General features: G+C 57.4%; 50 protein-coding genes and 3 pseudogenes (1 of these 53 running past the window's edge). 32 read left to right on the top strand and 21 right to left on the bottom strand.

What is annotated here, in order from left to right; genetic code table 11:
• A protein-coding gene (locus ACL7TT_RS15015; protein WP_413396594.1) for a J domain-containing protein crosses the window boundary here: on the top strand, positions 1 to 345 show its 3' portion. Its footprint begins 162 nt before the window's first position; 345 of the gene's 507 nt are visible here — the last part of the coding sequence; the start codon falls outside the window, past its left edge; its stop codon occupies positions 343 to 345.
• A 169-nt stretch (positions 346 to 514) separates the two neighbouring features.
• Here the strand turns inward: ACL7TT_RS15015 and ACL7TT_RS15010 are convergent, their stop codons facing one another.
• Positions 515 to 1,216, bottom strand: a complete 702-nt coding sequence (locus ACL7TT_RS15010) for a DUF599 domain-containing protein (protein ID WP_413396592.1) — start codon at positions 1,214 to 1,216, stop codon at positions 515 to 517.
• A gap of 171 nt (positions 1,217 to 1,387) precedes the next feature.
• Here ACL7TT_RS15010 and ACL7TT_RS15005 point away from each other — a divergent pair, with 171 nt between their 5' ends.
• Complete coding sequence (locus ACL7TT_RS15005) at positions 1,388 to 4,297, top strand: insulinase family protein (RefSeq protein ID WP_413396590.1); 2,910 nt, start codon at positions 1,388 to 1,390, stop codon at positions 4,295 to 4,297.
• 313 nt (positions 4,298 to 4,610) lie between these two features.
• On the opposite strand, the gene ACL7TT_RS15000 is transcribed toward ACL7TT_RS15005, so the two are convergent.
• Positions 4,611 to 4,988, bottom strand: coding sequence for a DUF454 family protein (locus ACL7TT_RS15000; RefSeq protein WP_413396626.1), 378 nt, complete (start codon positions 4,986 to 4,988; stop codon positions 4,611 to 4,613).
• A 347-nt stretch (positions 4,989 to 5,335) separates the two neighbouring features.
• Positions 5,336 to 7,513 carry a TonB-dependent receptor gene (locus tag ACL7TT_RS14995; RefSeq protein WP_413396588.1) on the bottom strand — a complete coding sequence of 726 codons (2,178 nt, stop codon included), beginning with the start codon at positions 7,511 to 7,513 and terminating at the stop codon, positions 5,336 to 5,338.
• A 217-nt stretch (positions 7,514 to 7,730) separates the two neighbouring features.
• Between ACL7TT_RS14995 and ACL7TT_RS14990 the strand changes: the two genes are divergently transcribed.
• The 3 genes from ACL7TT_RS14990 to ACL7TT_RS14980 all read left to right on the top strand — a co-directional run bounded on the left by ACL7TT_RS14990 (position 7,731) and on the right by ACL7TT_RS14980 (position 13,279).
• Entirely contained in the window at positions 7,731 to 11,054 is a 3,324-nt protein-coding gene (locus ACL7TT_RS14990) for a PAS domain-containing hybrid sensor histidine kinase/response regulator (RefSeq protein WP_413396586.1), read from the top strand.
• 91 nt (positions 11,055 to 11,145) lie between these two features.
• Entirely contained in the window at positions 11,146 to 12,345 is a 1,200-nt protein-coding gene (locus ACL7TT_RS14985; protein WP_299943590.1) for an MFS transporter, read from the top strand.
• A complete protein-coding gene (locus tag ACL7TT_RS14980; protein WP_299943588.1) occupies positions 12,332 to 13,279 on the top strand; it encodes an alpha/beta hydrolase in 948 nt (315 codons plus the stop codon). Before ACL7TT_RS14985 ends, ACL7TT_RS14980 begins: the two co-directional genes overlap by 14 nt.
• 48 nt (positions 13,280 to 13,327) lie before the next feature.
• Here ACL7TT_RS14980 and ACL7TT_RS14975 read toward each other — a convergent pair whose 3' ends face one another.
• The 3 genes from ACL7TT_RS14975 to ACL7TT_RS14965 all read right to left on the bottom strand — a co-directional run bounded on the left by ACL7TT_RS14975 (position 13,328) and on the right by ACL7TT_RS14965 (position 16,197).
• Positions 13,328 to 13,942, bottom strand: a complete 615-nt coding sequence (locus ACL7TT_RS14975; protein WP_299943585.1) for a response regulator — start codon at positions 13,940 to 13,942, stop codon at positions 13,328 to 13,330.
• Positions 13,943 to 13,976: 34 nt separating this feature from the next.
• Positions 13,977 to 14,771 carry a 3-hydroxybutyrate dehydrogenase gene (locus ACL7TT_RS14970; protein ID WP_413396584.1) on the bottom strand — a complete coding sequence of 265 codons (795 nt, stop codon included), beginning with the start codon at positions 14,769 to 14,771 and terminating at the stop codon, positions 13,977 to 13,979.
• A gap of 328 nt (positions 14,772 to 15,099) precedes the next feature.
• Complete coding sequence (locus tag ACL7TT_RS14965; protein ID WP_413396582.1) at positions 15,100 to 16,197, bottom strand: extracellular catalytic domain type 1 short-chain-length polyhydroxyalkanoate depolymerase; 1,098 nt, start codon at positions 16,195 to 16,197, stop codon at positions 15,100 to 15,102.
• 668 nt (positions 16,198 to 16,865) lie between these two features.
• Between ACL7TT_RS14965 and cmoA the strand changes: the two genes are divergently transcribed.
• The 3 genes from cmoA to ACL7TT_RS14950 all read left to right on the top strand — a co-directional run bounded on the left by cmoA (position 16,866) and on the right by ACL7TT_RS14950 (position 20,166).
• Positions 16,866 to 17,609, top strand: a complete 744-nt coding sequence (gene cmoA, locus ACL7TT_RS14960; protein ID WP_413396580.1) for a carboxy-S-adenosyl-L-methionine synthase CmoA — start codon at positions 16,866 to 16,868, stop codon at positions 17,607 to 17,609.
• Between the two features lie 8 nt (positions 17,610 to 17,617).
• Complete coding sequence (cmoB, locus tag ACL7TT_RS14955; protein ID WP_413396578.1) at positions 17,618 to 18,595, top strand: tRNA 5-methoxyuridine(34)/uridine 5-oxyacetic acid(34) synthase CmoB; 978 nt, start codon at positions 17,618 to 17,620, stop codon at positions 18,593 to 18,595.
• A gap of 185 nt (positions 18,596 to 18,780) precedes the next feature.
• Positions 18,781 to 20,166 carry an L-serine ammonia-lyase gene (locus ACL7TT_RS14950; protein ID WP_413396576.1) on the top strand — a complete coding sequence of 462 codons (1,386 nt, stop codon included), beginning with the start codon at positions 18,781 to 18,783 and terminating at the stop codon, positions 20,164 to 20,166.
• Positions 20,167 to 20,336: 170 nt separating this feature from the next.
• Here ACL7TT_RS14950 and ACL7TT_RS14945 read toward each other — a convergent pair whose 3' ends face one another.
• The 7 genes from ACL7TT_RS14945 to ACL7TT_RS14915 all read right to left on the bottom strand — a co-directional run bounded on the left by ACL7TT_RS14945 (position 20,337) and on the right by ACL7TT_RS14915 (position 26,099).
• On the bottom strand, positions 20,337 to 21,140 hold the full coding sequence (locus ACL7TT_RS14945; protein ID WP_413396574.1) for a class I SAM-dependent methyltransferase: 804 nt from the start codon (positions 21,138 to 21,140) through the stop codon (positions 20,337 to 20,339).
• 35 nt (positions 21,141 to 21,175) lie between these two features.
• Positions 21,176 to 21,544 carry a SpoIIAA family protein gene (locus ACL7TT_RS14940; RefSeq protein ID WP_413396572.1) on the bottom strand — a complete coding sequence of 123 codons (369 nt, stop codon included), beginning with the start codon at positions 21,542 to 21,544 and terminating at the stop codon, positions 21,176 to 21,178.
• A gap of 166 nt (positions 21,545 to 21,710) precedes the next feature.
• Complete coding sequence (locus ACL7TT_RS14935; protein ID WP_413396570.1) at positions 21,711 to 22,175, bottom strand: RodZ family helix-turn-helix domain-containing protein; 465 nt, start codon at positions 22,173 to 22,175, stop codon at positions 21,711 to 21,713.
• Between the two features lie 315 nt (positions 22,176 to 22,490).
• Positions 22,491 to 23,105 (bottom strand): hypothetical protein, encoded by a 615-nt coding sequence (locus tag ACL7TT_RS14930; protein ID WP_413396569.1) that lies wholly within the window; start codon positions 23,103 to 23,105, stop codon positions 22,491 to 22,493.
• A 295-nt stretch (positions 23,106 to 23,400) separates the two neighbouring features.
• Positions 23,401 to 24,048 (bottom strand): OmpA family protein, encoded by a 648-nt coding sequence (locus ACL7TT_RS14925; RefSeq protein WP_413396567.1) that lies wholly within the window; start codon positions 24,046 to 24,048, stop codon positions 23,401 to 23,403.
• Between the two features lie 681 nt (positions 24,049 to 24,729).
• A complete protein-coding gene (locus ACL7TT_RS14920) occupies positions 24,730 to 24,957 on the bottom strand; it encodes a SlyX family protein (protein ID WP_413396565.1) in 228 nt (75 codons plus the stop codon).
• Entirely contained in the window at positions 24,954 to 26,099 is a 1,146-nt protein-coding gene (locus ACL7TT_RS14915; RefSeq protein ID WP_413396563.1) for a serine hydrolase domain-containing protein, read from the bottom strand. Before ACL7TT_RS14915 ends, ACL7TT_RS14920 begins: the two co-directional genes overlap by 4 nt.
• Before the next feature lie 100 nt (positions 26,100 to 26,199).
• On the opposite strand from ACL7TT_RS14915, the gene ACL7TT_RS14910 reads away from it, so the two are divergent.
• Positions 26,200 to 26,664, top strand: a complete 465-nt coding sequence (locus tag ACL7TT_RS14910) for a PaaI family thioesterase (RefSeq protein WP_413396561.1) — start codon at positions 26,200 to 26,202, stop codon at positions 26,662 to 26,664.
• Positions 26,665 to 26,689: 25 nt separating this feature from the next.
• Here ACL7TT_RS14910 and ACL7TT_RS14905 read toward each other — a convergent pair whose 3' ends face one another.
• On the bottom strand, positions 26,690 to 27,523 hold the full coding sequence (locus ACL7TT_RS14905; RefSeq protein ID WP_413396559.1) for an ion transporter: 834 nt from the start codon (positions 27,521 to 27,523) through the stop codon (positions 26,690 to 26,692).
• 189 nt (positions 27,524 to 27,712) lie between these two features.
• Here ACL7TT_RS14905 and ACL7TT_RS14900 point away from each other — a divergent pair, with 189 nt between their 5' ends.
• Positions 27,713 to 28,036 carry a translation initiation factor gene (locus ACL7TT_RS14900; protein WP_413396557.1) on the top strand — a complete coding sequence of 108 codons (324 nt, stop codon included), beginning with the start codon at positions 27,713 to 27,715 and terminating at the stop codon, positions 28,034 to 28,036.
• Here the strand turns inward: ACL7TT_RS14900 and ACL7TT_RS14895 are convergent.
• Positions 28,033 to 30,567 carry a hypothetical protein gene (locus ACL7TT_RS14895; protein WP_413396555.1) on the bottom strand — a complete coding sequence of 845 codons (2,535 nt, stop codon included), beginning with the start codon at positions 30,565 to 30,567 and terminating at the stop codon, positions 28,033 to 28,035. The genes ACL7TT_RS14900 and ACL7TT_RS14895 overlap by 4 nt on opposite strands.
• 265 nt (positions 30,568 to 30,832) lie before the next feature.
• Positions 30,833 to 31,477, bottom strand: coding sequence for a TetR/AcrR family transcriptional regulator (locus tag ACL7TT_RS14890; protein WP_413396554.1), 645 nt, complete (start codon positions 31,475 to 31,477; stop codon positions 30,833 to 30,835).
• A gap of 187 nt (positions 31,478 to 31,664) precedes the next feature.
• Between ACL7TT_RS14890 and ACL7TT_RS14885 the strand changes: the two genes are divergently transcribed.
• The 10 genes from ACL7TT_RS14885 to infA all read left to right on the top strand — a co-directional run bounded on the left by ACL7TT_RS14885 (position 31,665) and on the right by infA (position 42,553).
• A complete protein-coding gene (locus ACL7TT_RS14885; RefSeq protein ID WP_413396552.1) occupies positions 31,665 to 32,558 on the top strand; it encodes an SDR family oxidoreductase in 894 nt (297 codons plus the stop codon).
• Positions 32,558 to 34,165, top strand: a complete 1,608-nt coding sequence (locus ACL7TT_RS14880) for an acyl-CoA carboxylase subunit beta (RefSeq protein WP_413396550.1) — start codon at positions 32,558 to 32,560, stop codon at positions 34,163 to 34,165. The genes ACL7TT_RS14885 and ACL7TT_RS14880 overlap by 1 nt, the downstream gene beginning before the upstream one ends.
• A 101-nt stretch (positions 34,166 to 34,266) precedes the next feature.
• Positions 34,267 to 35,433, top strand: coding sequence for an acyl-CoA dehydrogenase family protein (locus ACL7TT_RS14875; protein ID WP_413396548.1), 1,167 nt, complete (start codon positions 34,267 to 34,269; stop codon positions 35,431 to 35,433).
• A 14-nt stretch (positions 35,434 to 35,447) separates the two neighbouring features.
• Positions 35,448 to 36,251: an enoyl-CoA hydratase/isomerase family protein gene (locus ACL7TT_RS14870; protein WP_413396546.1), complete on the top strand. Its 804-nt coding sequence runs from the start codon at positions 35,448 to 35,450 to the stop codon at positions 36,249 to 36,251.
• The gene (locus tag ACL7TT_RS14865; RefSeq protein ID WP_413396544.1) at positions 36,251 to 38,263 is read left to right on the top strand and encodes an ATP-binding protein; all 2,013 of its coding nucleotides are present in this window, start codon (positions 36,251 to 36,253) and stop codon (positions 38,261 to 38,263) included. Before ACL7TT_RS14870 ends, ACL7TT_RS14865 begins: the two co-directional genes overlap by 1 nt.
• Positions 38,264 to 38,274: 11 nt before the next feature.
• Positions 38,275 to 39,438, top strand: coding sequence for an acyl-CoA dehydrogenase family protein (locus tag ACL7TT_RS14860; protein WP_413396542.1), 1,164 nt, complete (start codon positions 38,275 to 38,277; stop codon positions 39,436 to 39,438).
• Positions 39,439 to 39,769: 331 nt separating this feature from the next.
• Positions 39,770 to 40,714 carry a thioredoxin-disulfide reductase gene (gene trxB / locus ACL7TT_RS14855; RefSeq protein WP_413396541.1) on the top strand — a complete coding sequence of 315 codons (945 nt, stop codon included), beginning with the start codon at positions 39,770 to 39,772 and terminating at the stop codon, positions 40,712 to 40,714.
• A 68-nt stretch (positions 40,715 to 40,782) separates the two neighbouring features.
• On the top strand, positions 40,783 to 41,496 hold the full coding sequence (gene aat, locus ACL7TT_RS14850; RefSeq protein ID WP_413396539.1) for a leucyl/phenylalanyl-tRNA--protein transferase: 714 nt from the start codon (positions 40,783 to 40,785) through the stop codon (positions 41,494 to 41,496).
• On the top strand, positions 41,489 to 42,208 hold the full coding sequence (locus tag ACL7TT_RS14845) for an arginyltransferase (RefSeq protein ID WP_413396537.1): 720 nt from the start codon (positions 41,489 to 41,491) through the stop codon (positions 42,206 to 42,208). The genes aat and ACL7TT_RS14845 overlap by 8 nt, the downstream gene beginning before the upstream one ends.
• Before the next feature lie 126 nt (positions 42,209 to 42,334).
• Complete coding sequence (gene infA / locus ACL7TT_RS14840) at positions 42,335 to 42,553, top strand: translation initiation factor IF-1 (protein WP_299943510.1); 219 nt, start codon at positions 42,335 to 42,337, stop codon at positions 42,551 to 42,553.
• Positions 42,554 to 42,646: 93 nt separating this feature from the next.
• Here infA and clpA read toward each other — a convergent pair whose 3' ends face one another.
• Both clpA and clpS read right to left on the bottom strand, forming a co-directional pair.
• Positions 42,647 to 44,926, bottom strand: coding sequence for an ATP-dependent Clp protease ATP-binding subunit ClpA (clpA, locus tag ACL7TT_RS14835; RefSeq protein ID WP_413396535.1), 2,280 nt, complete (start codon positions 44,924 to 44,926; stop codon positions 42,647 to 42,649).
• Positions 44,927 to 45,060: 134 nt separating this feature from the next.
• Positions 45,061 to 45,432, bottom strand: a complete 372-nt coding sequence (gene clpS, locus ACL7TT_RS14830) for an ATP-dependent Clp protease adapter ClpS (RefSeq protein WP_413396533.1) — start codon at positions 45,430 to 45,432, stop codon at positions 45,061 to 45,063.
• Between the two features lie 284 nt (positions 45,433 to 45,716).
• Between clpS and cspD the strand changes: the two genes are divergently transcribed.
• Positions 45,717 to 45,998, top strand: coding sequence for a cold shock domain-containing protein CspD (gene cspD, locus ACL7TT_RS14825; RefSeq protein ID WP_413396531.1), 282 nt, complete (start codon positions 45,717 to 45,719; stop codon positions 45,996 to 45,998).
• A gap of 99 nt (positions 45,999 to 46,097) precedes the next feature.
• Here the strand turns inward: cspD and icd are convergent, their stop codons facing one another.
• Positions 46,098 to 47,348 carry an NADP-dependent isocitrate dehydrogenase gene (gene icd / locus ACL7TT_RS14820; RefSeq protein WP_413396529.1) on the bottom strand — a complete coding sequence of 417 codons (1,251 nt, stop codon included), beginning with the start codon at positions 47,346 to 47,348 and terminating at the stop codon, positions 46,098 to 46,100.
• A 148-nt stretch (positions 47,349 to 47,496) separates the two neighbouring features.
• Between icd and ACL7TT_RS14815 the strand changes: the two genes are divergently transcribed.
• From ACL7TT_RS14815 to ACL7TT_RS14775, 9 genes are all read left to right on the top strand, one after another.
• On the top strand, positions 47,497 to 48,105 hold the full coding sequence (locus ACL7TT_RS14815) for a pseudouridine synthase (protein ID WP_413396527.1): 609 nt from the start codon (positions 47,497 to 47,499) through the stop codon (positions 48,103 to 48,105).
• An 89-nt stretch (positions 48,106 to 48,194) separates the two neighbouring features.
• Positions 48,195 to 49,352 carry a tRNA 2-thiouridine(34) synthase MnmA gene (mnmA, locus tag ACL7TT_RS14810; RefSeq protein ID WP_413396525.1) on the top strand — a complete coding sequence of 386 codons (1,158 nt, stop codon included), beginning with the start codon at positions 48,195 to 48,197 and terminating at the stop codon, positions 49,350 to 49,352.
• Positions 49,346 to 49,984 carry a high frequency lysogenization protein HflD gene (gene hflD / locus ACL7TT_RS14805; protein WP_413396624.1) on the top strand — a complete coding sequence of 213 codons (639 nt, stop codon included), beginning with the start codon at positions 49,346 to 49,348 and terminating at the stop codon, positions 49,982 to 49,984. Before mnmA ends, hflD begins: the two co-directional genes overlap by 7 nt.
• 15 nt (positions 49,985 to 49,999) lie before the next feature.
• On the top strand, positions 50,000 to 51,373 hold the full coding sequence (gene purB, locus ACL7TT_RS14800) for an adenylosuccinate lyase (RefSeq protein ID WP_413396523.1): 1,374 nt from the start codon (positions 50,000 to 50,002) through the stop codon (positions 51,371 to 51,373).
• A gap of 133 nt (positions 51,374 to 51,506) precedes the next feature.
• Positions 51,507 to 52,661, top strand: coding sequence for a cupin domain-containing protein (locus tag ACL7TT_RS14795; protein WP_413396521.1), 1,155 nt, complete (start codon positions 51,507 to 51,509; stop codon positions 52,659 to 52,661).
• Between the two features lies 1 nt (position 52,662).
• On the top strand, positions 52,663 to 53,097 hold the full coding sequence (locus ACL7TT_RS14790) for a GNAT family N-acetyltransferase (RefSeq protein WP_413396520.1): 435 nt from the start codon (positions 52,663 to 52,665) through the stop codon (positions 53,095 to 53,097).
• Positions 53,098 to 53,458: 361 nt separating this feature from the next.
• On the top strand, positions 53,459 to 55,558 hold the full coding sequence (locus tag ACL7TT_RS14785; protein ID WP_413396518.1) for a ribonucleoside triphosphate reductase: 2,100 nt from the start codon (positions 53,459 to 53,461) through the stop codon (positions 55,556 to 55,558).
• Entirely contained in the window at positions 55,551 to 55,718 is a 168-nt protein-coding gene (nrdD, locus tag ACL7TT_RS14780; protein WP_299943480.1) for an anaerobic ribonucleoside-triphosphate reductase, read from the top strand. Before ACL7TT_RS14785 ends, nrdD begins: the two co-directional genes overlap by 8 nt.
• A 4-nt stretch (positions 55,719 to 55,722) precedes the next feature.
• Complete coding sequence (locus ACL7TT_RS14775) at positions 55,723 to 56,349, top strand: anaerobic ribonucleoside-triphosphate reductase activating protein (protein WP_413396516.1); 627 nt, start codon at positions 55,723 to 55,725, stop codon at positions 56,347 to 56,349.
• A 14-nt stretch (positions 56,350 to 56,363) separates the two neighbouring features.
• On the opposite strand, the gene ACL7TT_RS14770 is transcribed toward ACL7TT_RS14775, so the two are convergent.
• Positions 56,364 to 56,684, bottom strand: coding sequence for a hypothetical protein (locus tag ACL7TT_RS14770; RefSeq protein WP_413396514.1), 321 nt, complete (start codon positions 56,682 to 56,684; stop codon positions 56,364 to 56,366).
• 161 nt (positions 56,685 to 56,845) lie between these two features.
• Between ACL7TT_RS14770 and ACL7TT_RS14765 the strand changes: the two are divergent.
• Positions 56,846 to 57,211, top strand: a pseudogene (locus ACL7TT_RS14765) (transposase); the annotation flags it as partial.
• Between the two features lie 91 nt (positions 57,212 to 57,302).
• Positions 57,303 to 57,527, top strand: a pseudogene (locus tag ACL7TT_RS14760) (transposase); the annotation flags it as partial.
• A gap of 6 nt (positions 57,528 to 57,533) precedes the next feature.
• On the opposite strand, the pseudogene ACL7TT_RS14755 reads toward ACL7TT_RS14760, so the two are convergent.
• Positions 57,534 to 57,671: pseudogene (locus tag ACL7TT_RS14755) on the bottom strand (IS3 family transposase); the annotation flags it as partial.

Here is a 57,671-nt window from a genome sequence, read left to right as displayed (position 1 = left end):
CACTGGGTTGGCGCAGCTGCCCTGCTGATACTGCCGGTGCTGGGACGCCTGCTCAACCAGCTCCCCCGCATACTGCCATGGTTATCACCCCTGCTGCAAAAATATACGCACAGCCGCCAATCCCCCGGGCAGCAGCACCAAAAAGCTGCACAGCAACCGGCGGGGCCCCCTCTCACCGAGTGCGAGGCCCGGCGCATCCTCGGCGTTGGCGCCAGTGCCGGGCGGGATGAGATTGTCGGTGCCCACCGCAGGCTGATGCAAAAGCTGCATCCGGATCGCGGTGGTAACGACTACCTGGCGTCGCGCGTCAACGCCGCCAAGGAGCTTCTGCTGCGTATACTTTAGGTTTCGCTGCCAGGCTTTGCGGAGAAAAAGATGACAGTAACCCAACGGCCAAACGGGCTCTGCCTGGGCAGAGCCCAGATTTTTCAGTGAGGGCAGGCGCCCGGCCATACACTTTGGCAATGACTTTAAGATCCCCCGGAAACTCACTGTTTTTATTGGGTTTTGGAATTCAATTACCCTTCAGGATGCCCTCCCTGGCCGCCAGGATTGACTGTAAGGAGCGGGACAGAAATTCGCGACGGTAAAGTATATAGATCACCAAAAGATAACCGGCGATAAACAGGACAGGGTGGATAAACCACCCCAGCACAGAGATGGAGAAATAATAGGACCGCAGTCCATAGTTGTAACTGTGGCCCGCGTGGTCGATCACTTTGGCCGCATTAATGGCAAAACACCGCCGCTCCTCTTCAGAAAGTGCGCTATTTTGCGCAGGCGTGGCGCCGATGAGCACATTTGCAAAAGAGTATTGACGCAGAGACCAGGTGAAATTGAAAAAGGCAAAGATGTAAATCAGGATTAGCAACATCACCTTGAGTTCAAACTGCTCAACCGTAGTGGGTTCAGCAAAAGGCAGGCTGGTCAACATTGCAATAGCTGCCTTGTTGGCCGTCAGCGCAGTGACCAGACCCGCCAGAATCAGGATGCTGGTAGAGGCGAAGAAGCCGATCACCCGCTCGAGGTTGCCCAGTATGGCCGTATCCGCCATGCGCAGTTCCCGGTCCAGCATACGCAGCATCCACTCCACCCGAAACCATCGCAGAGAGGAGGAGAGACACCAGGTTTCCCTGGCTTTTTTTCGCGCAAATAAGGTGTAGCCCACCCAGGTCATAAAAAAGCCTGAGACACTGGCAATATCCAACCAGGACAACCGCTATCTCCCTGTTCGTCTACATTTATGCCGGGGCCTTGGCCGGCCGAGTCTTTGCCATGCCGGCGCCCTTGTCAACACTGTCTTTCCGGTGTGTGCAAGCGGTAGAATAGCGCCCTTTCGGCGGCCAAGGCCGGCGGCAAGTTTCAGATAACTCCAGGAAGCTGTCCTTTGAGCAATTCACATCCCGCATTTGAACTGGTTACCAGCACAGAAATCGAATCTCTCGGCGTGTGCGTCGAGGAATACCGCCATGTCACCACCGGCGCCCAGCACCTGCATATTGCCGCCGACAACCCGGAGAATGTGTTTCTCGTGGCATTGCGCACGGTACCCGGGGACTCCACCGGTGTGGCGCATATCCTTGAACACACCGCATTGTGCGGCAGTGACAAATACCCGGTGCGGGACCCCTTCTTTATGATGATCCGCCGCTCTCTCAACACCTTTATGAACGCTTTCACCAGTTCCGACTGGACCGCTTACCCCTTCGCCAGCCAGAATCGCAAGGATTTCGACAATCTGCTCAGCGTGTATCTGGATGCGGTCTTCTTCGCGCGCCTGGACCCGCTGGATTTTGCCCAGGAGGGGCATCGACTGGAATTCACCGAAACCGGTAACCCCAACAGCGATCTAACGTATAAGGGAGTGGTGTTTAACGAGATGAAAGGCGCCATGAGTTCCGTCAGCGCCCAGCTTTGGCACACCCTGAGCAAGTATCTGTTCCCCACCACCACTTACCACTACAACTCCGGTGGTGAACCGGCCGATATCCCCAAACTCAGCTACGAACAGCTGGTGGCCTTTTACCGCAGCCACTATCACCCGAGCAACGCCATCTTTATGACCTTCGGCGATATTCCTGCCGCAGAGCACCAGGCGGCCTTCGAGGAAAGGGCCCTGCACAAGTTTGAGCAACTGGAAAAAACCATCGCTGTCGGTCGCGAAGATCGCTACCAGGCACCGCTCAAGATCGAGGAACACTATCCGTTGAGCGGCGAGGAACCCAGTGGTAAAACCCATATCGTCCTGAGCTGGCTGCTGGGCGATGTCACCGATCTGGAAGAGGCCCTAACGGCACACCTGCTTGCTGGTGTACTGCTGGACAATAGCGCCTCACCTCTGATGAAACTGCTTGAAACCAGCGACCTGGGCAGCGCCCCTTCCCCGCTTGTGGGGCTGGATGATTCCCAGCGGGAGCTGGTCTTTGTCTGCGGTATCGAGGGCAGTGAACGGGAGCACGCTGACGAGTTGGAGAAACAGGTACTCGCGGTACTGGCGGAGGTTGCACAAAACGGCCTCCCCTATGAACAAGTTGCCGCCAGCCTGCACCAGTTGGAATTGCAGCAGCGCGAGATCGGCGGCGACGGCTATCCCTATGGCCTGCAGCTGATCCTGACCGCCCTGACCGGCGCTACCCATCGCGGCGATGCCATCGGCCTGTTGAACATCGATACCACCCTGGAGAAGCTGCGCGAGCAGATCAAGGACCCGACATTTATTGCCGGCAAGGCCCGTGAACTGCTACTGGAAAATCAGCACCGCGTGCGCCTGGTACTGAGCCCCGATGACCAACTGGCGACACGCCGCGCACAGGCGGAGAAAGACCAGCTTGCGCAGGTCAAGTCGCGCCTCAGCGAAAAAGACAGAAATCAGATTATCGAGACCGCCAAAGCTCTGGTAGACCGGCAAAACCGCGAGGACGATGCCTCAATTCTGCCAAAAGTTGGCGTTGAGGATATTCCCGCGGAACTGCCGGACGTAGAAGGTGAAAAGACCTCCTTGGGCGCGCAGAAACTGTCCCGCTACAGCGCCGGCACCAACGGCCTTGTGTACCAGCAGATGGTGTGCGCCCTACCGGAACTCAGCGAGGAGGAACACCAGTTGCTCCCCTATTATTGTCAAATCCTGAGTGAAGTCGGCCTGGGAGACAAAGACTACCTGGCAGTCCAGCAGTGGCAGACCCGCGTGGCCGGTTCTCTACACGGTTTTACCAGCAGCCGCACCGCCATCGACAACCTCGATACTCTATCCGGTCACTTTATCCTGTCTGGCAAAGCGCTGGCACGCAACCAGGGTGAGCTGACCGACCTGATGCAGGCCACCATGGAACAGGTGCGTTTCGACGAGTCCACCCGTATGCGGGAATTACTTCAACAGACTTTGGCCCGCCGCGAACAGGGCGTTGTCGATAACGGCCACGCCCTCGCCATGGCCGCGGCCAGCGCAGGGACCAATCGCGCCGCTTTTGAGAACCACGCCAGTGGCGGCCTACTTGGTTTGCGCAACCTCAAGGGGCTGGTGCGCAATCTCGAGCAAAAAGAAGGGCTGCAGCAGCTCTCCACGCAATTCCAGACGATCCACCGGAAAATACTCGCCGCCCCGCGCCAGTTCCTGTTGATTGGCGAGGCGGAGAAGCTCGACGATTTTAGCCAGGCCCTGTCGGCACTCACTGCCATCCCCAGTGAAACGCCAGCCAACCCCGAAGCGCCCTTTGAACGCAAACGTATACAGGCGCTGTGGCTCGTCAACAGCCAGGTAAATTTCTGTGCCAAGGCGTATGCCACTGTCCCACTATCCCACCCGGATGCAGCGCCGCTTTCCGTATTGGGCGGCTTTTTGCGCAATGGTTTCCTGCACCGCGCTATCCGCGAACAGGGTGGCGCCTATGGTAGTGGTGCAGCCCAGGACAGCAATATTGGCGTATTTCGCTTCTTCTCTTATCGCGATCCGCGCCTGGGGGAAACCCTGGACGATTTTGATGCATCCCTGGCGTGGCTGGCAGAGGGGAGGCACAAAACCGAACAGGTGGAGGAAGCGATTCTCGGTGTCATCGGCGGTCTGGACAAGCCCGCCTCTCCCGCCGGCGAGGCCAAGAAGAATTTTCACTCTGCCCTGTACGGTCGCAGCCACGCGGTGCGCCAGGCGTTCCGCAAGCAGGTAACGGAGGTGACCCTGGCCGACCTGCAGCGGGTTGCCGCCTCTTATCTGGACCCGAACACGGCCAGTGTCGCCGTTGTTACCGGCCCTCAGGGCCGCAGCGACGGCGCACAGCGGAATCTGCGGGAAGAGGAACTCTAGCCAAACCCGACTTCACTGCCGGCATAGACATGCCTTGCCAGGGAGTTTCCACTGACTATTGGCCGGGAGCCAGCGCAATTTCGATAGATCTGATTTCAACCCGGAGAATTTCACTCCTGGCAGGGACCCTTGAGCTCGGGTTTCAAGCTGTACTGCCCGGTCCAGCTTGCCTCCCGGCAAGACCGATTATCTGTTCGCTACCCACCAATGTACGTCCCGCAGGTTGTTTGGCGCATGGCTTTGGTTTTACCAGGGCTCACCTCTGTCACCCGGCAGGGCATTGAGACGACCAACCACTCTGGCTATTGCCGGATTACCCATTCGACTCCGGCCGTGACCATATCCAAAAGGCGCCGCAGCCGAGGCCGAGGCCGAGGCCGAGGCCGCCGATGGTGAGTAAAAGAAGATACCCATTGTTGATATGGTGAATCGCAAAAGCGAGGGACACAGTCATTGTCAGACTTGCCACCAGTTTGGTGCGTCGACTCAGGTAACCGCTGCGGCAGGTTTTCAAGAGATTTCCAAACAGGTGGTGCTCTTCAATCCATCGGTGGAAGCGCTGAGAGCTTCGCGAAGCGGCCCTGGCGCCTGGCGCCTGGCGCCTGGCAGGATAAAAACGGCGGAGGGCAAGCCAGGTAGTATGGCCCCGATGACACCGAGAAAAATACAAAAACAGGCGAACCCTCCCCACAGCCACCACAGCCACCCTGGTCCCAGCTTGGGGGCAAGGCTCGAAAGAGGCTCTTCGGTGGGCACCTTCTAGGCGGATCTTTATAAGCTATTCACGGGATAACCCAGGTTACCTTAGCGCGGTGAGCGCGCGATGGATTTTGCGTGACTGCCCTCGCCGTTCGGCAATCCCCTCGTATTTGGATAGGCGCCAAAAAGACCCAGAAACGGCTGAAAACCGACTAACTGACAATGTACCCAAGCGGTTTCGAGGACACAAAAAAGCCGCTCACAGGGGAGCGGCAATAAACGCGCGGGTTTCTAACCGGGAATACCCTCAATCCAACTGGCCGTGTGCCGGATCAAGCGCTAGAAAGCGTAATTAAATGCCAATGCCAAGGTGCGCGGGGCGCCGTAGAAGCCTGTTTGGAAAGGCGCACCGAAATCGTAACCGGCAATGCGATATTCTTGATCGCCGAGGTTTTTACCGATCAGGCTCGCACTCCAGTTGCCTGACCCCGGATAGTAGGTCGCAGTAGCATCCACCAGGGTATAAGCCTTCTGGTCCAGAATGCCCGGCGTTTCAAAAATCTGCGTATCCGCGCGGTAGGACACCGATGGGTTCAGCACCAGCTCACCGTCGGCCACAGGAATAGACCAGTTCAACTGCACCATCGCTGTGGTATCCGGCGTATTCTGCATATCGAGCGTATCGGCGATATTTTCACCTCCGCTGAGAAACTCGATAAATTTCGCGTCGATAAGACCGAGGACCGCATTGGCTGTCAGGTTGTCCGTCACCGCCAAGGACGCTTCCAGTTCGAGCCCCTGGATACGGGCCTCGCCAGCGTTCAGCACCGCACTGGCAAAGCCGCCGTCGGGAACCAGAGTCTGCGTGGTAACCTGCATATCCGTATAATCGGCCCGGAACAGAGCGCCATTCAGGCGCAGACGGTTGCCCAGCAAATCCAGCTTCCAGCCCAATTCTGCACTGTCGACGGTTTCCGGGTCATAGCCGTCGACCGTTTCCGGATTCACGCTCGCATCACCGCGCATATCGAAACCACCGGATTTAAAGCCCGCACTGTAAGACAGATACACCATCGCATTGTCGTTGATCTGGTAGTCGATGCCCACGCGCGGGGAGAATTGGCCCCAGTCGTTCTCACCTGTGTAATCGGTCAAAGTCGCCAGAAAAACCGGTTCGGGGGTATCGGCATAGTAGAGGGCATGGGAAAAATCACTGCCGAGTCCCAGGTAGTTGCCCTTAAATACCGCTGCCTGTTTTTTGTCCCTGGTGTAGCGGCCACCCAGATTCAAGTTCCAATGATCGGCGAACTGCCAGTTGTAGTGCGCATAGGCGGAAATACTCTGGGTATCGACCTTGCCGGCCACTTTCTGGGTAAACCCGGCTGGCGCCGCAAGATAGCCCAGCACTGCATCGAAAGCACCGGATGCGGTACCGTCATAGTAGTAAATGCCGCTCACCAGATCAGCGCTATCCCCCTGCCACAAGAGCTGAAATTCCTGGGTAAACTGCTCGTCGTCGTAGATCGCAGGAACATCAAACCAGGCGCCCTGGGTACTATCAAAATCGATCACGGTATCGGTATTGCCTTCCCGCCTGGCGGTAATGGACTTCACGGTAATCGTGCCAGAAACCTCATATTCGACGGCCAGGGATACACCGGAGGTCTCGACCAGATTATCGCTGGGCAGATTGGTCTCGGTATCATACACACTGTCGAGGACCGGCTCACCGGCCAAGCCCGGACCGAAGCGGTGACCGTGCTTGGAGGCAGACTCATCCTTTGTCTGATCCGCAGCCAGGCGCAGCCACAGTTTCTCACTCGGATTGAATTCCACAGAGAAGCGACCGCTAACAATATCCTTGTTGTACTGGTCTTCCCCGGTAATCACATTTTCGCCAAAGCCATCGCGTTGAAATGTGGCAATAGCACCGCTGACATAAACAGTATCCGAGAGCGCGGTTTGACCGGACACTTTCAGGTCGCGCTGATTGTAATTGCCAAGGGCTGCGCTGAAGCTCAGTTCACTGTCACCGGTGAGACGCTTGGTAACATATTTCACCGCACCGCCGATGGTATTTTTGCCGTACAGGGTACCCTGGGGGCCACGCAGCACTTCGATAGAAGCCACATCGTACAAATCCAACACAGCGCCCTGGGGGCGGGCAATGTAGATATCGTCGACATAAATACCAACACCCGGCTCGAAGCCCCACAGAGGATCCTGCTGACCAATACCGCGCACAAATGCCGTCAGCGTGGAATTGGTGCCCCGGCTGGCCTGCAAAGTCGTGTTGGGTGCAAGTTTTTGCAGGTCGGTAACGTCGGTGACGCCATTTTGCTGCAGCGCATCCTCATCGAATGCACTCACCGCGACGGGCACTTCCTGCAGGGACTGTTGGCGCTTTTGAGCCGTTACGATAATTTCTTCCAGTACCGGTTCGGCTGAAACGAAGCTGACACCACTGGCCAGCAGGATGCCGGCAGCGAGCGGGTTAAATTTGCTGTTGGGGCCCATGATCCTCTCCCTCAAGATCAAAATGATTCTTATTTCGGTATTGCTGTGATCTGGAGAAAACACAACCGATGCTGGACTGCGACTCTACCGGCTTGTATCACCCTTGCCTGCTAGACCAAGGTATGAGTCCGAACCACTGTCAACGGGTGCCTTCAGGGGCGACAGATAGTATATTGGCTGCCAACGCGCTCAAATAATGACCAAAGCGGATGCCGTTGTGTTTAGCTTGATGACTCTGGCCTTCCTGGGCCTGGCCTACCTGCTGCTGCTTTTCGCGGTGGCCTTTTGGGGTGACCGGCTACCCGTCCGCCGTATTCGTTCCGTAAAACCCCTACTGCTCGCCCTGGCCGGCACCTATACCAGTGCCTGGATGTTTTTTGGCACCCCGGCGCAGGCCCTGGAGGAGGGCTGGTTACTGCCCCCTACATTCGTTGGCGCTACCCTAATGCTCGCTTTCGGCGCGCCCCTGCTGCAGCGCTTTGTCAAGCTCACCAAACAGCAGGGCTGCACCTCTATTGCCGACTTTATCAGCGCCCAATACGGTGGCTCGCAACTACTGGCGGCGGCGGTGGCGGTAGTCGCACTGGTGGCGGTATTGCCCTACCTGGCACTCCAATTGCGTGCAATCAGTGACAGTTTCCTGCTGCTGACCGATGCCTCGGAATCCTTCACGCCCACGATCACCCTGGTTATCGGGGTCACTCTGGGTCTGTTTGCGCTGATGTTCGGTGCCCGCAATATCGACAGCGGGGCGCACCGCAATGGCATGCTGATGGCCGTAGCGCTGGAGGCCCTGGTGAAAATCCTCGCCTTTGTCGCTGTCGGCTACTATGCCTCCCACCTTCTGTTCGACGGCCCCTGGGATCTTGCCCGCAGTGCGCTCAACAGCGAGCGATTGCAAGCGCTGGCGGCGAGCCGCCCGGCAGATACCGGTTATTTTGCCACCATCGTGCTGGGCATGGCGGCCATGTTCTGTCTTCCGCGCCAGTTTCATATTCTGATGATCGAAAGCGAAAGCGATAAGGATATTCATACGCTGCGCAAATTGATCCCATTCTACCTGGGCATACTGACCCTCTTTATTGCCCCAGTGGGCTACGCCGGTTACCTGTGGCTGCCCGCTCACTACGATAACCCCGAGCGCTTCGTACTGGCTCTGCCACTCGAAAGCGGAAATCCGGGCCTGGCACTATTGGCGTTTATCGGCGGTCTGTCGGCTGGCGCCAGTATGATTATTGTCGCTACCATCGCCCTGTCCACCATGATTGCCAACACCCTGGTGGTCCCCTGGTGGCTGCAGCGGGCGCAGCAAACCCCGCAGCAGATTTTGGGGCATAACCTGCGCCGGGTGCGCCGCGTTATTATCGCCGGCATTATGGGCTGCGCCCTTTTAGTGAATGCCAGTATGGGGGCGGAGGTGCGCCTGGGCACCTTTGGATTGTTGTCACTGGCACTGGTGGCACAATTGGCCCCGGCCATGATTGCGAACCTCTACTGGCGCCGGGCGCGCGCAGAGGGCGTTGTTGCGGGGCTCCTCGCCGGTACCGCTGTGTGGGCAGTCTCCCCTCTGGCAATTGCCCTGGGATACCCCGACCTCTTGGGCAGGGCGCTCGGTTTCGGTGCGCTCACCATCAGCTGTGTACTGGGCCTGGGCCTGAACACCCTGCTTTTGTGGTGGGTATCCCAATGGTACAACCGCCACTCAACGAACACAGTCTCCACCGAATCGCCGCGCCAGCCGGATAAAAACGCTTTGTTTCGCCTGCTGGCGCGCTTTATCGGTGCCGACGCCGCGCACAAAACCTTTGCCACGGTTAAAAGCAGACAAAGTGGCGGCCAGGTGCCCTTCACCCCCTACCGGGACATGACGGAAAAAGTGCTCGCCGGTATTGTCGGCTCCTCCAGCGCACAGCGCCTGCTGCGCGAACTGGGTAGCGCCCAAGCACCGGATATCGATGCGGCTTCGGAAATCTACCGATTTGGCCGCGGCCTGCTGCAGAGCAGCATCGACAATATTGAGCAGGGTATCAGCGTGATCGACGGCAACCTGAACCTGGTGGCCTGGAACCGTCGCTACCTGGCATTGTTTCACTACCCGGCACCCCTGATTTATGTCGGCCAACCCGTCGCCGAGTTGGTGCGCTACAACGCCGAACGGGGTGAATGCGGTCCGGGTGCGGTCGAAGAGCACGTACGTAAGCGAGTGGCGCATTTGCGCCGCGGCACCGCCTACAAGGTGCGCCGTTATCGCCGGGATGACACGGTGCTGGAAATTCGCGGTATGCCACTGCCAGAGGGCGGCTTTGTCACCACCTACACCGATATTTCCGACTACGCGCACGCGGTGCGGGAATTGGAAGACATCCGGAATTCCCTGGAGCAAAAAGTGTCTCAGCGCACTGCTGAAATTGAACTGGTCAACCGCGATTTACAGGAAGCCATGGCCAGCAAAACCCGCTTCCTGGCTTCGGCGAGCCACGATCTGGTGCAACCGCTCAATGCCAGTCGGCTGTTCTTGGACGCACTGGCCGGACACGACCTGGACAGTGACAGCCGCACACTGGTGTGCCGTACCGACGATGCCCTGCGCGCGGCCGAGCGCCTGATTACCGACATGCTGCAACTGGCGCGGATGGACGCCGGGGATATCAAGCCGCAGCTGCAGCCACTCGCCCTCTCCAGTATTCTCGATGTGGCGGTGGCCGAGGCGCGCTTGCAGTTGCGCCAAAAAACGGGGCCACCGCTCCAACTGCACTATCGCCCCAGTCCGTGCTGGGTGGCAAGTGACCCGAACATGTTGCGCCGGGTGGTGCAAAACCTGTTGGAGAATGCCATCAAGTATACCCGCCGCGGCGGTATTCTGATCGGCTGCCGCGCCCATGGCGATCACCTGCGCCTGGAAATCTGGGATACCGGCGTGGGTATTGCGCCAGAACAGCAAAACGCCATCTTTGAAGAATTTACCCGCCTGGGTGGCACCAGTGAAGGTCACGGTTACGGACTGGGCCTCGCCACCGTCAAGCGGCTGTGTCGCCTGCTCAAGGCCCCGCTGGCCCTGCGCTCACGCGTGGGCCGCGGCAGTGTCTTTACGCTGAGCCTGCCGCGAACCGGGGCGCGACCCGGACCCCCGGCGGTTGCGACGACTAGGCCGGGGGCCGTGCAGCCCATACATCTGCAGGTGCTGTGTATCGATAACGAACCGCGGGTCCTGCAAGCCATGCAGGCGCTGTTGCAGGGGTGGGGTTGCACGATCCGGGTCAACACGGGCCAGCACACCCGGAACTTGAGCATGCCCGACGTTGTGCTGATGGACTACCATCTCGACGATGCCATTAACGGCATTGCCCTGGCCCGGCAGTTGTTCGTTCAGTGGGGCTGTGGCTGTCCCTGTATCGTGATTTCCGCTGAGAATACCGACCGGGTACGCACCCGTGCCCAGCACGCCGGATTTTACTTTTTGCAAAAACCCATCAGGCCCGCCGCGCTGCGCGCTTTGCTGAGCAGCATCGCCCAGCAAGCCATTCCTACCAAGGTCGAATAGTGAGAGCGCAGAGGGTGCGCTAGCGTATGGGCCAAAGCCACAAAAACCACTGTATCCACAAGCGCGGCAGTCTTTGCACTGTGAACAATATATGAGAAGAATTATCGTAGAAGTCTTGATGTTCAGCGCCTACGCGCTGTTTGCAGCGTCCTGGGTGGCCGGGGCCATCCTCACACCGGAAATTCAGCAGTCGTTTGCCCAGATGGGCCTCGCCAATGCCAGTTGGGGCAGCAATGCCATTACTCTGGCAAAGATTCTTGGCAACCTGGCCGCTGCCATCGTGCTGGTCAAACTCGGCATTCGCTATGCGTTCGCCGCCGCCATTTTACTGATTGCCGCCGGCGGCCTGGGGGCCTTTGCCGACAGTTACAACGGTTGGCTACTATCCCGATTGGCCCTTGGCCTCGGGGGTGCCCTGGCGATAGTTTATTTTAATCCGGTGGTCCTGCATTACTTCAGGCCCGGCGAGCGCCCGGTGGTAAACGGGATAAACGCCGCCGCGTTCAATACCGGAAATTTGCTCGCGCTGCTGACGACCAGCGTTCTGTTGCAATGGCTCGGCAGTTGGGAAAACCTGATATTCCTCTACAGTACCATGGCCGCGAGTCTCGCTCTGCTGTGGTGGCTCTGCGCCGAGTCCATTCCCCTTGCCGGTAGCACAGCGGATTCCGAAAGGGCCCGGCCCTACCGCTTGCGCGAAGGGCTGGCAGATCCTTTCAACTGGTGGCTGCCGCTGGCCTACTGCGGCGTACTCTTCTGCTATATCGCCGTATTTGCGCTCTTCCCACTGCTCGATACCTTTGCGGTACAGAGCACCCATTTGTCCGCGGTGATGATTGCCGCGGGGATGGTGGGCACCGTGGCCGGCATCGTCACCACCAAGCGCCTGCCGATGCGCCTACCAGTGATTCGCGCCGGTGGTGCTGGGCTGACGCTCAGTGCAACGGCAATGATTGCCACCAGCTCTCCCACCATTGCCTATAGCGCCGCGGCAATGGCAGGCTTTTTTATGTTTCTGCCGATGACTGCATTAGTCACTCTGCCCCAGGAGCTGCCGGGCATGACACCGGCGCGTATCACCGTCATCTTCGGGATGTTCTGGTCCATTTCTTACGGTATCGAAACCCTGTTGATGTGGAGTGCTACCAGTTTTGCCGACGCCAGCGGAATAGCCGCCAGCGCTGCCTGGATCGCCGTGGCCTGTTCAGCATCGCTATTTGTTGTCTCCTTCAAGCTGCCCGAGACAGGGACCAGCGCCAATACCGAGAGAAGCGTCAATGCCAACACTTGATCCAACCCTGGCAGAGTGGTTGCCAAAAATTCACACACTGGCCGAGCAGGCAAAGACAGCAGGAGTGGAGCCGACCCCCATCAATGCACGCGAGGGCCTCGCCAGCCTCACGCGCCAGTTTGTCGAAACCGGCCCCGACACGGCCGTCAAGGACTTTGTGATTCCCGGCGGCGCCTACCAGGTCCCGGTGCGCACCTACTTACCGCAGCGGGCCAGCGGCGGGCCTGTCATAGTCTATGTGCACGGTGGCGGCCATATGGCAGGCAGCGTGACGGTGTACGATCCGATCTGCCGCCGAATTGCTGAAACCTGTCGGCGGTGCGTGGTTTCCATTGAGTATCGGCGCTCGCCAGAAAACCCCTATCCCGCCGCCCTCTCCGATCTGAATCAGGTGCTGGAAAACCTTGCCCCGGCACTGGCGAACAGGGACATTCCCCACAACGGCCAAGTGATTTTAATGGGGGATTCCGCTGGCGGTGCGCTCTGCGCCACCCTGTGCGCGCGCTACCAGAGCCGCGTCGACTCACCGATCCTCGGGCAGATCCTGGTATATCCCAGCCTGGACTACACCATGAGCCACAAGTCTTATACCGAAAACGGGCGCGGCCATCTGTTGGAAGTGGAGAAGATCCGCTGGTACTTCCAAAATTATTTCAGCCGGGGAGAAGAGCGGGTGCAGGCGTCACCGCTGTCGATGCCGGTGAGTGCCAGGCTGGCCCCCACCCTGGTGTTCACTGCACAGTTTGACCCCCTGCGCGACGAAGGGCATGCGTATGTGGAGAAACTCCAGGCAGCCGGTGCACAGGTCTGGCTGCACAACTTTGATGACATGATTCACGCTTTTTTGAATCTGGAGCAACTGACATCCAAAGCGTGCAGAACCCTCTACCAGCGTACTGCGGACTTTATCACCCAATTGCTCGCAGACCACTGACGGGTATTCAGGTAGGCCTTCATTGCCTGTCGGGTTGCCAGGAAAAGATTAACTTAGGCTTTGCGCCTCACGGATAAGTTGCTTGCGGTCGCGCAAGCCCGTCTTGCGCAGGATCGCGGTGACATGGCTCTTCACCGTGGGCTCGGTAATCCCCAGCTCAAAGGCAATTTGCTTGTTCAGCATGCCGCGGGCGATCATCTGAAAGATGCGCAACTGCTGCGGCGTCAGTCCCTGCAGCCGCTCAATCAATGGACTCTGTGGCTGCGCTGCCAACAGCTCCTCGGCAAACCAGGTTTCGCCCTGCAATACCGCCCGGATACAGTTTTGGATTTCCAGTGGCTGTGCGGTTTTGGAAAGAAAGCCCACTGCACCGAATTGTGCGGCGCCCGCCACGCTTTGTGCACTGTCACTACCCGACACCACCACCACCGGCACCTGCGGGTATTCCTTGCGAATTCGCGCCAGGCCATTGTAGCCATCACTGCCGGGCATGTTTAAATCGAGCAGGAGCAGATCGAGATCCGCCTGGTGAGCGAGTGTCGCCAGTGTGGATTCCAGATCGACACTCTCTATCAGTTTCGCGTCGCTGGCATGCTGTAATGTGGCGAATAGGGCACTGCGATAGAGCGGGTGGTCATCCGCAATCAGAATGGTACTGCTCATTGCCAGAAACCGGGGGTTATTGTCTGGCTCCAGTCTACTGAGCTGTCCAGCCTCCGTCCACCGGCAGGGCAATGCCGGTCATGGTGGCTGCAGCATCGGACAACAGAAAGACGACAAGCTGCCCGATCGCCGCAGGTTGCGTCGCCACAGGTAGCGGTTGCTTCTCTCCAACAAGGACCATTTTGGCCCTCTCCATATCGATACCCCGCGCTTGCGCAATGGCTTGAATTTGCGGCTCGATCAGGGGTGTTTCCACCCAGCCGGGGCAAATCGCATTAACGGTTACCCCGGCCTTGGCGGACTCCAGAGCGAGCACTTTGGTGAGCCCCACCAGGCCGTGTTTGGCTGCGCAGTAAGCGGCTTTCTTGCCGGAGGCGACCAGGCCATGCACCGATGCAATATTGATAATGCGACCCCAGCCGACTGCCAACATCGCCGGCAGCACCTGTTGGCTCAAATAAAAAGGGGCATTCAGATTGACGGCAATCAGGCTATCCCAGCGCGCTTGTGGAAAATCCACCGCTGCGGATGTGTATTGAAGACCGGCATTGTTCACCAGCACATCCACACTGCCGCCAAACTCCTGTGTGGACACCACCAATTCGGTGCATCCCCGCAGAGTCCTGAGATCAGCACTGCTGAATCCACAGTCAACGCCAAACTCCCGCGTGAAATCGGCCGCAACTTCAGCTCCGGCACCGGCATCCAGCAGGCCGTGCAACATGATCCGGTAGCCACTGCTCGCCAACTCCCGAGCCACACCCAGCCCAATGCCACTGGTCGAACCGGTCACCAGGGCCAGCTTGCCGGAGTGATCACCTTCAGACACCACAATTCTCCGTCTCAACTTGGTCAATCGAAAATGATCCTAGCAAGGAGCGAAAAGCCCGTCTGTATGACCAAGGTATGAGGCTTGTGGCAAAGCGCTTCCGCAAAAAAACAGCCGCGTTGCAGCGGAGATACCACTTTCCGTCCCGCCCGGTTGCCAACACTGATTGCAGACCGCTAAAGGGGGGGATATCACTCGCAGCGGAAAGGGTTATCTGTGGGGCTCCAGCCAGCAGAGTGGCGGAGCCTACACTCCGGTGTTACAGTCTCTCAAACACCCTTGGTGTACTGTCCCGGCGCGGTCATCCTTGAGGGGGATCACCAAAAAACTACGGATCGATCTCTGTGGAACCCGACGGCGCATGGCTGTCTCGGCCTGCGGAAACCGCCTCGGCATCGGAAACACGCCCTTTACCTTCTTCTGTCGCCCCCTTCGCCCCAGCGGACCCTGTTTGTGCTTCGTCAACCTGCGCGGCGACTATGCGCTCGACACGTTTGTTGTTCCGCTGGAAGAAGGCGCCGAGATAATTGGCATAGTCAATACTGACCGAATCCACATGGGCACCGCTGGCATCAATACCGCCGGACCAGGTGTGTCCCAGGTCATTGAACCAAAGCATCGACACGCGACCATCCTGCCATAATTGTTCTTCGGCCGTGTGACCGGCTGCGTCACTCAGGTGGTTGGTGTCACTCATCCGCTTCACTCCGTATACCTTGGCCATACCCTTCGCATTTTGTGTGTTGTAGCAGGCATTCACTGTGGTATCAGCGCTGCCGTGGCCAATGCTGGCAATCTGGGTATCCAAATGGCTGGCGTAGCTACCGGCATAATTGCGGCAGCGGCTGGCAACGTCGGCGCGCTCACAGTTGCCTATCGCCCCACTGGCGCTGGTACCAATACTGGGCCCGGCACTGGCCCCAAAACCTGCAAATATATCCGGGGCAATACAGGCGGCAGTGTTGGCAAAGGCCGCCCCGGAGGAAAGGCCCGCGATATACACCTGCCCGGGATCGATATTGTATGCGGCATCGCCAGACAGGGCGGTGGCCAGATTAATCAGATTAGCGTAGTCGCCGTGGCTGCGGGTACGTGCCCCCTTCCAGTAAGACCAACAGCCAAACCCCGCTTTATTCGCCGCATCCGGTACGGCGATCACCATGCCGTAATTTTCCGCTGTCTCCTCCAGGCCCGCCGTCAGAAATACATCGATAGACTGGCTACAGCCATGTAAAACGATCAGCAGCGCTTTGCCGTTACCGATGGCCGAAATGCTATCCGGAATGAACAAATGGACTCGGTCAAAGCCACCGATGGCCACATTTCGCTGCCAGGAATCGGCCAGCGCCGGGATACTGCCGAAAACCGCAAACAACATACCGAGCCACAGGCTCGATACCCGCTTACCAGGGCGTTGAAAAAACATAGCTGGCGCCTCTTTTGGAGTAGTGAGCCGGTAAAAACTGCACTGCCTGTAAGCCCTTCCCCTCACAGGCAGCCGATTGTTGATCAAAATAGAAACTGTATACAACAGGCGCAACTAGACTTAGGTCGGAGATGCCTTTCAGGCACAGGCCCCACCCCAACACAAGGCGCAGGCCCGATGAACCCAAGCCGGTGAATATGAAGGTTCGCCGGCGGTTTTTCGATCCACTTCCCTGGCAAATGCTTGCGGCAATATCAGAATATAATCGATTAAATCCCTTTAAGACGCGTTTTGGGCTGATCCTGCGCTCGCTGTCAACGGTTATGATTCCAAACAAAAGGCTCTCGGCTGGACAAAATGCACCGCTTGGTACCGCGGGTGTTTTACTATCGGGTCGGAAGGAGAGAAACCCCACTCTCCCAGGACGCGCTGTGAATACATCCCAGTACGCTCGTTATCGGCATTTATGCCTCATACGATCCTGGCAGAGGGGTATTCTTCCCTCCTGCCTTACTAGTAACATTGAAACAGCACCAGAGCGGCCGGGCGCTTGGGCTAAAATTTTTCCGATGCTTGCTTTATTAGTGAACGTATTGATTTGCTTGGTATCATTGCAATACCGCCTTGGCGGGTTGTTGCAGTCCCCCATCAGTACATAGAAATATCCGATGAGTAAACACGACGATCTTTACGCAAACCCGCTGGGGCAAGTGGCTGGTTTTGAGTTTGACCGCCAGGTTGTGGACGTTTTCCCGGATATGATCAAGCGCTCAGTGCCCGGCTATACAACCATTGTGGCCATGACCGGTACCCTGGCAGAACGCTACGCACAAGCCGGCAGCCGCTGCTACGACCTGGGCAGCTCCCTGTGCGCAGCCACCCTTGCCATGCGCCACCGCATCCCCGCGGCAAACTGTGAAATTGTCGCGGTGGACAATTCCTCCGCAATGGTAACGCAGGCCCGCACTGTACTCGCCGCCGACAGCGGTGAAATTCCGGTACAACTTATCTGTAGCGACCTGCAAACTACTGCCATTGAAAACGCCTCGGTGGTGGTGCTTAATTTCACCCTGCAGTTTATCCCGCTGGCAAAGCGCCGGCCGATCCTGCAGAAAATTTATGACGGCCTGCGCCCCGGGGGAATTGTCATTCTCTCGGAGAAGGTGCACTTTGCCGATAAAGCACACAGTGAGCTGATGATTGAGTTGCACCACGCCTTTAAGGCTGCCAACGGTTACAGTACCCTGGAAATTGCACAAAAACGCTCAGCCTTGGAAAATATCCTGATTCCAGAAACCCTGGATACCCACCGCGGGCGCCTGAAAGACATTGGTTTTTCCAGCGTGGATGTCTGGTTCCAGTGTTTTAATTTTGCCTCTTTGCTGGCTCTTAAAGGCAAGCCCGAAAAGTAAGTACCCCTGTGATTGACTACACACGACTCTACCAAGGCCTGCAACATATCCCGGCCCTGCGCACCTGGTTGTCACAACTACCGCAACAGGTCGCTGAGGGTCTGAGCCCGCAGCGCTGGGGCGACCTGCCCGATTGGCGCGCGGCAATCGAAGCTCTGCCGGATATAACGCCCACGAGTATCCAACTGAATCACCGGATTCGTGTCGGCAGCACGACCGATGCCAGCCCCGCGCAACGGCAGTTGCTGGAAGCAGGACTGAGAAAACTCCACCCCTGGCGTAAAGGCCCCTGGGAGCTGTTTGGCGTATCCATTGATACGGAGTGGCGATCCGACTGGAAATGGGATCGCGTGCTGCCACACCTGGCCCCGCTCAGAAACAGGCTGGTGCTGGATGTGGGGTGCGGCAATGGCTATCACTGCTGGCGGGCCTACGGTGCCGGTGCGTGCCGGGTGATCGGTATAGATCCTTCGGCAAAGTCTGTTGCTCAGTTCTACGCCCTGAAAAAGTACCTGGGAAATAAGAAACCGGTGGACCTGCTGCCACTGGGTATCGAGGCACTGCCGGAAAACCTGCGCGCCTTCGACACCACTTTCTCTATGGGGGTGCTCTACCACCGGCGTTCGCCTATGGATCATCTGCGAGACCTTCGCGGGACTCTACGCCCGGGGGGGCAGCTGGTGTTGGAAACCCTGGTGATTGATGGCGAACTGGGGGACTGCCTGGTACCCGAAGGGCGCTACGCGAAAATGCGCAACGTGTGGTTTTTCCCCAGCTGTGCGACTCTGGAGAGCTGGCTGCGCAAGTGTGGCTTCGAAAACCCAAAAACCGTGGACCTGAACACCACCAGTGCTGAGGAGCAGCGGCGCACCGACTGGATGCGCTTTGAATCCCTGGCGGATTTTCTCGATCCGCAATCACCGGGGAAAACCATTGAGGGTCACCCCGCGCCCAAACGTGCCGTTTTGGTCGCGAAAGTACCGTAGCTTCTCTTACGCCACGGTTCTGCGGATGCATAAATCCGGAAAAAACCGCCACTGGGAGAATTTTGTGCGGAATAACCGCTGTGATCTTGATTATTGCCCCCCCTGCGGCAAAGCTCGCCCCCAAACGGTGCAACAATACCCTCAGGGAGGGCTGCGAAACAGTGCAGTCCGGCGAAGAGTAATTTATGAGTATTAGTGTTTTCGAACTCTTTAAAATCGGCGTGGGCCCTTCCAGCTCCCACACAGTGGGTCCCATGATCGCTGCCCACCAATTTGTGCAGGACCTGCGCGCCCGCGGACAGCTGCCCCAGACTGATCGCGTACAAATACACCTCTACGGCTCCCTGGCCCTCACCGGTTTAGGCCACGGCACCGACATGGCGGTATTGATGGGACTGCTGGGTCAATCCCCTGATACCATCGATGTGGACAGTATCGATGAACGATTGGCTGCGATCCAACAGGCGTCTGCCCTGCTATTATATAATGACCACAAGATCGAATTTATTCGTGATCGCGACCTGACTTTCCACACAGAGACATTCCTGCCTCAACACTCCAACGGTATGACCTGCCAGGCCTACTCAGGCCCAGAACGGCTATTTGAACGCAGTTACTTCTCTATCGGCGGTGGCTTCGTACTGTCTGAGGAGGACTTCGCCCACAGAGAGGAAATCGCTACCCTGCTGCCCTATGACTTCCAAAACGCCGAACAACTGATGAAGACCTGCACACAGCACGGCTGGGCCATTGCCGATCTGGCCATGCAAAATGAGAAGGCGTTTCGCAGTGAACAGGGGGTGAAAGACCGCTTGTGGAATATCTGGAAGGTGATGGATGCCTCTATTGAGAGGGGCTGTCATCAGCAGGGAATTCTGCCCGGTGGACTGAACGTGCCCCGTCGCGCAGCGGATCTATATCAGGAACTGAATAAACAACCCCCGGAGGAGCGCAACCAGGGCTTGGCCATCCTCGACTGGGTCAGCCTGTTCGCTCTCGCCGTAAACGAGGAAAATGCCGCGCGCGGGCGTATTGTTACCGCCCCCACCAACGGCGCTGCTGGAGTCATCCCCGCCGTCATCGCCTACTACGTGAAATTTGTACACAAACCCAGCAAACATGGTGATCTTAAGGACCAGGTGGTGAAATTCCTTCTGACCGCCGGCGCCATTGGTATGCTGTACAAAAAAAACGCTTCCATTTCCGCTGCGGAAGTGGGTTGCCAGGGGGAGATTGGCGTGGCCTGTTCCATGGCCTCTGCCGGCCTCGCAGCAGTGCAAGGCGGCAGCAACCAGCAGATCGAAAACGCGGCGGAAATCGGCATGGAACACAATCTGGGGCTCACCTGTGACCCTATCGGCGGGCTTGTCCAGGTGCCCTGTATCGAGCGCAACACCATGGGTGCGGTAAAAGCCATTAACGCTGCACGCCTCGCACTGCGCGGCGACGGTGCCCACATAGTTCCCCTCGACAGCGTGATTGAAACCATGCACCAGACCGGTATCGATATGCAGAACAAGTACAAGGAAACCGCCCTGGGCGGCCTTGCGGTCAACGCAGTGAACTGTTAATAAAATAACCGCACCTTCACCCGGTACTATCCTGCCAGTGTAGATAAATCAGGACATTGTTACGGAAAAAGCGCGAATAATGTGGTGCGCCGGTAACCCTCCCGGGGAGAGTTCGGCTTGTGCAAGTCCGGGTAGCCTGTCTAGGCTAATCCATGGCGCAAGGACCGTGATCAGCTTGGTATGCCATGTTTGGTATAGATATCAAAACGCCCGGACTTTCCCTGCAAAAAAAGGCTGGGTTTTTTACCGGCCAGGTGGGGGGCCAGCTTGGGACGCTTGACCACGGTGCGGTAATAGCAGGCTTTGATAGCGGGTTCCAGCAAGTTATCCGCGTCCTTGTCCACACCTACCAGATAATGAAATGCCACCATTTCTTTTTTTACTTTGGCACTCTTGCCCCGCAACGGGAACATGGGATCCAGATAGACAACCTGCCAGGAGTCCTCGCCTTGCCGTGCCAGCCAGTCCGCTGCGGAAATGGCGTCATCAACCAGGGACAAACGCCCGGCGACTGAGACCAGTTCAGTATCGGCAACAGCCGCCACCTGCAACCGCCGCAGGCCATCCTGCAACAACAGGCGCACCACCGGGTTGCGCTCAAGCATCCGCACCTCACAACCCAGCGTCGCCAATACAAAAGCATCGCGCCCGAGTCCGGCAGTCGCATCCAATACACGCGGGCAAAAACCCGGTCGCAAACCAATGGCCCTGGCAACCGGTTGCGCCCTGCCACCACCAAACCTGCGCCGGTGCGCCAGGGCTCCGCCCACAAAATCCACGGCGACAGGCCCCGGCGCCCCGGGACCAGTCGCACACACTTCCAAGCGCTCGGCGCAGCGTAGAACCCGGGGGAAATCGCCTATTTCCCTGGGATCAACCACGCCCAGGCAGGGGAAATCGAGTTGACTGGACAACTGTTGGGCAGCGGGGAGGTTTTTCGGGGTCGCCGCAATCACAGCCAATGCCGGACTCATCGACACTCCGTGCAATAATCAAAAAGCGGCCAATGCTAACCCGGATTTTCCAGCCATTCCAGGGCTTGGGGATACTCACTCAGCGAAAAGGGGCGCACTTCGGCACTGACGAAATGGCAGACCAGATTCGGCATAAAACTTAGGACGGGATTATCGGATAGTACGGCTATTTTCTGGATATGTTTATGGTGGTCGTGTACAAAACGGAAATGTGAAATCAGTGCGACAAAACTCTCCCAACCGGCAAAATCCTGCGCATTGATCAGCAGACCCTCTATCCTGCCCTGCTCCGTGATGACCGGATCTATCTGGGCTGCAAGCTGCTGAAAATCCTCCGCAGAAAATTTTCCTACAGGTTTGACTTCGAGTATCTCGTGTTCCCGACACCACTGATGTTCAATCATGCTTCCACAACGGGCAAGGGCCACCTCCGTCGGCAGCCCGTGCGCGCTCCGCAATGTTTTGCGATCCCTGCCAGGGTTGATCTGAACGCTGCCTCACAACTTCGGCAATCCAGGTACTGTTGCCGGAGATGCCCGTTTTCGGGGCTGTGAGCGCTTAACAGCTGCCCTACTCCGCAGAAGCCCCTTCGGTAACCTTGTCCGCCTTATTGCCCGTATTGTCTTTCGAATCACCACGCTTGCCAGTGGAGGCTTGCGGGGGCTTGCCACCCACACCGGTGGATGTCGGCGTGCTGGCATCTGGCGTTCCAGCGGCCGGTGTTGCAACCGCGGCACCAGATCCGGGGCTGGTAGTGGTGTTGGCTCCGGGAGGGTTGGGGCTTGCCTGATCCGGCTCCTGTGGCGTTTGCATGTCCGGGTTACCCATACCATCAGGGGGCGTCGGCGTGTTGCTGGGAGGAGGTGTGTCGCTATCGTCGCCAGTATCCGATGGCGCCGAGTTGTCATTCATCTGCTCGCTCTGCGGCTGATTCATCGAATCATACGCATCTTTTGCCTTGTGCTCGCCACCACGCGAAATAAAATAGCCGATGATCAGTAACAAAATAATCAGTGGAATCAGTAGCTTCTTCATACTGCGACCTCTCGACGCCAACCAAAATCAGAAAAATACCCGTCGCAAGGCCAGCCCGGTCATGCAATTTACAGGCGGCGGACAGCGTTGGTAGCTATGCGCCGCTCGCCCTGCATCCCTGCGGTAAAACCTGTGGCCTGAGCCCTTTTGGCGCCAGAAGGCAGTGTCAGATAATCCGATAAAACAAAGCACATTCGCTAAAGAAGGTGGCGCCAATACTGATAAGAATAACCCGGCATTGGCGTTCTTCAAGGAATCCGCCTCCCTTATTAGAGGTTGGATTGCTGTAAGTGTGGGAAGACTTAAAACCGGAGATTATATAAACCGGGCAACCAAGGGGTTGCGGGAATCAAGCCGCGAAGTGGCGTGCCTAACCCGCTCCGGAGTGGATAAGAACCCCTGTACCAGAAACAAACCAGGGCAGCTTCGCCACAACTTTGCCCGGTGTGAACAGGTTTGGCTCCGAGCGGTCAAGTCACTGAGTATTGCCAACAGTGCCGCTGCATCAGATTCCACCACAACCGCCTCACAACTGAGCAGCTGCAGCCTGCCGTAGGTATCGCGCCCGGCAAAGATCAAGTAGCGCCCACCTCTTTCCAGTTTCCTGTCGCAGTACTCCAGGCCGAGGCGGAAGGTGATCTGCTCGGCAACCGCCCCTTTCCACACCCGGCTGGGCGCGGCGGAATACACATAACCCGAAATCGCAGTAACCCCCGGCGCCGAAAGGGCGCTGTCTACATCCCGGTGGATATCGATCACCTCCACCTGCGCCACCACCGCAGCCCCGGCGAACTGCGTTTCCAGGTGAGCGGCGGTTTCCGAAAACACCGCTTCGCCGCGGTCCTGCCAAGCAAAGGCCAGTGTGGCAAACAACGCGGGAAGAAAAGACGCCAGGCGCAGGGTATTGTTAACAGGCTGGCGGCGTCTCACGGCTATTCTCCATTATTTCTGCAGTGGCTGATTGACTGACAGCACAGCCGGACAACAACGCTCTGGTGATTGTTTCGGCAAAAGGCGTTGAGCCGGCCAGGTAAGCGCCTTAGCCGGCCATAATGGCTTTTCTTAAACCAATACAACGCCACACAGATGGGCCGGTATTTCAGGCCAGGTTATCAAGAAATTACCAAAACTCCGGATATTTGCCTGTTTGGGCAACTGGATGCCCTTTCGCGAAGCAAGTGCCGCTGTATCGGCGACAGTATGGCCCACACACAAGCAATATGGATCACAGCGGCAGGAGCTCGAGCTCCACGCGGCGGTTGGCCTGACGCCCGGCTTCGGAATCATTGCCAGCCAGCGGGTAGCGCTCACCGTAGCCAATGGCCTGCAAACGGCCAGAGGAGAGGCCATTGCGACTGAAGAAGCCCGCCACAGAGTTAGCCCGCTGCTCACTCAACGCCTGGTTGTAGACATCTGAACCGGTGCTGTCGGTGTGGCCGCTGACGCGGATCGCGGTTTTGTCAAACTCCTGCAGCACTACGGTGACGGAATCCAGAGTGTCGTAAAAACCCGGGCGGATATCAGAGCGGTTGGTACCGAAAGTGATATTACCCGGCATGATCAGACGGATATTGTCGCCTTCGCGCTGTACGCCCACACCGGTGCCCTCCAGGCGCTGTCGCAGTGCCATTTCCTGCTGGTCCATATAATAGCCAATACCACCGCCGATAGCAGCCCCCCCCAGAGCGCCGGTAAGCGCGCCCTTACGGCGATCTTTTTTACTCGCGGTAGCCGCACCGATAATGGCGCCCGTGAGCGCACCTATGCCAGCCCCCTTTGAGGCATTACTGGTTTTGCTTTCCCCGGTGTAAGGGTCCAGAGTGGAACAACCCACCAGTGAGCCCAAAGCGAGAATTGCTACCCAATGTTTCATTATTGACTCTCCTAACATACTTTTACTTTACGGGTATCGGGATGCACTGTGCACAGTGCTCCTGCACAGTCGCGGGAGTATCCAGCGCGCAAGCTGACTGGCTGCTGAATCCATCCAATAAAATCATGCAAAGACTACGGCGAAGTGGTCGCCGGTTCCACCAACCAGTCCCCATTGCACATCATCAAGCACATCAAAATTGCACTATCGTACAGATTTTTTGAACAGAAAGCGGTCAAACTCTTTTCTTCCACAAGTTCTGTGGATAACTCTGTGTATTAATAAACAAAGGGCAGCGACAAACGGCATAAACCCTGGCTCACAGCATTTTGCACAATTTTTAAACTCTTTATTTTTACCTTTAAAAACAATGGGTTATAAAAAGTAAAACAAAACCGTGACAATTGTACCTCGTCAACTTGAGGCGTCACTTTCTCCTCATAAGCATGTGGAAAAGTTTGTCAATACCCCTGGCGCGAGAGGACAAACATTGCTTAGACACTTTTGAACTTACGCTCCCGGTTAAGTGGCACCAGACCCATTTTGTTTTCTTATATGCCAGTCAGTGAAGGTGACCGCACAAGGGGCAGTCCCGGAAATAGGGGCAACTTCCTGCACGCCAACAGCATTCACAAGTCACAACCAAGCCGGTCGCTGAATGTCTTCTGACTGCCAGATTGACTAATAGTGCGGCGGCTTGTCACCCGAGGGCCTGGCACCCCCCGGTAATTCACTGCTGATTGCACTGTACTTCTGCATCAACTCACGCATATGGATTAAAAGACGGCGGATATCGGCATCCTGCCTGGTAATCACATCATTCAACTGGGTGATCGTATCTTCCTGAAATGCCAGCCGGGCCTCCAGTTCATCAATACGCTCGACCAGCTTTAGAACAGCTTCTGTCATGACAGCAAACCGTACAGCACACGCACCAACTCAACCGCGCGCCGATCCATAAACAGGCTCTGGCCCAGGCGCGTGGTGATATAGCCCAAACCCAGCCCCCGCTCCGGATCGGCGAAACCAATACTGCCGCCGGCACCTGGATGGCCGAACCCCCGGGCTCCACCGAAATGTAAATCTGCCGCATCACCACTCAAAATGAACCCGCAACCGAAACGGACTTTGGCCTGCAGTATCCTGTCATGGCCACAGCTCTGCTCTCGCGACGCCTCCGCTACCCAGTCTCGCGACAAGGTAGTTGGGGCTTCCAGTGCCAGGTCACCGTAAACCGCTGCCAAGTCCCGGGCACTGAAATGGCCATTGGCCGCGGGAATCAGTGCATCGCGCCACGGTTGGCCGTTGGTGCCCATCACCAGACTCACAGGATTGCCGAATGCCATGGCCACGGGACCCTTACGATCTTCCTTGATCGCCCGGCCTATGGCGTTTTCCCGCAGTTCCGGCAGGGGTTGTTTCAGCGGGCCCACATCCGCAATACGGTGTGAACGGTGGCCATTGGCACCGAAACCGCCATCGAGGCCCAGGGGGTTGGCCAGTGATTCCCGATAGAGTTCTGGCAAGGGCTTTTGCGCAACCCGCTCAATCAGTCCACCGAGGCTCCAGCCATACAAAAAAGGGGCATAACCCTGCTGGCTACCCGGTGACCACCAGGGCTCAGTGCGGGAAACTTCCGCGCAGGCAGCGTGCCAATCGTAAATCAACTTGTCTTCAACACGCTTGCGGAAAGCCACCAGACCGCCTCGGTGGCAAAGTAATTGACGCGTAGTAACCGTCGCTTTGCCCTCGGCAAATTCCGGCCAGTAGTCCGCCACCGGACGGTCCAGGTCCAACTTGCCGGCATCCGCCTGCTGTAGAGCCATCAGTGCCAGCACACCCTTGCTGGCAGAAAATACATTTGCAATCGCGTCTTCGGTAAAAGGGCACTCCGCATCCCGGTCCGCGCTGCCCGCCCACAGGGAGCAGACCAGTTGGCCATGCTGGCGTACCGCAAAGGCCGCCCCCGTATCCCCGCACTCGCGAAAATTCCTGGCGAAAGCATCCTGAAGGGCCTCAAAACCGGGGGCACAAAAGCCGTATATTTCCATCTCTCTATTTCCGGTAACACTGTCGGAAGCCCGCAAGGTTAGTTTCTTCCCCTCGCCGGCGCAAATCGGTAGTATGGCGCGTCCAGAGCGAGGGGCCGATATGATTGAACAAACTGCCATCCAGGACCTGATTTCCGACAATCACTGCTTCGGCTGCGGCCCTGACAATGACCACGGACTGCGCATCAAAAGCTACTGGAGCGGCGAGGATAAAACCCGCTGCGTATTCACACCCGCTGCCCATCACAGTGCCGGTCCCGCACGCTATTTAAACGGCGGGATCATCGCCACAGTGATCGATTGTCATACAGTGTGCACCGCCATCGCAGATGGCTACCTTCAGGCCGAGCGCGACATCGGCGCCGGAAGCACAATCTGGTACGCCACCGGCAAACTCGCAATCCGCTACCTGGCTCCCGCCACCATTGACAAACCTGTGATACTCGAAGCCTCTATCGTCGAGCGCAGCTCCCGAAAAACCGTGCTGCACTGCGACCTGAGCAGCAGCGGACGCCTGTGCGCCGAGGCACAAGTGATTGCTGTACGTGTACCGGAGGCGTGGTAATTACCCGTCGCCGAACCAGAAAGATTCAGGCTTCCTGCACCTCCCCCGCATCCTCCAACCTGTGTCCACAGAATTTGCAGTATTCCGCATCCGGGTCATGGGCGCTGCGGCTACAGTTATGGCAGGTCAGTTGAATGCGCTCCCGATGCATTTCACCGGCCAGTTCCACGGTGAGAATGCCTGTTGGCACGGCAATAATGGAGTAGCCAATCAACATGGTCATAGCAGCGATACTCTGTCCCAGTGGTGTTTGCGGAGAGATATCCCCATAGCCCACAGTTGTTATGGTGACAATGGCCCAATAAACACTGGTGGGAATACTGGTAAAACCGTGTTCCGGGCCCTCCACCACAAACATCAACGCGCCAAAAATAACGCACATCACCAGCACGCTGGAATAAAACACAAAGATTTTTCTCCGCGCCAGCCCAAAGGCCCGCAGGAGGATATTGGCATCGCGCAAATAGCGCACCAGTTTGAGAATGCGGAAAATGCGCAGAACCCGCAACAGGCGAATCACCAGCAGGTAGGTGGCGCCAGTATAGAGGAGGGCCAGGTAACTGGGCAGTATCGCCAGCAGGTCGATAACCCCGTAAAAGCTGAAAATATAGCGGCGCCGGTTGACTGAGCAGTAGATACGCGCAATATATTCCACCGTAAAGAGCCCGGTAAACACCCATTCAAGCGCGATCAACAGAGGACCGTAATGTTCTGCAACAGTGCTGATGGATGCCAGTAACACCAGGCCCACACTAACCACAATGGCCCAGATCAAAAAAACATCAAAGTTGCGCCCGGCAGGTGTGTCTGTACCGAATATCACCTCATTGAGCAGTTTTCGACGTCCCGTCAACGCCATTTCTCACCCCGACTACAAGCTGCTGCCAATTTGCGACGAGATTCTAACCCCTGGGCACAGGCAGGTCGCCCTCTATTTTCAACCCCGTCGCAATCCACGCAGCAGTCTGTGTTGCGCCTTTGATTTCCCCTTCCCCTCAGGCACAATCGCGCCCTGCACACACAGAGTAACCACCGACCGGGGAGAGCCATGGCCAGGGAGAACCGTCACGTCTATTCCACCGACCGCGGTCGTATTGCAGAAAAATCCCCGCAGGAGAAACGCCACCAGGGCAGCGCCATCGTGCGCATACAGAGGGAAACCAAAGGGCGCAAAGGCAAAGGAGTGACTTGCGTGCGCGGCCTCGCGGGCACCGACAGTGAACTGAAACGGATGCTGGCAGAAATGAAAAAGCGCTGTGGCTGCGGCGGCACTCTGAAAGACGGTGTTATCGAAATTCAGGGCGACAAACGCGCCGAGATCAAAACGCTGTTGGAAGCGTGCAACTACACCGTCAAACTGGCCGGTGGCTAAACTGTGCGCAGCAAGCGCAGAGGATTCACCCCCAACTGCTGCTCCTGCTCCAGGCAGGAGCCCAGCAGGGCCCCCAACTGCACCCGGTAACCTTCCATAATCACTGAAGCGGCATATCTGCAGCGGGATTCCATCACCTCAAGCGCTGCCCGCATCTCCCGGTGATGACGCGGGAGGTCGGGTTTGACCTTGATATCCAGTACGCTATGCAGTCCTTGCGCTTTTAGCGATTCCGATGAACGTACAATAGCCTGTAGAGCGTTGAGTGCCCTGGCGCTGAGCGCCAGATATTTTTTCACCAGTTCGCGCTCCACCAGTTCGGGGGTGAGATGCCTGGCGAACAGGGCGAGACTCTTGCTGTAGCCAGCGAGCTGCTCCAGGTGGGGTGCGAGGGGTTCATAAGCCGACAGACAGCGCAACTGGATCTGCGCCGCCTGTCGCACTTTGGACGGCATCAACGCCACTGCCAGGCACAGGCGCTGGTAGAAAACGGCATAAATTTGCTGTAACTGCCTCTCCGTTTCCTCCAGATCAGACCGTTTCACCGCAGCCATCTCCTGGGCAGCGACCAGGCTTGTGCTTTCCAGGCAGTAGTCCTGTGGGCTGATCTGTACCTTGACCCTGATCAATGCCGCACCCAACTGCATGGCCACAAGACACCCCAGTAACTCTTTCCGACGCCCGCGAAGGCCTCGCAGCTCAACCAGCTTGCCGCGCAACCAATTGATCGTGGCCTGCAGATCCATACCCTGCACTTGCTCGGTAACGGGGCGGTCGAGCGGCAAAAGTGTGTGCGGTGGCAGGCGGTTAAAATAGGCATCCAATACACCAGCGGCCTCTTGCGCCCCGCAGTTTGAACGCAACAGTTGCCGGTTTGGCACAATCTGGCAATCGGGCCCGGCGCTGGCAACACTCACCCCCCGCGTCAACGTATCCAGATCGCTGAAAAAGTCCCCCAGGGAAAATGCCCTGGTAACCCGTGCCGGCAACCGCTGCTGACTGACCGCAGAGATGCGCGCGTCATCCGCGGCCTGACCGCAGTCCCAGGGGTCACTCACCTGTGCCATGGCCAGCTCAATGGCCTTGCAGGTTTCCCCATCCAGATTTTCCAGCGTCCACTGCACTGCCGCAGGAATATTCTCGAGACACTGCCCCAGTGCCAAGGCATCGCGGTTAATTCCGGCAACAAGTAAGTCCGCATGTACGAGACGGTGCCACCTTTGAGCAAATTCCGCGAAAGCCTCGTTGCCAATCACCCCCGCTGCATAGAGATCCGCGCGGGTCTCAAGATGCTGTGCAGCACGGCCGGTAAGCGCACGATGCAGGTTGTCCAGGCGTTCAATCAGCGGCAGTAAAAAATGACCACAAATCACCAGTAAACGATGCACCGGCTTTTGCAGCCCCCTGGGCGTGCCAGTGATACAAACTGCACTGCGTTCGTTTTCCAGGGCCCACTGCATTAATTCCAAACGGCGACCCCCATCCAGCACCAGCCAGGCAAAAAACCCACTCATCCTTCCGCGATAGAGACCCAGCGCCCGCGCCGCCAACGCCAGACCGTCTCTGCCCGGGAGGGAGACCACACAGGCAAGCCCCAGATTTAAGGGCAGCACCTGGCTTAACACCTGGGAGAGGCTCGGCCCGGAGAAAACTTTGGCACCTGGCCCAACCCATACCCGCTGTACTTTCGGCAGGCCAACGCTGGCGGAAAGTAATTCGAGTAAGCGCAACAGTTCCCGGCCCTCGGAGCGACTCAGCTCCCGCACACCGGGTTTACCTTGCAGATCACGGGGAAGCCGGAAATAAGGCAAAGCAAGCAGCAGGACAGCCATGAAAAAGGCCGCCGAAACAAGGCTAAGGGCCACAACAGCCCCGTTCAGCCCCCCATGCCAAATGGCCAAGGGGATCTGCCAAAGGGCATAGCCAGCCCCATACAGGCAAAACCCCAGCAACAGAATAAAAATCCCCGGCAATACAGCGGCGGGGATCAAACCCAGCAACACCGGGCCAGCGCCGGAGACCCCGGCAGGGGGGAGGGTTTTGTCACCACTGAATAGGTGTTCCACCCCATCGGTGGCATTGCAGGGTGGCACAGTGTTAAGCCCAGCCCCCTTGGGGGAAGCTGCTGGCTGATGCCTTGTCGCGCTTTGTTGGCGATGCATCGTTGCATTGGTACGGTTGCCTTTAATGACCGGGATATTTGCCCTGCGCACCTCGCCGCGGTCTGTTTTGGTGCCCTGGGCTCTGCGCCGCTGGGCAACTTTGATCCTGGCAATCAGCTGTAGGTTGTCAAATTGCCCCGCTGGGTACACTTTTACACGCAAACCGATGTTGTGCAGACCGGCACGATATTTCAGTACCTGTGCAGAAACCAGCTGATCTTTGATGACCCAGCCTTTCAACAAGAGCCTGTGGGCCTGGGCTTCGGGGATAGAAAACAGCCTGGCTGCATCCTGTATCACCAGATCCGGTTTTTTGCCGTACAGCGTCCGCCCCATGGAGACTATCTGGAATAACCCCTGACCTGGCATCTCCCTCTCCCGTCACCAAGTGACACAAAATGTCAAATTTGTGGCATTTTTCGCGCAGAATAAAAGATTCAGGGCAACGCCGGTGCGCGCCAGTTCTCAGGAGGCCCGTGTCAATTGAAAATTTGTCAGGAAAGGAGGAAAAGCGCACAGTTTTGCCGGCATATCTTCCAGCAGCACTGCACTACCAGTGGATGTCACTACAAGGCGCTGTATAGTGCGGCCCCAGATTGGCAAACCGCTTCTGCCTGTGTAACGCCGGACAACATCAGGGAGCAAAAATCAACAGAATACGATCTGCCAGATCGGCAATAGAGAGCCCTTTGCCTCGCGGCTTAAACCAACTGTAGGTATGACTGAGGGCGCCCACCAACAGGCGTCGCACCAGTGCCGCATCCCCACCGCGACACCTGGCCGCCCGAATCGCACCCAGCCAAATGTGCTCGTATTCATCCCGTAAGCGCAGCACTTCCTTGCGACTCTCTTTGGATAGGCTGCGCCATTCCAATACCAGAATGGAAAAGCCCGGGACTGCCTGGCCGTGAATCGCCTCCAGTTCCGACTGAATGCAGGCGCGCAATTTATCCCGCGGCGACTCAGCCCCTTGCACCGCACTATACATTCGCGCACTGGCAAAAATAGTGACCTCCCGCATCACCGCACAGAGAATCTGCTCTTTGCTGGCAAAGTGGTGGAAGATGCTGCCGGACAGAATACCGACCTCGGAAGCGATATCCCGTACCGTGGTTCGGGCAAAACCCTTCTGCTCAAACTGCCGCGCAGCCACATTGAGCAGGCGCCCGCGGGGAGAGCCCGGATCGGTGAGTTCGCCCCGCTCTACCAATGCGCCGATCAATTGCTGCGGGCTTAGATTTTGCCGCTGCCGGGCCAGACTTGCGGTGCCTTTGTGCACTGAACTTTCCCCAAAACAATCCGCACTTAGTAACGGCCGAATGAATTTTTCATCAAACGGGTGACAATGGTTGAATACCAAGCGCTTGCTTGGTAGCGTTAGGGTATTCTGCGTATTCAGTCGCGCGGGTGCAAGCAGCAACGATAAAAACTGACAAGCCACAAGAGCTTGATAAAAGGAAATTTTCATGCGCTATCACAGTCAGCTGCGTCCCGGCAGCTTCAGTGAACAGACCCATATCGTTACCGGTGGCGGCAGTGGTATCGGCCGCTGTATCGCCCATGAACTGGCCAGCCTCGGCGCCCGCGTTCTGTTAATCGGGCGCAGCTTGGACAAACTGGAACGTGTTGCCGGGGAGATCGTTAGCGACGGCGGTGAATGCAGCTACTACAGCCTCGACATCCGCGACGAACAAGGCGTAAAGGATACGGTCGCCAAGATTGTGCAGGCCCAGGGCAGGGTTCACGGACTGGTGAACAATGCCGGCGGTCAGTTTCCCTCCGCCCTGGAGCACATCCCTGCAAAGGGCTTTGACGCTGTTTTGCGCAGCAACCTGCTCGGTGGATTCCTGATGGCCCGGGAAGTGTATGTGCAGTCCATGAAAACCCACGGTGGCAGCATCGTCAATATCACCGCAGACAACGCTGGTGGCATGCCGATGATGGGGCATTCCGGTGCCGCCCGTGCAGGCATGGAAAACTTAACAAAAACCGCTGCACTGGAATGGGCGGCCTCCGGAGTCAGAGTCAATGCCGTGGCGCCCGGCTATATCCTCACCAGCGGCCTGGATACCTACGATCCCGAATTCCTGCGCGAACTGTTACCGGGCTTTCGCGAAACAATACCCCTCTACCGTCTGGGCGAGGAAGCAGAGGTAAGTGGTGCCGTGTGCTTTCTGCTCTCTGATGCCGCCGGCTATATCACCGGCCAGACACTGCGCATTGATGGCGGCTCCAGCCTCAAGCACCACTCCCCCCTCTGGCGTCCTGTCGCAGCCAACAGCGTCAAGCGCTTTAACGGCTTCCACCGCAAACGCCGCCCCAAAGTGGTGGAAGCGCTGGAAGCAGAGGGCAAGCTCTGATGCAACCCATCGACTCCCAACTGGACAACCACTGCAGCGATTTCAACAACAACCGCACCGCGATGCTGGAGCGGATCGCCCACTTCCGCGAAGCCGAACAGCGACCGGCACAGGCCGAGCGGGAGCGAGCCTCCCGCTACCGGGAACGCGGCTGGCTGCTGCCCCGCGAGCGCCTCAACCTGTTGCTGGACCCGGGCGCGCCATTTATTGAGCTGTGCGCTCTGGCAGGCTACAAGCTCTACGATGATCAGGACGGCAGTGGTGCCGGCGGCGGTGCCCTCTGTGGTATCGGCCAGGTCAGCGGACGCCGCTGTATGGTGCGGGTAGACAATTACGCAGTGAAAGGCGGCACCATTTCCCCAGCCGGTATGGATAAAGCCCTGCGCATACAGCGAATAGCGCTGGAGAACCGCCTGCCAGTGATCACCCTGGCGCAAAGCGGTGGCGCCAACCTGCAGTATGCCACCGACACCTTCGCCCCCGGCGGACTCGGCTTCGCCAACCAGGCGCGCATGTCCGCCGCCGGCATTCCTCAGGTCACAGTCGTACACGGTGGTGCTACTGCCGGTGGTGCTTACCAGCCGGGCCTGTCCGATTATGTGGTGATGGTGCGTGGACAATCCGGTATGTATCTCGCGGGCCCCCCCCTGCTCAAGGCGGCAACCGGAGAAATTGCCGACGAAGAGGACCTGGGCGGCGCAGAAATGCACTGTGGGGAGTCCGGCAGTGGTGACTATCTGGCCGAGAGCGACGCCGATGGCATCCGCATAGCACGGGAAATTGTCGCCACCCTTCCCTGCCAGCACGCACCCAATCTTCCAGAGGAGTATGCAGATCCTCACTACCCCATCGACGACCTGCTTGGCCTGATTCCCGCCGACAGCAAAAAACCCTATGACGTACGCGAAATTCTCGCACGTATCGCCGACGGTTCTGCGATGTTGGACTTTAAAGCACAATTTGACCGGCAGACCGTCTGCGGCCATATCCGCATTGAAGGAAACCCACTGGGCATTATCGGCAACAATGGCCCTATCACCCCCAAGGGTGCCAACAAGGCCGCGCAGTTTATCCAGTTGTGTGAACAAAGCGGCACGCCACTGCTGTTTTTACACAACACCACCGGCTTTATGGTCGGTACCGAGGTGGAGCACCACGGCATTATCAAACACGGAGCCAAAATGATACAGGCTGTCGCCAACGCCAGTGTTGCCAAGCTCAGTATCGTGGTGGGCGGCTCCTACGGTGCCGGTAACTACGCCATGTGCGGGCGCGGCTTCGACCCGCGTTTTATTTTTGCCTGGCCCAATGCGCGCACGGCGGTCATGGGCCCGGCCCAGGCCGGCAAGGTATTGCGTATTGTCACCGAACAGAAAATGGCGCGCAGCGGCCAGGTAGACACTGTGTTATTGGACAAACTGGAAAACGACACCAGTGCCTTTATACAGGAAAATTCCGATGCCCTGGCCTGCAGCGCCCGCCTGTGGGACGACGGCATTATCGATCCCCGCGACACGCGTAAACTGCTGGGTATGCTGCTGGCAATCTGTCGCGAGGCGGGATCTGTTCCAGCGCGCCAAAATACCTTTGGCGTAGCGAGGTTCTAGTCATGTTGCACATGGCCCGGGAATCTCAACCGGACGAAAGGCAGTCAGTTCGCGAATAAAAAACCCCCGCAGAAAAAGCCCATAAAGAGGATAAAGCATTCATGATACTCAGCGAACAGCACCGGGAATTACAGCGCACGGTAGAGCATTTTATCCAGCAGGAAATCAACCCCCATGTAGAGAAATGGGAGAAAGCCGGCAGCTTTCCCGTTCGCGACATCTTCAGACAACTGGGGGATTTGGGTTTGCTGGGCATCAGCAAGTCCAGCGACTATGGCGGGCTTGGGCTGGATTTCAGCTACGAAACCGTTTTTCTGGAAACGCTCGGTGGTGCCCATTGCGGTGGTGTACCCCTGGCCATCTCGGTACAGACCGCCATGTGCACCCCGGCGCTGGCAAACTTTGCCAGCGCCGACCTGCGCGGGCAATTCCTGACCCCGGCAATTCGCGGGGAGATGGTCGGCGCCATCGCCGTGTCCGAATCCGGCGCCGGCTCGGATGTGGCCGCCATCAAGACGACCGCAAAAAGTGACGGCGACGATTATCTGGTCAACGGCAGTAAGATGTGGATCACCAACGCGCCCTGCGCCGACTTTTTCTGCACCCTGGTCAACACCAGCGAAGGCAAGGCCCACAAGAACAAATCCCTGCTGATTATTCCCACCAAAACACCGGGGCTGCGCATTGGGGGAAAACTGGAGAAGCTGGGGATGCGCTGCTCGGAAACCGCACCGGTATTTTTTGACAATGTGCGGGTTCCCAAACACTTCCGTATCGGTGACGAGGGAGCCGGCTTTCTGTTGCAGATGCTGCAATTCCAGGAGGAGCGTCTCGCCGGCGCCGCCCTGACCCTGAAGGGCCTGGAAAATTGTATCAGCAGTACCATCGACTACGTGCGCGAGCGCCACGCCTTCACAGCGCCGCTACTCGACAACCAGACCGTGCACTTTGCATTGGCGGAGATGCAATCCGAAGTGGAGTGTCTGCGGGCACTCACCTGGCGCGCGGTAGAAGCCTATGTGGCGGGTGAGGATGTCACCACGCTGGCCTCCATGGCCAAGCTCAAAGCGGGCCGGCTGTCCCGTACCATTCCCGATCAGTGCCTGCAGTTCTGGGGTGGTATGGGCTATATCGAGGAAACCCGCATCAACCGCGCCTATCGCGATAGCCGCCTCACTGCCATCGGTGGCGGCGCCGATGAAGTGATGCTCGGTATTATCTGCAAGCTGATGGGCATTCTGCCCGGCAAGCGCAAGTCCGGCGAATAGAGTGGAGGTCCAGTATGCAAACGATCATTGATGAAACCATCGGCATTGCCCGGCACCTCACCCTCAACCGCCCCCGGCAGCGCAATGCCATCAGCCTGCACATGGTGGACGAACTGCTACAGAAACTGACAGAGGCGGAGACCGCTTCACAAACCCGGGCTCTGGTACTGCGCGGTGTCGAACACAACTTCTGCGCAGGTGGGGATATTGGCGACATGCTCACTGCCCAGCAAGGCGCCGGCGATGGCGATACGGATGCCTTTTATCGACTGAACCGCCGCTTCGGCGAACTGCTGGAGAGAGTCAACAGCACCCCGCTGGTGGTGATTGCTGTACTCGAAGGCGCCGTGATGGGTGGCGGTTTTGGACTGGCCTGCAGTGCCGACATCGCCATCGCCGATCACAGCTGTCGCTTCGCGTTACCGGAGACCCGCCTGGGCCTGCCCCCGGCACAGATTGCACCATTTGTGGTTGCCCGCGTCGGTCTGTCCCAAGCGAGGCGGCTGGCATTGAGTGGCGCCACTCTGGAAGCACGGGAGGCGCTGGATATCGGCCTGATTCACCAGTTGCTGGGCAGCTCCACGGCGTTGGAGGCCGCACTGCGGGAACACCTGGGCAATATCAATGCCTGCGCACCGGGCGCTCTGGCTACCACCAAACAACTGCTTTTGCAGGCCGCACAGATTGCCGACAAGTCCGCCCTGAGCCACCTGCTCGACACTGCTGCGAAACACTTTTCCAGTGCCATTCAAGGCAGCGAAGGCCGTGAAGGCGCCCGCGCTTTTATGGAAAAACGCGCACCGGAGTGGCAACACTGATGTCCGCACCAGCCACACTCCTGATCGCCAACCGCGGGGAAATTGCCCTGCGCATCCTGCGCACGGCCCGAGCCGAGGGCTATCGCACCGTTGCGGTGTTCAGCGACCCGGATCGCCATGCCCCCCATGCCAATAGCGCCGACCTGGCCGTCGCCCTCGGCGGCCAGACTTCCGCGGAATCCTATCTGGATATTGACAAAATCCTCTCTGCCGCAAGGAAAACCGGGACCACCGCTATTCACCCGGGCTATGGATTCCTGGCCGAAAACGCCGATTTTGCCCGCGCCTGCACAGAGAACGGCCTGCGCTTTATCGGTCCCCCCGCTGAAGTCATTGAGCTGATGGGCAACAAGCGACGCGCCAAAGCGTTTGTTTCCGCTGCCGGTGTGCCCTGTATCCCCGGCTTTCAGGGAGCCCAGGATGACCGCACCCTGATGGCAGAGGCGGATCGTATCGGCTTCCCCCTGATGATCAAGGCCGCCGCCGGCGGCGGCGGCCGCGGCATGCGCCTGGCCCACAGCAGCGCCGAACTGGCAGCGCAGCTGCGCGCCGCGCGCAGCGAGTCCAAGAACGCCTTTGGCAACGACGAACTGATTCTGGAACAGGCCCTCATCGGCGCCCGCCATATCGAATTCCAGGTGTTCGCCGACCGACACGGCAACTGCATCCACCTGGGCGAGCGAGACTGTTCTGTACAGCGACGCCACCAGAAAGTGGTCGAGGAGTCCCCCTCCCCGGCAGTGGATGCAGATCTGCGCACAACCATGGGAGAGGCCGCGGTAACCGCGGCACGTGCCTGTGGTTATGAGGGCGCCGGGACAGTGGAATTCCTGCTCTGCCCGGGTGGCGAATTCTATTTCCTGGAAATGAACACCCGCTTGCAGGTGGAGCACCCGGTGACAGAAATGGTAACCGGTTTCGACCTGGTGGCCTGGCAGCTGGCTGTAGCCCGCGGCGAGGCGCTACCGGTTACCCAGCAGCAGGTCAGCCAGTGTGGCCACGCCATTGAAGTGCGTCTCTATGCGGAAGATCCCCAGCAGCAATTTCTGCCCCAGGCGGGGCCTGTCCTCTACTGGCGTGAACCGGATAGAGACGGGGTGCGCATTGATCACGCTTTGGGGGAGGGCGCTGAAATCACCCCCTTCTACGACCCCATGCTGGGCAAGCTGATCGCCTGGGGACAGGGCCGCGAAGCCGCCCGGAGAAAACTGCGGCAAGCGCTGGCCCAGCTGCAGCTTATTGGCCCAAAGAACAATATTCGCTTCCTGTACCAACTACTGATACAGCCCGAGTTTATTTCCGGCGATGCCGATACTGGTTTTCTGGACACAACCGCCAACCTCACTGTACCCGAAGCAATATCCAGCGATTGGGTGGCACTAGCGGCGGTACTCAATCACCAGCGTTTCCTGAAACCGCAGGATAGACGCGGAGGGCGCACTAACTGGCGCAGTGGCGATAGCAGTGTGCCCCTGCACTACCGCCTCAGTACCGAAGGGCGAGACTTCGAGTGCGAGCTGCTGGCGCTGGGACCACACCACTACCGGGTGAGCGTGGCGGAGCAAGCCCATCAGATTGAAATGCAGCCACAAACGCTCGACAACACCGCGACTGCCGCCTTAACGATCGACGGCGTCGCCCAGAAACCTCTTTTCCTGCAACAGGGCAATAGGCTCTACCTGTTGCAAGAGGGCCGCCAACTGCAGTTCGAGGATCGAAGCCAGGCACCGTTACAGGCAAATCTCGCTCAGGGCAGCGGCCATGTTAGCGCCCCGATGGACGGCGCCCTGCTGGAAATGCGGGTAGAACTGAATCAGACCGTGCGCTGTGGCGATACCCTCGCTGTGATGGAAGCCATGAAGATGGAACACCCCCTGCGCGCCGATCGCGATGGCACCGTTATCAAGCTCGGGGCCTGCGCCGGCGACCAGGTGCGCGGCGGTCAGCTCCTGGTGCAGATAGAAGCTGCCCCCAACAGAACCACCCTGCTTCCCGGCAGTGACTCTTCCTAGAGGACTCCACCGTGTACGATATCGATGCCTCCCGCATGGCCAGCCCCTTCTACGGCGAGAGCCACCGGCAGTGGCGCAATCAATTGCGCCGTTTTGTCGAGCGGGAAATTCAGCCCCATATCACCCACTGGGACGAGCAGGGCCTGCTGCCGGGGGCCCTTTGGAAAAAGGCTGCCGAAGTGGGCCTGCTGCAAATGGGTTACCCCGAGCGCTATGGTGGCATCGAGACGGATGCCTTTCATATGATTGTTGCCGCCGAGGAGCTGGCGCGCACCGGTGCCGGTGGTCTCTATGCCAGCCTGATGGTGCACGGAATCGCCCTACCCCCGTTGTTGTACTACGGCAGCGATGCCCTCAAAGACGCGGTGATACCGGCAGTACTGCGCGGCGACAAACAGATCTCCCTGGCCGTCACCGAACCCGATACCGGCTCTGACGTGGCCAATCTTCAATGCCGTGCGGTGCGCGATGGCGACAGCTACATTGTCAGCGGGGAAAAGACTTATATTACCGGAGGCATGCGGGCCCATTGGTTCACTACCGCCGTGCGCACCGGCGGTGAGGGATTTGACGGTATCTCCCTGTTGCTGATACCGGCAAACGCACAAGGGGTCAGCCGGCAGCTACTGGACAAAAAGCAGGGCTGGTGGTGTTCAGATACGGCCAGCATCTTCTTTGACCAGGTGCGTGTGCCCGCAGACAATAGAATCGGCGCAGAAAACCAGGGCTTCCTGCCTATAGTGCACAATTTCAACCGCGAACGCCTCGGTATCGCCGCCTCCTGCGTGGAGTACAGCCGCGTCTGTCTGCAGGATGCGATCGAATGGGCCCAGGCGCGCAAGACCTTCGGCAAATGCCTCGCCAGCCACCAGGTGATCCGCCACAAATTCGCACAGATGCTGCAACGCATTAATGCCACCCAGTCCTATATGGATCTCTGTGCCTGGGCTGAACAACAGCAGCAACTGAAGGTGGCGGAGATCGCCCTGCTCAAAGTTCAGGCCACAGAAACCCTCGAGTATTGCGCCCGTGAAGCCATGCAGGTGCTCGGCGGCGCCGGCTATATGCGTGGCGGCCGGGTTGAGCGTATCTATCGCGAAGTGCGGGTCAATGCGATCGGGGGTGGTTCCGAGGAAATCATGCGGGATTTGGCTTCCAGGCAGATGGGGGTTTAGGGATTTTCACACTTGGCACAGGCTATTGACCCTACCAACGAATACCAGGGGCCTCTTGCAACCAGAATCCCTCGGCCCGACACTCTATCCGGCATTTGCCCGGCTGGATTGTAAGATTTATTCCCCCCGCCAGGCCACAGCCGGCAACCCGCATCCCCTCTTGGATAGCGCTGACCAATGAAACAAATTAAGCCAAACTATTTCGCCCACGGGTTTTTATCCCCTATTATACGGCCCAAACTGACAGCCCCCTCTGATCAAAAAACAAACAAACTGGTGGACTTCCGGTTCACTGTTACCTTTGCACACCGACGATTGTTAAGAGTACTTCATGAGTAGCAACCACCATCGACTGATCATTCTCGGCTCGGGCCCCGCCGGGTACACCGCTGCGATTTACGCAGCCCGCGCAAATCTGAAACCCGTCGTTATCACCGGTATGCAACAGGGTGGACAATTAACCACAACCACAGAGGTGGAAAACTGGCCGGGTGGCGCTGCGGACCTGCAGGGGCCCGACCTGATGGCCCAGATGCAGGCCCACGCGGAACGCTTCGACACCCAGGTTATTTTTGATCACATCGAATCGGTGGACCTGAAGCAACGCCCATTCACTCTGCAGGGTAACAAGACCTATACCTGCGATGCACTGATTATTGCCACCGGTGCCTCGGCCCAGTACCTGGGTCTTCCCTCTGAAGAGGCCTTTCAAGGCCGCGGCGTCAGCGCCTGCGCAACCTGCGATGGTTTCTTTTACCGCGATCAGAAAGTAGCCGTGGTTGGTGGTGGTAATACCGCCGTAGAAGAAGCGCTTTACCTGTCCAATATCGCCAGCGAGGTGACCCTGATCCACCGCCGCGACCAGCTCCGCGCAGAAAAGATTCTGCAGGATCGCCTGATGGAAAAAGTGCAAAACGGCAATATCACTGTCTGCTGGCAACACACGCTGGACGCGGTTCTGGGCGATGATAATGGCGTTACCGGCCTGCGTCTGCGCAATACACAGGACAACACCACCAGGGAATTGGACGTATCCGGTGTCTTTATCGCCATCGGCCATAAGCCAAATACCGACATGTTTAAGGGGCAGCTGGAGATGCATGGTGGCTATATCATTGTCCGCAATGGCCTTGAGGGGAATGCCACCCAGACCTCTGTCGCAGGCGTTTTTGCCGCCGGCGATGTGTCCGATCACATCTACCGCCAGGCGGTGACCTCTGCCGGCACTGGCTGTATGGCGGCACTGGATGCCGAGCGCTTCCTGGACGCGCAATAGCGAGTGAACCCGATTCCCGGCTGCTAGACCTCCGGATATTGTTCCGCCCCTCAGACAGGAGTCAGGCCATGGCAAGTACCCAACGCTTGGTGTGGCTCGACCACCAGCGTATCGCCTTCCCGCCCACAGCGGCGGCACTGGCGGACCCCAATGGGTTACTGGCTGCGGGGGGGGACCTGACCCCCGAGTGGCTGCTGGCTGCTTACCGGCGGGGGATTTTCCCCTGGTACTCGAACGGCCAACCCATCCTTTGGTGGAGCCCCTGCCCCCGCTGTGTGGTTTTTCCGCAAGCATTCCGTGTGGGCCGCAGCCTGCAAAAAGTATTGCGCCGCAAAACCTTTCGGGTCACATTTGACCGCGCATTCGAGCCTGTTATCGATAGCTGCCGCGCACAGAGGGCCAGTGGGGAGGGCACCTGGATTACCGATAGGATGCGCCGAGCATTTATCCACATGCATCATCTCGGTCACAGCCACTCTGTGGAGGTATGGCGCAATGGTGACCTTGTTGGGGGACTCTACGGTATCGCCATCGGGCGTGTATTTTTCGGGGAATCGATGTTTCACCGTGAGAAAGACGCCTCCAAAGTCGCTTTTGTTCACCTGGTTCGGCAATTAGAATTGTGGGGCTGCCCGTTGATCGACTGCCAGGTGGGCAGTCCCCACCTGGCCAGCCTGGGGGCAGTGGAGATCTCTCGCAGGGATTTTGAACACTTGCTGGAAAGCGGGCTACAACAACCCGCCTTTGCAAAGCCCTGGAAGCTTTCGTGGATTTATGGGTAAATACTCTCAGCTGGACTCAGTCCGCCTCCTGGCCACTCTGCCCCACCCCTGTGGCTACCTGCCGGACCGGGAAGCCAATACAGTATTCGTGGACCCGCAGACCGAGATGGACCAGCGCCTGTACAATCACCTTTCGGAGCTGGGGTTCCGCCGCAGTGGCGCCTACCTGTACCGCCCCCAGTGCGCCACCTGCAAGGCCTGCATCCCGGCGCGGGTGCCGGTGAGTCTGTTTGTCCCCAACCGCAATCAGCGCCGCTGCTGGAAGCGCAACCGGGACCTGGATATCTTCCATATCGAAACCATCGACACCGATGAGCACTACGCCCTCTACGCGCGCTATATTGAACAGCGCCACGCCGACGGGGAGATGTACCCCCCCGGTCGCGAACAGTATCGCAGCTTCCTGTGCCAGGCCTGGGGAGCCACACGCTATATCGAACTGCGCGCACGGGGCGTGCTGATCGCTGTGGCCGTCACCGATCTGCTCACTGCGGGCCTGTCTGCCATCTATACTTTCTTCGACCCGGATGAGGACAGGCGGAGCCTGGGCAGTTACTCTATTCTCTATCAGATTGAGTGGGCAAGACGACTCGGCCTTGCCAATCTCTATTTGGGTTATTGGATTGAGCAGTGCCATAAAATGGCCTACAAAAGCCAATTCCAGCCGATAGAAATGCTCGTGGAGAACCGCTGGAGACTAAAACCCCTCTAGCGCTGACAGACACGCCCTTTGCTCTAGCGCCTCTTTTCGTGCAAAATGCTCGCCCGTCGAACCGCGGCTAGACCAGAGTGTCTCCGGGGTACAGGTCTGATCAAGTTATTTTAAGGTTGCTGCCGCATGGCAAAAGACGATTATATTGAAATGGAAGGCGAGGTGATTGACACTCTGCCAAATACCACTTTCCGCGTGAAGTTGGAAAATGGGCACGTGATCATTGCACATATCTCGGGGAAAATGCGCAAAAACTATATTCGCATCCTCACTGGTGACAAGGTCAAGGTGGAGCTGACCCCCTACGATCTGAGCAAGGGACGTATCACCTACCGGGCGCGCTAATCTGCGCACTGCTGGAAGCCCCTTATCGGCAGCTTGCCCAGTCAAAAAAAGCCACCGCAGGTGGCTTTTTTTGTTGCAATGGCGTATCGATAATCAGGCCGGCACCGCAGTTTTTATTGCCAACTCATCATTTTCTATTGTCACTGCCACTCGCCCCCCCTCTTCTGCCAGCTCTCCAAACAGAACGGCTTCGGCCAGGGGTTTGCGCAGCTTGTCGCGAATCAGGCGGGACATGGGGCGGGCCCCCATTGTTTCATCGTAGCCGTGTAAAGCCAGCCACTCGCGAGCCTCATCGTCCACGGCCAGGGTCACACGGGAATCATCCAGTTGCGTCTGCAGCTCGACAATCAACTTATCCACCACCGTTTTCACCACATCCAATGGCAGGGCAGCAAACTGGATAATGCTGTCCAGGCGGTTGCGAAACTCGGGAGTGAATATCTTTTTAATCTCCTCCATACCATCCGTGGAATGATCCTGACCGGAGAAGCCAATTGAGCGGCGGCTCATCAACTCGGCGCCGGCGTTAGTGGTCATAATCAGGATCACATTGCGGAAGTCGGCCTTGCGCCCGTTGTTGTCCGTCAGAGTGCCGTGATCCATCACCTGCAGAAGCAGATTGAATACCTCGGGGTGGGCTTTTTCGATTTCATCCAGCAAGACCACACTGTGGGGATGCTTGGTGACAGCGTCGGTCAGCAAACCGCCCTGATCAAAACCCACATAGCCCGGCGGCGCCCCGATCAGGCGGGAGACCGTGTGCCGCTCCATGTACTCCGACATATCGAAGCGAATCAGCTCGATGCCCATCACCTTCGCCAACTGCCGGCACAACTCGGTCTTGCCGACACCGGTGGGACCGGAGAACAGGAAGGAGCCTATGGGCTTCTCCTCAGCACCCAAGCCGGCGCGACTGAGCTTGATCGCGGTACTGAGTGCCTCGATAGCCCGGTCCTGGCCAAATACCACCATCTTCAGGTTATCGTCGAGTTTGGACAGCTGTTCTTTATCCGATGCGGAAACACTCTTGGCCGGGATACGGGCCATTTTTGCGATCACCGACTCAATTTCACCAACGCCAATGACCTCCGTGCGCTCCTCAAGGGGCAGCAACGATTGGTAAGCGCCGGCCTCATCAATAACATCGATGGCCTTGTCCGGAAGAAAACGCTCGGTGATATGGCGGCTGGAAAGCTGCGCCGCCGCTTCCAGGGCCGCCTCGGTAAAACGTACCTTGTGGTGATCCTCAAAGCAGCTTCTAAGCCCCTGCAGAATCTGCACCGTCTCCTCCACGGTTGGCTCGCTCACATCAATCTTCTGGAAACGGCGGGACAAGGCGCGGTCTTTCTCGAAGATACCGCGATATTCGCTGAATGTGGTCGAGCCGATACAACGAAAATGGCCACTTGAGAGCAGCGGTTTGAGCAGATTGGAGGCATCCATTACACCACCAGAGGCCGCACCGGCACCGATAATGGTGTGGATCTCATCGATAAACAACACCGCGTGCTCGCGCTTCCTCAGCTCGGCCAACAGGGCTTTGAAACGCTTCTCGAAATCCCCCCGGTACTTGGTCCCGGCCAGCAAAGAGCCGAGATCCAGTGAGTAGATGGTGCTCTCTTTGAGAGGCTCGGGAATATCCTCATCCACGATGCGCCGCGCGAGCCCTTCGGCGATCGCCGTTTTACCGACACCGGACTCGCCAACCAGCAGTGGATTGTTCTTGCGCCGGCGCGCCAGGACCTGGGTAACCCGTTCTACCTCGGGGACGCGCCCCACCAAGGGATCGATACGGCCCAGAATAGCCTCCTGATTCAAATTGGTGGCATAGCTTCCCAGGGGGTCCGCGCCACCGGCTTCAGTGCCGCCGCCGATCTCCTCGTCGACCTGCTCCGGTGCGGCATCGGGGCTGTGGTGGTGATTGTTGCCACTGGAGCCGACACGGGAAATTCCGTGGGTGATGTAATTGACCACATCGATGCGCGCAACACTTTGTTGCTTCAGGTAATAAACGGCTTGGCTTTCCTGCTCGCAAAAAATCGCCACCAGAACATTGGCCCCGGTCACCTCTTTTTTACCGGAGGACTGGACGTGAAAAACGGCCCGCTGCAGGACTCTTTGGAAACCGAGTGTCGGTTGGGTTTCGCGATCGCTGTCGGCTTCGGGAATCAACGGCGTGGTGGAATCCACAAACTCCAGCAGTTCACGCCGCAGCGCACTGAGATCGGCCCCACAGGCATGCAACACATCGGCTGCCGATTCATTGTCCAAAAGCGCCAGCAGTAGGTGCTCTACGGTCATGAATTCGTGCCGTTTTGCGCGCGCACCCTTGAACGCCAGATTAAGCGTTACCTCTAAGTCCTTGCTGAGCATTTAAACCTCAAACCGTAATCGCCAATAGTTCCCGCCGACTCCGCTGGTTGGCGCGCACCCTTTGCCGGCGTCTATATCCTGGCTGATTCCTTTCAGGTGACGGGGCCCTAGTTCAAAGGCAGCTCTGTCCAAAATCACTGGTCTTTACTTTCATCCGCCTCAATCTCGCACAGCAATGGATGTTCATTCTCCTGGGCGAATCGATTGACCTGGGCGGCCTTTGTCTCCGCTATATCCCGAGTATAGACACCACACACTGCTTTTCCCCGCGTGTGTACCTGCAACATCAACTGCGTTGCACGCTCCCGGTTGACGCCAAAAAACAGCTCCAGAGTCTCAACCACAAAGTCCATGGGGGTATAGTCATCATTGAGCATCACGACCTTATACATCGGGGGTCGCTTTAACTGCGGTGGCGCCTCTTCCAGCGCGAGCCCACCATTGGAGAACTCGCGATCCCCGTCCTCTTTATCGGCGTTTAGTTTAATGATTTTTGCAACACTCATAAAAATTATCAATGCATTCTTTCTTTTAAGCTCGGATGTTGCCACCTGCGCAAACATCAATGACCTGCCATTGTAACCTTAATTGACCATCGACACAGGAATACCACAGTAACCAGCTGGGTTTCTTGACATTCTCACGCCAGTTGACTACAAGAGGTATTGTCTGCCTTATTTGCAGCCGTTAATCGCAGTCAGGATCGCAGTCGATTTATTCGCAGTTCAAATAAAAATAAAAACTCTGTACGGTGGCCAGGGGCCACCTGGGCAATTAGAGGGAGTTCGCTATGCCTACCGGTACCGTGAAGTGGTTCAACAACGCCAAGGGATATGGATTTATTCTTGCGGATGACGGAGGGGAGGATCTTTTTGCACACTATTCCGCAATTCAAATGGAGGGTTATCGAACCCTGAAAGCTGGCCAGCAGGTCACCTTTGATATCATCAGGGGCGACAAGGGTTATCACGCCACCAATATTTCCTCTGTGACTGCGGACAAATCCAGTCACGAATCTGAGCCGGCACCTTCTGAAGTACACCGGGAAAAGGAAGCCGAGGCGCTGGATTAGCCAACCGCACCCGGCAATACGCTCAGGCAAAAAAGCCCTCCACTTTTCAGTGAAGGGCTTGTCTATGGCCGGCGCCCAGACAACCAGCCCGGCGGCAATCTAGACCATGTGGGTGATAACTTCACCACCAAACTCAGAACAGGATTTCAGCTCGGCGCCCTCCATCAGGCGTTCGAAGTCGTAAGTGACGGTCTTGGCCTTGATGGCGCCCTCCACACCTGTGATGACCAGGTTTGCCGCTTCTTCCCAACCCAGGTGACGCAGCATCATTTCCGCAGACAGAATCAGGGAACCGGGGTTGACCTTGTCCTGGCCGGCGTACTTGGGCGCTGTGCCGTGCGTGGCTTCAAACAGCGCGACTTCGTCGGAAAGGTTGGCACCCGGCGCAATGCCGATACCCCCCACCTGAGCAGCCAGGGCATCCGACAGATAGTCGCCGTTCAGATTCAGAGTGGCGATAACATCGTACTCCGCCGGACGCAGCAGGATCTGCTGCAGCATGGCATCTGCAATCACATCCTTGATAATAATTTCCCTACCGGTTTTCGGGCTCTTGAAGCTATGCCAGGGGCCCCCGTCCAGAGGTTGGGCACCAAACTCATCGCGCGCCAGCTCGTAGCCCCAATCGGCAAAGGCACCTTCGGTGAACTTCATGATATTGCCTTTGTGTACCAGGGTGACGGAATCGCGGTCCTGGTCTATGGCATATTGGATCGCCTTGCGCACCAGGCGCTTGGTGCCTTCGGCAGAAACCGGCTTGACGCCGATACCGCAGTGCTCCGGAAAGCGGATTTTCTTAACACCCATGTCTTCTTGCAGGAACTGGATGACTTTTTTCGCTTCGTCACTGTCCGCTTTCCACTCGATGCCTGCATAGATATCTTCGGAGTTCTCCCGGAAGATCACCATATCTACCTTGTTCGGTTCCTTCACCGGAGAGGGCACGCCGCTGAACCAGCGAACCGGTCGCTGACAGACATACAGATCCAGTTCCTGGCGCAGAGCGACATTCAGGGAACGGAATCCCCCACCTACCGGGGTAGTGAGAGGGCCTTTGATGCTGACAACATACTCCCGAATCGCCGCGAGAGTTTCGGCCGGGAACCAGTCGCCCGCGTATGTCTCAGCCGCTTTTTCACCACAGTAGATTTCCATCCACTCGATTTTTTTGCCGCCACCATAAGCCTTCTCTACTGCGGCATCGATCACCTTGCGCATAACCGGGGTGATATCCACACCGATGCCGTCGCCCTCGATAAAGGGAATCACCGGGCGATCCGGAACATTCAGCGAACCATCGGCATTGACTGTAACTTTTTCGCCGTCTGTCGGCACTTGGATATGACCCATATTGCGTAAACTCCCTAGATTCTGTGACTTTTTAGGCCCAGCATTGCTTGCACCACTTCCCCGGGCCCTTGGGGCGGGGACAAAAACGGCGGGATTATAGCAGTATCGGCTTCTTTTTGTAGTTAGATTACAATACCGGGTTTTTGCCATGGCCAAGCTCGTTCTCTTCAACAAACCCTACGGCGTCCTGAGCCAATTCACGGATAGCCAGTGCCGCCCCACGCTTGCAGACTATGTCTGCCAAAAGGGGTTCTATCCCGCCGGCCGGCTCGATTTTGACTCGGAAGGACTACTGTTGCTCACAGCCGATGGCGCACTGCAACATCAAATCAGCCACCCAAAGAAAAAGATGGCAAAAACCTACTGGGTCCAGGTTGAGGGGGAGATTAGCATTGATGCACTCAGGGCTCTGCGCCGGGGCGTGGTTCTCAAAGAGGGCTGCACTGCGCCGGCCAGGACCCGGCGCCTGCCCGATGTTAAACTGTGGCCGCGCACGCCGCCGATTCGGGAGCGAAAGTCCATACCCACCAGTTGGCTGGAACTGACCATTTGCGAAGGCCGTAACCGTCAAGTGCGGCGTATGACCGCCGCCGTCGGCTTCCCCACCCTGCGCCTGGTGCGTATGGCGATCGGCCGCTGGCAGCTCGGCGCGCTTAAGCCCGGAGAATACCGGATGGAGGAGATTTTCACCGCTGACAAGACCCGGTCAATGCCCGGACAAAAGCGTATCCCGCGCACCGACAGCGGTAAGCACTAACGGAAACTCAAAACGGCCTTGGTCCGGGGCGTTTTCACAGGTAAAATTCGCCCCTTTTTCCTTTCCAGTGAGGTAGGGACAGTCCCTCTATGTCTGATTCCACACCCAACAAACAGCCCAAGCGCATCATTGTCGGCATGTCCGGCGGTGTCGATTCTTCCGTAGCCGCATTGCGCCTGATCCAGCAGGGCTATCGGGTGGAGGGTCTGTTTATGAAGAACTGGGACGAGGACGACGGCACCGAGTACTGTACCGCCAGGGCCGACCTGGCTGATGCCCAGGCCATCTGCCACAGGCTTGGTATCCATCTACACACTGCCAGCTTTGCCGCTGAGTACTGGGATCATGTCTTTGCCTACTTCCTGGCGGAATACAAGGCCGGGCGTACGCCCAATCCGGATATCCTGTGCAATCGTGAAATCAAATTCAAAGTCTTCCTCGAATACGCAGAAGTGCTGGGCGCGGATGCCATTGCCACCGGCCACTATGCGCGCCGTCGCGATAGTAAGGGGCGCACCTATCTGCTCAAGGGGCTGGATGGCAACAAGGATCAGAGCTATTTCCTGCACGCGGTGGGAGAGGCGGCATTCGCCCGTGCCCTCTTCCCGCTCGGGGAATTGGAAAAACCCGAAGTCCGCCGTATTGCCGAAGAGAACAGCTTTATCACCCATAACAAAAAAGACAGCACCGGCATCTGTTTTATCGGCGAGCGCCGTTTCAAGGATTTTCTGGAACAGTACCTGCCGGCACAGCCCGGGGATATGCAAACGCCGGAAGGCAGGTTCATGGGGCACCATGCGGGATTGATGTACCACACCATTGGCCAGCGGCAGGGCCTGGGTATCGGCGGCGTCAAAGGTGGCGGGGAGGATCCCTGGTACGTGGTGGGCAAAGACCTGCGGCGCAATGTACTGATCGTTGCACAGGGGGCGCATCATCCATTGCTCTATGCAACAGGGCTAGAAGCAACCCAGACACACTGGATTAATGGCGCCGCACCGGGTGAAACATTCCGCTGCCAGGCTAAAACCCGCTACCGCCAGCCAGACCAGGATTGCACTGTACATGTACAGGAAAATGGAGACCTGGTTGTGGCATTTGATGAGCCACAGCGCGCCGTGACACCGGGGCAATCACTGGTACTCTACGATGGCGAGGTTTGCCTTGGCGGTGCGGTGATAGAAAATGCCACCGGCATCGGTTCTACCGTATCGAAAAAAACAACAAACACTAAGGAGCGATTTTGAATAACTGGCGGGATCAGGCTCTGGCACTGGCCGGAATATTTCAAGCTGCAACACTGGTAGAACGCCTCGCAAAGACCGGCACGGCCCCGCAGGTACAGTTGGAAACGGGTGTTTTCAGCCTGTTTCAGCTCAATCCCGACCACACCGACACTGTCTTTGGCGGTGCCGTCAATCTACTGCCGGGCCTGCAGGTCTCAAGGCAACTGTTACAATCGCGCCAGCACCCAGAATATACCGACTGTCTTCGGTATGCGCTTTCCATACTCTATCTGCAGCGGCAGCTCAGCAAAAAGAGCGCGCTCCTTTCCATCATTGGCAACCGCCTGCAAAAAGCCAAAGCCCAGGCCGAGCATTTCGCGCCGACACACGAAAATGTGTTTTCAAACCTGGCCAGTATCTACAGCGACACCCTCGGCACCTTCCGTTTCCGCATCCAGGTACTCGGAGATTTCAATTACCTACAGCAGCAACGCATCGCCAACCAGATCCGCTCCATGCTGTTTGCCGGCATCCGCGCCGCAACCCTGTGGCGGCAGCTGGGCGGTCGCCGCCTGCATCTGCTGTTTCAGCGCAAGAAGCTATTGCACGCGACCAATGAATTGATCGCACACATCGAATCTACAAATCACTAGTTTCGGAGATTGACTATGACCGTTGCGCTTTCCGCACTTACAGCGGTATCCCCCATTGATGGCCGCTACGAGGGCAAGACCGCCCCTCTGCGCGCTATTTTCAGCGAATACGGCCTGATTTCCGCCCGCGTTGAAGTAGAGGTACGCTGGCTGCAGCAACTCTCCGCGCACAGGCAGATCACCGAGGTGGCGCAGTTCGACGACGATGCCAATCAGCTGCTCGACCGCATCGTGGCCGATTTCTCCCTGGAAGATGCCCAGCGCATCAAAGACATCGAACGCACTACCAACCACGACGTAAAAGCCGTCGAATACTTCCTCAAGGAAAAAATCAGTAGCAATACACAATTGGCCAGGGTAAGCGAATTCGTCCACTTCGCCTGTACCTCAGAAGACATCAACAACCTTGCCCACGCACTGATGCTGCGCGCCGGGCGTGAAAAGGTCCTGTTGCCAGCAATGAACAACCTCGTGGACAAAATCGCCGAGCTTGCCAAAAACTTTGCCGATGTGCCCATGCTGTCGCGCACCCACGGTCAATCCGCCAGCCCCTCCACCGTGGGCAAGGAACTCGCCAACGTGGTTGCGCGCTTGCGCCGCCAGGTAAACCAAATCCGCGCGGTACCCCTGCTGGGTAAAATCAATGGCGCCGTAGGTAACTACAATGCCCACCTCTCCGCCTATCCGGAGGTCGACTGGGAACAGCATGCGGAAGCCTTTGTAAATTCCCTGGGCCTGACCTGGAACCCCTACACTACCCAGATCGAGCCACATGACTATATTGCCGAACTGTTCGATGCGATCGCACGCTTTAACACCATCCTGATTGATTTCGACCGGGATATCTGGGGCTATATTTCCCTCGGCTACTTCAAACAGCGGGTGGTTGCCGGCGAGGTGGGTTCTTCCACTATGCCGCACAAGGTCAACCCCATCGACTTCGAAAATTCCGAGGGCAATTTGGGCCTGGCCAACGCCGTGTTCCGGCACCTGGCCGCCAAGCTGCCCCTTTCCCGCTGGCAGCGCGACCTGACCGATTCCACCGTACTGCGCAATATGGGTGTTGGTGCCGGCTATTCCACCATCGCCTATGCCGCCACCACAAAGGGCCTAAGCAAGCTGGAAATCAATCGCGAGCGCCTCGCAAAAGACCTGGACAATGCCTGGGAAGTGCTGGCGGAACCCATTCAGACCGTGATGCGCCGCTACAATATCGAGGCGCCCTACGAGAAACTCAAGGCCCTCACGCGCGGCCAGGGCATCACCCGCGAGACCCTGAAAGTATTTATTGAAGGCCTGGAGATTCCTGCTGCGGCCAAGAGCGCTCTGCTGGAATTGACTCCGTCCACCTATATCGGCAATGCCGCAGAACAGGCCCGCAAGCTTTAAACAGGTTCAGCAGCGGCCACCCGACAGGTAGCCGCAAGGATAAACACCGCCCGCGCCCTACGGGCCTTCCAGCGGGCAATGACCGGAAACAGTGCGTCCGCGCACTTTTTGGTTTTTCAATAGCGAGTTTCCCATGGCCAGCCTCCTGACCCATCTCGGTGATATGCCGATCGACATCTTTATGCGCGATTATTGGCAGCAAAAGCCCCTACTGATTCGCAGCGCCTTTGCCGATTTCAAGTCCCCCATTTCCCCTGAGGCGCTGGCGGGCATGGCCCTCGAAGAAAGAGTGGAATCGCGCCTGGTACTGGAACACGGGGAAAATGGACCCTGGCAACTGCGCTCGGGACCATTCACCGAAGCGGACTTCCTCTCTTTGCCCCGCACCCACTGGACCCTGCTGGTTCAAGCCGTGGACCAATGGTTATCTGAAGTAGCCGAACTCAAAGAGTACTTTCGTTTTATTCCCGACTGGCGCCTTGACGATGTGATGATCAGCTATGCCGCCGATCAGGGCAGCGTGGGCCCGCACTACGACCACTATGATGTTTTTCTACTTCAAGCTGAGGGCAAACGTCTCTGGCAACAGGGCCCCAAAGTCAATGAGACCGAGCCGCAGCTGGCGGGCACGCCGCTCAATATCCTGAGTGCATTCGAAGCGGAAAACCACTGGCTACTGGAACCGGGCGATATGCTTTACCTGCCGCCACAGTACAGTCACTGGGGTATTGCCGAAGGCCCCTGCACAACAATTTCCATCGGCTTTCGCGCGCCCTCTGCTGCGGTGATTCTTGAGGACCTCGCCAGCGAAATCGCAACGGGATTGCCAGACAGCATGCGCTATACCGATGCAGGCGCGGAGCCCACAGGGAATCCCGCCGAAATTGACGCGCTCTCAGTAGCACGCCTACAGAAACAGTTAGGCCATTGGCTGCAACAGCCGGAGAAAATCACCCGGTGGTTCGGTGCGGTAATGACCGAGGCAAAATATCCAGATATCGTGGCCCTGGATGCGGACAGTGCCGCCGACTGGCGGCAACAGCTGCCCCGGGGACTGTCCCTGGTACTGAATCCCGCCTCGCGCTGTGCCTTTTGCCACCAGCCTGCAACCCTGTTTGTGGATGGGGAAGCTCTCCCCGTGCCCCTTGCTTTTGCCAGACAATTTACCGCAAGCCGCACAATCCTCTGGCGCGATATCGACGACTATCCACAACTGAGCATCGCGGATGGCTTGATCGATCAACTGGTTTCCCAGGGCACGCTGATTTACCCCCCGGAGGATTTCTGATATGGCCGTGGTTATCCGTACCGCCAACTGGCATAGCGAGCGAAGCGCTATCCGCTCTATCCGGGACGCCGTGTTTGTGCGGGAACAGAAAGTGCCCGCCGATTTGGAGTGGGACACCCTGGAAGAAAGCGCCCGGCATTTCCTTGTTTTCAAGGATGGCGAGGCAATAGGCACGGGACGCCTGACGGCAGATGGCAAGATCGGTCGCTTGGCACTAATAAAATCCGCGCGAGGCCTTGGCTATGGCGCGAAGCTGCTTGAGACCATTTGCGAACATGCCCAAACCCTTGGCCATCAGCGTGTTTATTTGCACGCCCAGCAACAGGCCCAGGGGTTCTACAGCCGGGCTGGTTTTATTGTCAAAGGTGACATTTTCTCGGAGGCGAATATTCCCCATATCAGGATGGTACGGGATCTGGATTTCTCGTCCGGCTAACCAATAGATTTCCAGTGACCCGCTGAATCGCCGATCTGAAAGACTGCAGTCACAGTCAGGCGTGGCTCATCACCCAAGGGCATACCGAACCTGCAGCGCGCCACTTAGTCAGCAGAAAGGCTGTCGCCAGAAAGCCCTTTTGGTTGCTGTACCATCAGTACGGATAGGATAGCAGTGGCAGCTAAAGCTTCATATTGACCGCCCCCTGACACCAAAACCTCCTCTCAAAGCTCTGTTCAAAAACATGGAAAACACCATATATTGTGCAACTTTAATCTTCACATTCAATATATAGTGATCCAGATCAAGTGCTGCCCCCATTGCCTCGTTATGCTTGCCGCACTGTTTGTGAGGACCGCCCATGACGAGCATTGCCACTCCAACCCACCCTAATCTACCCAGTTCGGCAAACCCGATCACATCCCCTGAAGATTATCTGGTATGCAAGCGCGATGGACGCACCCTGGCTTTTGATGCCCGGCGAATCACCAGTGCGCTTTTGCGTGCCGGCCGTGCCACCGAGGCTTATGCCGAAGAGGAAGCATTGCATCTCACCCAGTCGGTGTTGAAAGTGATCGGTCACCGCTTTGATGGCAGCACACCAATTGATATTGAGGAGATCCAGAATATTGCCGAGCAGGTGTTGATCAGCTGCAATTATGTGGAGACTGCACGGGCTTACATTACCTATCGGGGCCGGCATCAACAGTTGCGCAGTGACCAGCAATCCCTGGTGAATGTGGAAACCTCGATCAATGAGTATTTGCAACGCGCAGACTGGCGTGTCGCAGCCAACGCCAATCAGGGCTACTCTCTGGGCGGTTTGATCCTGAACAGTGCCGGCAAAATGATCGCCAACTACTGGCTGAATCATGTCTACGCAAAAGAAATCGGTGCGGCCCACCGGGATGGTGACCTGCATATCCACGATCTCGATATGCTTGCGGGTTATTGCGCTGGCTGGTCGCTGCGCACCCTGCTGCACGAAGGCTTGAACGGCGTGCCGGGCAAAGTGGAATCCGCGCCGCCGGCACATCTGTCCAGCGCCGTAGGCCAGATTGTCAATTTTCTCGGCACCCTGCAAAACGAGTGGGCTGGCGCCCAGGCCTTTAGTTCCTTCGACACTTACCTGGCCCCCTATGTGCGCAAGGACCGGCTGGACTTCGCTACCGTGCGCCAATGCATGCAGGAGCTGATTTTCAACCTCAATGTGCCATCCCGCTGGGGAACCCAAACCCCTTTTACCAACCTCACATTCGACTGGGTATGCCCGCAGGATCTGCGCGATCAAGTACCGGTGATCGCAGGCGAGGAGATGCCGTTCACCTATGGCGTTCTGCAGGAGGAAATGGACCTGATCAACCGCGCCTATATCGAAGTGATGAGTGAGGGCGATGCACGTGGCCGGGTTTTTACCTTTCCGATTCCCACCTACAACATCACTGCGGATTTTCCCTGGCACAGCGACAACGCAGAGCGCCTGTTTGCCATGACAGCCCGCTATGGCCTGCCTTACTTCCAAAACTTTATCAATTCAGACCTGAGCCCGAATATGGTGCGCTCCATGTGCTGCCGATTGCAGTTGGATCTGCGCGAATTGCTCAAACGCGGTAACGGTCTGTTCGGTTCCGCAGAACAGACGGGCTCTCTCGGCGTAGTAACGATCAATTGTGCACGTCTCGGCTATCTGTACCGCGGCGATTGGGATGCCCTGGTCACCCGCTTGGATCGGCTGCTGGAGTTGGCACGGGATTCACTTGAGGTCAAGCGCAAAATTATCCAGCGGCACATGGATGCGGGACTGTTTCCCTATACCCTCCGCTACCTGGGCACTCTGCGCAATCATTTTTCCACCATCGGGGTAAACGGCATCAACGAGATGCTGCGCAATGTCAGTGGTGACCGCGAGAGCATTGTCACTGAAACAGGAACCCGTCTGGCCGAACAGCTGCTGGACCATATCCGCACACGCATGACAGAATTCCAGGAACAGACTGGCCATCTTTACAACCTTGAGGCGACACCAGCCGAGGGCACCACCTACCGATTTGCCCGTGAGGATCGCAAGCGATTCGCAGATATCATCCAGGCCGGCAGTAAAGAAGCGCCCTACTATACCAACTCATCACAACTGCCCGTGGGCTTTACCGACGACCCTTTCGAAGCCCTGGCCCGGCAGGAGTCCCTGCAGTCCCGCTATACCGGCGGTACCGTATTACACCTGTATCTGGGCGAGCAGTTGCCAGATAGCGACAGTTGCCGCCGGCTGCTGCGGCGCGCACTGGAGCACTACCGCCTGCCCTATATCACTGTAACCCCCAGCTTTTCCATCTGCCCGGTGCACGGTTACCTGAGCGGTGAGCACGAATTTTGCCCCCGCTGCGACGAGGCGCTGCTCGCGAATGAGCAGGGCCGCTGCAGTAATTCACACTTGACCACCAAGGAGACATGCCATGCATAAACAAGCCCCAATAATGAAAGAGGAAGACCGCACCCGCTGCGAAGTCTGGAGCCGTGTGATGGGCTACCACCGCCCGGTGTCATTTTGGAACCCCGGCAAGCAGTCCGAACACCGGGAGCGCCGTTTCTTTGTCGCTAACAACAAACCGGGCTCGGTGTAAAATCATGACTGCACGCCTGCGGGTCGGCGGCTTTACACCATTTACCACCATCGACTACCCCGGTGAATTGGCCGCAGTGGTCTTTTGCCAGGGCTGCCCCTGGCGCTGCCGCTACTGCCACAACGGCCATCTGTTGCCCGCCCGTGCCCCCAGTGGCTACGACTGGGACCAGATTCTGGGCCTTCTTGCCGACCGGCGCGGGTTGCTGGATGCAGTGGTATTCTCCGGCGGCGAACCCACAGCCCAGGAAGCCCTGGAGGATGCCATAACCGGGGTGCGTAAACTGGGATTCAAGGTGGGCCTGCACACCGCCGGCATCTACCCGCGCCGCCTGCGCCGCCTGATCACCCGATTGGATTGGGTCGGCCTTGATATCAAGGCCCTGCCGGAAAATTACCCGGCTATTTCCGGTGTGGCCCGCAGTGGAACTGCACCCTGGCAGTGTGCAAAACTCCTAGCAGAAGCCGGCATCCCCCTGCAGGTGCGCCTGACCCGCCACCCCCGGCTCACAAGCGACAGCGAGCTGGACCAGATTTGTCAAAAACTGCGGCTACTCGGGATTCCCCACCTGGAAATACAGCACTGCAACAGCGCACAGGCATTGGATAAAACGCTTCGATTGTCATTGTAAACTCAAACATCGGGCTAAAAGGTAGATACAATGCACGGATACCCATCGCCAACCCAACAACGCACCTCTGTGAGCGAAATACTTCCCTCTCCAGTAAGGTCCGAGCCTACTGTCAATTTTGCTCCATCGTTGAGACCAACACCGCCTGTATCGTAAAGCAAGGGTGTTGTAATAAAACCATCCTCACCGGCCCGGGCCTTTTCACCATTACTAATGCCATCCCCGTCGCCGTCAACCGTAGCGACCTCTGTACTGGGACCGGAGAAGTTAATACCTGGTATCGCCGGGTCTAGTGCCCCCTCAATACATTTTGGATAGCGCGCAATTATTGACACCTAACAGCTTGCACCTTCTTCATAAAGATTTAAACTCCGACCAAGGTTAACTAGCAGGCTGTTGAAATAGGCTCATGTATTTACTGGCTTTGGTACAATGCTCGGGCCAATACCCCACAATGAGATAGTGTATGCGCGGTGCAGATATTACGTAGGAAGCTTTGTTCACCACTGTTAACCTGGAAGAATTTGTCCCCAAATCCCATCCACTGAGAAAGATTCGTCAGGAATTTAATTTGGCATTGCAGCGTATCGACTGGCTGCTCGACTGCGCTTATGCACCGAACGGCAAGGAGTCCATCCCCCCGGAGCGATTACTGCGAGCCCTACTTCTACAGGTTTTATTCAGCGTGCGTAGTGAACGCCAGCTGATGGAACAGACACGCTACAACCTATTATTCCGCTGGTTCGTTGGCCTCAGTATCGATGATAAGGTGTGGAATCATTCCACTTTCAGCAAGAATCGTGACCGTCTGCTTGCCCACGATATTATTCCCACCCTGTTCGAAGAAGTGGTGCAGATAGCTAGGGGCTGTTCCCGTTTGGATGTAGCCTGTTGATTTGTAAGAGCAAGCTCGCATTGTTGAGGTTCTAACACAACGACAAAACGAGCTTGCAATGCCCCGATTAATGCTCAGCGATGAGCACTGGTCGAAGCTGTGGGGAATTCTGCGGCAACTGGCCATCTATAACAAGCGTGATCTCCGTATGACCGTTGAGGGCATGCTCTATCGAATGCGTACAGGTTGCCCATGGAGAGATCTACCGAAGGATTTCGGATGTTGGAGTAAGGTGTACAAGCGCTTCAATGCCTGGTCAGCATCAGGCAAGTGGCAGAAAGTGTAGTGGTCAAGTATTTTTGGCCACCGTCTTTTGAGCATTCCAATATTTTTCTTCAGCCACATTCGGCGGCAAACCGTCGTTGTTCTGGTGTGGCCGTATCTGGCTATAGTAGCCGATGATGTAATCGTTGATCGCCTGCTTTGC

This window comes from Microbulbifer jejuensis (assembly GCF_047289955.1).
Taxonomy (GTDB): domain Bacteria; phylum Pseudomonadota; class Gammaproteobacteria; order Pseudomonadales; family Cellvibrionaceae; genus Microbulbifer.
The sequence above is the reverse complement of the archived record's forward strand: the minus strand, read 5'-3'. Positions and strand labels throughout refer to the sequence as shown.

What these genes read in the sequence shown, in the direction of transcription:
- ACL7TT_RS14895 (WP_413396555.1), bottom strand. Translation starts at nt 30,567, where the DNA reads ATGCCAGGTCAGGGGTTATTCCAGATAGTCTCCATGGGGCGGACGCTG.
- ACL7TT_RS14925 (WP_413396567.1), bottom strand. Translation starts at nt 24,048, where the DNA reads ATGAAACATTGGGTAGCAATTCTCGCTTTGGGCTCACTGGTGGGTTGT.
- ACL7TT_RS14815 (WP_413396527.1), top strand. Translation starts at nt 47,497, where the DNA reads ATGGCCAAGCTCGTTCTCTTCAACAAACCCTACGGCGTCCTGAGCCAA.
- ACL7TT_RS14905 (WP_413396559.1), bottom strand. Translation starts at nt 27,523, where the DNA reads ATGGCGTTGACGGGACGTCGAAAACTGCTCAATGAGGTGATATTCGGT.
- ACL7TT_RS14965 (WP_413396582.1), bottom strand. Translation starts at nt 16,197, where the DNA reads ATGTTTTTTCAACGCCCTGGTAAGCGGGTATCGAGCCTGTGGCTCGGT.
- ACL7TT_RS14865 (WP_413396544.1), top strand. Translation starts at nt 36,251, where the DNA reads ATGTCCGCACCAGCCACACTCCTGATCGCCAACCGCGGGGAAATTGCC.
- ACL7TT_RS14880 (WP_413396550.1), top strand. Translation starts at nt 32,558, where the DNA reads ATGCAACCCATCGACTCCCAACTGGACAACCACTGCAGCGATTTCAAC.
- ACL7TT_RS14950 (WP_413396576.1), top strand. Translation starts at nt 18,781, where the DNA reads ATGAGTATTAGTGTTTTCGAACTCTTTAAAATCGGCGTGGGCCCTTCC.
- ACL7TT_RS14945 (WP_413396574.1), bottom strand. Translation starts at nt 21,140, where the DNA reads ATGAGTCCGGCATTGGCTGTGATTGCGGCGACCCCGAAAAACCTCCCC.
- trxB (WP_413396541.1), top strand. Translation starts at nt 39,770, where the DNA reads ATGAGTAGCAACCACCATCGACTGATCATTCTCGGCTCGGGCCCCGCC.
- ACL7TT_RS14935 (WP_413396570.1), bottom strand. Translation starts at nt 22,175, where the DNA reads ATGAAGAAGCTACTGATTCCACTGATTATTTTGTTACTGATCATCGGC.
- ACL7TT_RS14910 (WP_413396561.1), top strand. Translation starts at nt 26,200, where the DNA reads ATGATTGAACAAACTGCCATCCAGGACCTGATTTCCGACAATCACTGC.
- ACL7TT_RS14940 (WP_413396572.1), bottom strand. Translation starts at nt 21,544, where the DNA reads ATGATTGAACATCAGTGGTGTCGGGAACACGAGATACTCGAAGTCAAA.
- infA (WP_299943510.1), top strand. Translation starts at nt 42,335, where the DNA reads ATGGCAAAAGACGATTATATTGAAATGGAAGGCGAGGTGATTGACACT.
- cmoA (WP_413396580.1), top strand. Translation starts at nt 16,866, where the DNA reads ATGAGTAAACACGACGATCTTTACGCAAACCCGCTGGGGCAAGTGGCT.
- ACL7TT_RS14775 (WP_413396516.1), top strand. Translation starts at nt 55,723, where the DNA reads ATGACTGCACGCCTGCGGGTCGGCGGCTTTACACCATTTACCACCATC.
- ACL7TT_RS14995 (WP_413396588.1), bottom strand. Translation starts at nt 7,513, where the DNA reads ATGGGCCCCAACAGCAAATTTAACCCGCTCGCTGCCGGCATCCTGCTG.
- ACL7TT_RS14875 (WP_413396548.1), top strand. Translation starts at nt 34,267, where the DNA reads ATGATACTCAGCGAACAGCACCGGGAATTACAGCGCACGGTAGAGCAT.
- ACL7TT_RS14790 (WP_413396520.1), top strand. Translation starts at nt 52,663, where the DNA reads ATGGCCGTGGTTATCCGTACCGCCAACTGGCATAGCGAGCGAAGCGCT.
- ACL7TT_RS14870 (WP_413396546.1), top strand. Translation starts at nt 35,448, where the DNA reads ATGCAAACGATCATTGATGAAACCATCGGCATTGCCCGGCACCTCACC.
- ACL7TT_RS14915 (WP_413396563.1), bottom strand. Translation starts at nt 26,099, where the DNA reads ATGGAAATATACGGCTTTTGTGCCCCCGGTTTTGAGGCCCTTCAGGAT.
- clpA (WP_413396535.1), bottom strand. Translation starts at nt 44,926, where the DNA reads ATGCTCAGCAAGGACTTAGAGGTAACGCTTAATCTGGCGTTCAAGGGT.
- icd (WP_413396529.1), bottom strand. Translation starts at nt 47,348, where the DNA reads ATGGGTCATATCCAAGTGCCGACAGACGGCGAAAAAGTTACAGTCAAT.
- ACL7TT_RS14900 (WP_413396557.1), top strand. Translation starts at nt 27,713, where the DNA reads ATGGCCAGGGAGAACCGTCACGTCTATTCCACCGACCGCGGTCGTATT.
- cspD (WP_413396531.1), top strand. Translation starts at nt 45,717, where the DNA reads ATGCCTACCGGTACCGTGAAGTGGTTCAACAACGCCAAGGGATATGGA.
- ACL7TT_RS14795 (WP_413396521.1), top strand. Translation starts at nt 51,507, where the DNA reads ATGGCCAGCCTCCTGACCCATCTCGGTGATATGCCGATCGACATCTTT.
- purB (WP_413396523.1), top strand. Translation starts at nt 50,000, where the DNA reads ATGACCGTTGCGCTTTCCGCACTTACAGCGGTATCCCCCATTGATGGC.
- ACL7TT_RS14975 (WP_299943585.1), bottom strand. Translation starts at nt 13,942, where the DNA reads ATGAGCAGTACCATTCTGATTGCGGATGACCACCCGCTCTATCGCAGT.
- mnmA (WP_413396525.1), top strand. Translation starts at nt 48,195, where the DNA reads ATGTCTGATTCCACACCCAACAAACAGCCCAAGCGCATCATTGTCGGC.
- aat (WP_413396539.1), top strand. Translation starts at nt 40,783, where the DNA reads ATGGCAAGTACCCAACGCTTGGTGTGGCTCGACCACCAGCGTATCGCC.
- ACL7TT_RS14885 (WP_413396552.1), top strand. Translation starts at nt 31,665, where the DNA reads ATGCGCTATCACAGTCAGCTGCGTCCCGGCAGCTTCAGTGAACAGACC.
- ACL7TT_RS14785 (WP_413396518.1), top strand. Translation starts at nt 53,459, where the DNA reads ATGACGAGCATTGCCACTCCAACCCACCCTAATCTACCCAGTTCGGCA.
- ACL7TT_RS14985 (WP_299943590.1), top strand. Translation starts at nt 11,146, where the DNA reads ATGAGAAGAATTATCGTAGAAGTCTTGATGTTCAGCGCCTACGCGCTG.
- ACL7TT_RS14920 (WP_413396565.1), bottom strand. Translation starts at nt 24,957, where the DNA reads ATGACAGAAGCTGTTCTAAAGCTGGTCGAGCGTATTGATGAACTGGAG.
- ACL7TT_RS14980 (WP_299943588.1), top strand. Translation starts at nt 12,332, where the DNA reads ATGCCAACACTTGATCCAACCCTGGCAGAGTGGTTGCCAAAAATTCAC.
- clpS (WP_413396533.1), bottom strand. Translation starts at nt 45,432, where the DNA reads ATGAGTGTTGCAAAAATCATTAAACTAAACGCCGATAAAGAGGACGGG.
- ACL7TT_RS14845 (WP_413396537.1), top strand. Translation starts at nt 41,489, where the DNA reads ATGGGTAAATACTCTCAGCTGGACTCAGTCCGCCTCCTGGCCACTCTG.
- nrdD (WP_299943480.1), top strand. Translation starts at nt 55,551, where the DNA reads ATGCATAAACAAGCCCCAATAATGAAAGAGGAAGACCGCACCCGCTGC.